Consider the following 57,509-nt stretch of genomic DNA (forward strand, 5'->3'; position numbering starts at 1 on the left):
CGGCCGTCTGCCGCCCCAGAATCACAGCGGCTGCTCGACCGGAAGGCCCGTCCGCAGCTCGACCGGAAGGTGACCGAGGTCGTTGTGGGTCACGAGCTCGGGCGGCTTGGCGGAGCGCACCCGGATGATCGTCAGCCCGCAGTTGGCCTGGTTGACGCCCATCCAGCGCCACGACGGCGCCCCGAACACCTCGCGCACGAACCAGCCGATCACGAAGTTGTGGGTGATGAGGAGGTCGTGACGGTCTTCGCGCGCCGGGGTCAGCCACTCGGCGACCGCATCGGACATCTGTGCCTCGCCGGCCTCGATCTCTTCTCCGGTGACCCCGCCGAAGAACGGCTTGTAGGCCTGCGGCATATCGGGGGTCGGCCCCGACGGGATGCAGTCGAAGAGGAGGGTCGAGGGCTCGGGGGTGAGGGCCGGCATCATCTCGGTCATGATGGTCGCCGTCTCGGCAGCCCTCTCGAGTGGCGAGTGCCAGGCCGCGTCGAAGGGGACGCCGCCGAGTCGTGCGGCGATGGCGCGGGCCTGTCGCTTACCGCGTTCCGAGAGCGGCCCGTCGGGCAGACCGTATTCGGCGTCCTGCTGCTCGCCGTGTCGGACGAGGTAGAGGTAGTGCGACACTGTCGCCTCCTTCATCGGGTTTCGGGCGGCGTCGTTGCCGCGCCGGAAACGGTCGAGGCGCCGAAGAGCTCGGGCTCGATGTCGCCGACGACCACGGTGGACAGTACGCCCGAGCGGAGCTCACCGGCGAGTGCGGCGACGTCGTTCGGGGTCACTTTCGCCAGGCGGGCGAGCGATTCATCGAGATCGATGAACTCACCCATCGAGATCTCTGCCCGGCCGAGGCGGTTCATTCGCGTGTCGCTGTCTTCGAGAGCGAGGGCGGCGGCACCGCCCAGCATGCCGAGGGAACGCGAGTGCTCCTCGTCGGTGATGCCGTCTGCGGCCAGCCGATCGAACTCCTCGAGCAGGAGAGTGGTTACCTCTCGCGCGTTTCTGGGCGCGCACCCGGCGTACAGCCCGAAGAGGCCCGCATCGGAGTAGCTGGCCGCAAACGAGTAGACCGAGTACGCGAGGCCGCGCTTTTCGCGGATCTCCTGGAAGAGACGTGACGACATGCCTCCACCGAGGACGGCGTTCAGAATGCTGAGGACCGGTCGACGGGTGTCGGTGAGGGACAGCCCGGGCACGCCGAGCAGCACGGTCGCCTGCTCGAGCGGCCTCGGTATGACCTGGGTCGGAACGCCCTGCGACAGGGGGCTGACGAGGGTGCTGCGGCGCTCGACGGGTGCCCCCGGTGCATCAGGCCAGCCGGCGAGACTCAGGGCGGCCTCGATACGACCGACGAGGGCCTCGTGGTCGACGGCTCCCGCCACGGTCACGACGAGGTCTTGCGGTCGGTAGTTGGCTCGGTAATGGTCGACGACATCGTCGCGGCGTGCTGCGCGGATGCTGTCGGGCGAGCCGCCGATAGGTCGACCGAGCGGGTGCTCGCCGAAGACCGATTCGAAGAGGCGTTCGCTCCCGACATCGGCGGCGTCGTCGTCGGCCATGGCGAGCTCGTCGAGGATCACGCCGCGCTCTACCTCGAATTCGTCGGGGTCGATCGTCGACGAGGTGACCATGTCGGCCAGGACGTCGACGGCCATGTCGAGGTCGACGTCACGCACCTTGGCGTAGTAGCAGGTGTACTCCTTGGCGGTGGCGGCGTTGTGCTCCCCTCCGACCGACTCGAAGCTCACCGAGATCTCGAAGGCACTGCGCGACGGGGTGCCCTTGAACAGGAGATGCTCGAGGAAGTGCGTCGAGCCGCGTTCGTGACCGGTTTCGTCTCGGGAGCCGACGGCGACCCAAAATCCGACCGTGGCGCTGCGGGAACCCGGCATGCTCTCGGTCAGTACCCGCGCTCCCGTCGACAGGACGCTGCGCCGGACGAGTTCACCTCCGGAAGCGCGGAAGGAGAGGTCGGCGACATCGAGGGGAAGAGGGACGGCACCGTTCATCGGGCACCCCCGCGCACGAGTCGATTCAGCACTGCTTCGTTCATCGCGTCGAGCCTACGGGATGGGTGACACCCGAACTGGGGTACGCAATTAGTGGACAGACAGACTCGTCTGTTTGTCCTCCTGCGTGATACTCTGGTTTCACCGACCGGGTCCGCTTGAGGCCGACTCGATCGGCGGCTAGCCGGACGTTCGATGTCGGCACCGTCGTTATCCCCCTTCGACGGCCCTGCCAAATGTCCTCAAGGAGCCACGCTGTGACGGTCGAATTCCCCCCATCGGCCGTCCAGCGTTCCCTCCTCGTCGAGCCCACCGCAACCCGGGCCCACCAGCCCGGTCCCGGTGCCAAGCAGCGCGTGTTGACCACGTCCGACCGCCTCTTCTACGACGAGGGCATCCGCACGGTCGGCGTCGATCGCCTCATCTCCGAGTCGAGCGTGACGAAAGCGACGTTCTACAAGCACTTCGGTGCCAAAGACAACCTCGTGGTCGACTACATCGGTCGACGGCACGCGTCCGCCGTCGCCGAGGTCGAGGCCATCACAGCCCGCGAGCCCGACGCCACCGGCGTGATTCGCGGCGTGATCGCGTCGATCACCGCCGACATCCAACGGCCCGAATTCCGCGGGTGCCCATTCGTCAACGCGGCTGCCGAGTTTGCGAATTCGTCACACCCGGTTCGCCAGGTCGTTCTCCAGCACCGCGAGTGGTTCACCGACACCCTTGTGGAGCTCTTCCGCAAGGCGGGCCACCCACTCTCGGGCGACGCCGCCGACGAGTTCCTGCTCGCCCGCGATGGCGCGATGGTCGGCGGCTACGCCGGCGACCCCATCGCCTCCACCGCCGCGCTGTCCCGGGTGGCCGAGCGACTCCTCGCCGACTGCGTCTGACCCCCGCTCAGCGCGCCCGCACGGCGGCTGGTAGGAAACAGCGGTCGTCGGGCACGGCGCCCCAGTGGGCACGGCGCCAAGCGCGCACCTTTCCTCCCGAGCGCTGTTCCTCGCGGGCACTGCGCCCGGTGAACTCAGCTCCTAGTGGGCGCTCACCCGGTCGAGCTCGGCCACGTCATGGCGCGTCAACTGCACCCGAGCAGCCTCGACGAGCTCGATCACCTGCGACGGAGACGTCGCGCTGACGACCGGCGCCACGACGTTGGGCTTCGTCAGTAGCCAGGCGAGGGCGACTGCCGAAGCCGGGGCGGCATGCAGAGAGGCGATCCGATCGACCTCGGCCAGGATCCTGAGGTTTTTCTTGGTGAGCAGCTTGGCGACCTCACTGCCCCTCCGGTGCCCTTTGACATCGGCGCGTCGGCGGTACTTGCCCGAGAGGAATCCGCTCGCCAGGGCGAATCGCGGCATGACGGCCAGGCGCTGCTGCGAGGCGACCTGCGCGAGGTCGCGCTCGTACTCCGAGCGCTCGACGAGGTTGTAGCGGTTCTGCAACGCGACCATCGGTGCGACGCCCAGCATTCCGGCGGCGATCCGGGCCTCGTAGAGACGATTTCCGGAGTGATCCGAGCCACCGAACCAGCGCACCTTGCCGGCACGGATCAGCCGGTCGACCCCCAGCAGCGTTCGCTCGAAGGCCACGTCGGTGTCGTCGACGTGCAGGTATAGCAGATCGATGTGGTCGGTGCCGAGGCGCCGGAGCGAGGCCTCGACGGCACGCTCGATCGAGAGCGGCGTGAGACCCGGGTTGTCGAGGCTCTTGCCGATCTTCGTCGCGAGGACCACGTCTTCGCGCATGCGGCGGGAATGCATCCACTCGCCGATGAGCTCTTCGCTGCGGCCATCGCCGTACGAGTCGGCCGTGTCGACGAAGTTTCCGCCGACCTTGAAGTAGGTGTCGAGCACGTCGAGGCTCGATTTGTCGTCGGCCGTCCAGCCGAACACGTTTCCGCTCAGCGCCATGGGGAACACGCGCAGGTCAGACGTGCTGAGGCGGCGCCGCGGCTGGATGATGCCGAGGTCGACGGGCACCGTGGAGATGGGCGACGTGAGGGCGGCCCGACGCCCGTGGCGCTGGCTCGGCGCCTCGGTTGCCGGAGCAACGACGTCGGATGGCACGGTGCTAGGAGTCTCGATGCTCGAGGGCGACTCCGTCACCTGCGTCTCCTGATCCCTGGGTTGAGACGACAATACGGTCTCCTCGTCCAGTCAACAGCGCGCCGCACCAACTCGTTACCAAATTCGCCACCCCAATTCGGGAAAAACGAAGGATCCCACGGGGCACGCTCCACAGCCACCTCATCGTGACCGTTCAGCAGACGCAGAGTCAGCGCAAGTGCTCCCCTCAGGGGTCGTCCGTAATGTTCTTCTCGTGCGGTTCCTGGGAGGGTTCCGGGGCATCGTTCTTCGTGGTGGGGAGCGGTGTCGTCACTATTGCATCGGTACGCATGATCGATGCCAGAAGGGCCGGGCCGCGGTGGGGATCGCGGCTCCGGCCCTTCGCCAATTCTGGGGTCGAGTACGCTGCCGCGCGGCGGGTGCCAGGCGCCTAGTGCTACGTCCCGAGTGCCGCCTAATGCCGTCTACGGCGGGGGCGGCCCGGCATTCGGCGGCACTCGGCCCACCGATCAGGCGCAACGAGAACGCCCGCCCCTGCGGAAGCAGGAGCGGGCGTTCGTCGATCAGTCAGCTCGAGGGTCAGACCTCGACAGAGGCGTCAGTCGACTCCTCGGTCGCGCCGGAACCGTCGGTGTCGGCCTCATCGGCCACGACCGGGGCGAGCGAGAGCTTGCCACGGTCGTCGATCTTGGTGATCTCGACGAGGATCTTCTGGCCGACTCCGAGCACGTCTTCGACGTTCTCGACGCGCTTGCCACCGGCGAGCTTACGAACCTCGCTGATGTGCAGCAGGCCGTCTTTGCCGGGGAGAAGCGACACGAACGCACCGAAGGTCGCGATCTTGACGACCGTGCCGAGGAACTGCTCGCCGATCTCGGGGTTGGTCGGGTTCGCGATCGCGTTGACCTGCGCACGCGCGGCCTCGGCGGACGGACCGTCGACAGCGCCGATGTACACGGTGCCGTCTTCTTCGATGGAGATGTCGGCGCCGGTCTCGTCCTGGATGGCGTTGATCGTCTTGCCCTTCGGGCCGATCAGCTCGCCGATCTTGTCTTGCGGGATCTGGACGCTGATGACGCGAGGAGCGGTCGGAGCCATCTCGTCGGGGGTGTCGATGGCGCTGTTCAGCACGTTCAGGATGGCCGTGCGGGCCTCCTTCGCCTGCTTGAGAGCGGCGTCGAGCACAGCCGAGGGGATGCCGTCGAGCTTCGTGTCGAGCTGGATCGCGGTGACGAACTCGGAGGTACCGGCGACCTTGAAGTCCATGTCGCCGAGGGCGTCTTCGGCGCCGAGGATGTCGGTGAGAGCCGCGTAGCGGGTCTGGCCGTCGACCTCGTCGGAGACGAGACCCATGGCGATACCGGCAACCGGAGCCTTGAGCGGCACACCGGCGTTGAGCAGCGACAGGGTCGAGGCGCAGACGGAGCCCATCGAGGTGGAGCCGTTCGAGGAGAGCGCCTCGGAGACCTGACGGATCGCGTAGGGGAACTCTTCGCGGCTCGGCAGGACGGGGACGAGGGCGCGCTCGGCGAGGAAGCCGTGGCCGATCTCGCGACGCTTCGGCGAACCGACACGGCCGGTCTCACCGGTCGAGTAGGGCGGGAAGTTGTAGTGGTGCAGGTAGCGCTTCTTCGTGATCGGGCTCAGCGAGTCGATCTGCTGCTCCATCTTGAGCATGTTCAGCGTGGTGACGCCCAGGATCTGGGTCTCGCCGCGCTGGAAGATGGCGGAACCGTGGACGCGAGGAATGACCTGCACCTCGGCGTCGAGCGGACGGATGTCGGCGAGGCCACGACCGTCCATGCGGATCTGCTCGGTGAGGATGCGCGTGCGGACGACCTTCTTGGTGACCGACTTGTATGCACCCGAGACCTGGCCGTTGGCCGTGGCGGGCAGTTCGCCGGCCTCGACCTTGGCGGCGACAGCCGCCTTGACACGGCCCTTGAGCTCGTCGTCGGCGTTCTGGCGCTCGACCTTGGCGGCGATCTTGTAGACGGCCTTCAGCTCTTCTTCGGCGACAGCGGCGACGGCCGAGTAGACCTCGTCGGTGTACGGCGGGAAGACGGGGTAGTCGGCGATCTCTTTCGCGCTCTGCGCGGCGAGCTTCGACTGAGCCTCGACGAGGACCTTGAGGAACGGCTTCGCCGCCTCGAGACCCTGTGCGACGACGGCCTCGTCGGGCTTGACGTCGCCGCCCTGGATGAGGCCCCAGGCGTGCTCGGTGGCCTCGGCTTCGACCATCATGATCGCGACGTCTTCGTTGCCCGCGGCGTCGGTGACGACACGGCCGGCGACGGTGAGGTCGAAGACGGCGTCTTCGAGCTGCGAGGCCTTCGGGAACGCGACCCACTGGCCCTTGATGAGCGCGAGGCGCACACCGGCGACGGGGCCGGAGAAGGGCAGACCGGAGATCTGGGTCGAGGCGCTGGCGGCGTTGATGGCCAGAGCGTCGTAGAACTCGTCGGGAGCGATGCTCAGGACGGTGATCACGATCTGGACCTCGTTGCGGAGACCGTCGACGAACGACGGACGCAGCGGCCGGTCGATCAGACGGCAGACCAGGATCGCCTCGGTGGAGGGGCGACCCTCACGACGGAAGAACGAGCCGGGGATCTTGCCCGCGGCGTACGAGCGCTCTTCGACGTCGACGGTCAGCGGGAAGAAGTCGAAGTTGTCTTTCGGGTTCTTCGAGGCGCTGGTGGCAGACAGAAGCATGGTGTCTTCGTCGAGGTACGCGGCGACGGCTCCCTGAGCCTGCTGCGCGAGACGGCCGGTTTCGAACCGGACCGTGCGGGTGCCGAACTTGCCGTTGTCGATGACGGCTTCGGCGAACTTGATTTCTGGACCCTCCATATGGGGGTTTTCTCCTCTTTGTTTTGAATCGTCTCCCCGTGTGGGAGGCGATGTCACTCAGTAGGAGCAGGAGGCTTCGAGGCACGAGAGGTGCGCACACGAACCCGGAGCGCCGAGAGTGGCGCCTGCGGTGGCGTATGCCTGGTCAACAGTAGAAACGCTCGGGCCCGACTCGAAAACGACGTCGAGTCCCGAAGATCACCACCGGTGACCAGCTGCTGCCAGCCTGGTCCTATGTGCTCGAGAGTAGCACCAGGCGATATTTTTCCTCCTGGCACGCGCCGAATGTGGCTCATGTGACTGGTGTTACTCGTGTGATCGGCGTTATGGTCGGGACCATGCCATTCGCCCGAGTGCGCCCGCGCACGCTGCGCCACCGTTCGCTGACCGTCGTGAGCGCGGTGGCCGTGGTCACCGTGACCTGTGGGATCCTCGTCTCCCCCCTGTCGGCGTCGGCGTACCCGTCGTGGAGCCAGGTCGAAGCGGCCAAGGGCAATGCCAGCGCCACGAAGAAGCAAGTCGCGAAGATCACGTCGGCCCTCGACGGCCTCGAGCAGGCCGCTGCCACGAAGAGCCAGGCGGCGCTGCAAGCCGACGCCGCGAACTCCGAGGCCCAGCAGAAGTATCAGGCCGCCAGCAGCCAGGCCGATGCCCTCGACGCCGAGGTGGCAAAGCAGAAGACCAAAGCGGCCGAAGCCCACCAGGAGGCCGGTCAGCTCGCGGCGCACCTGTTCCGTATCGGCGGCTCGTCGATGGAGGGTCAACTTCTCACCGGCGAGAATGCCGACAAGACGCTGTACAAGCTCGGCGCCCTCTCGCAGCTGACGACGCAGTGGCAGACCGTGCTCGACCAGGCCACCGTCGCGAGTCGTTCGGTCTCGTCGCTCAGTGACCAGGCGAAGGTCGCCGCCGACGAGCGCGACCGTCTCGCCGCCACCGCGAAGACGGCCCTCTCGACCGCGCAGTCGGCCCAGCAGTCGGCTGACGACGAGGTGGCGACCGCCACCCGCACGCAGTCGACCCTCTACTCACAGCTCGCCGCACTGAACAGCACGTCGGCCACCCTCGAGAAGAAGTACCGCCAGGGCGAGGCCGCCAAAGCTGCCTACGCCGCGCAGCAGAAGCGGGCAGCCGCCGACGCGCTGGCCGCCCAGCAGGCCGAGGCAGCGAGGAAGGCTGCGGCGCCGGTTGCAGCGGCGCCGGTCTCGTCGGGTTCGTCCGGATCGAGCGGGTCGGGCGGATCCTCGGGTTCCGGGTCGTCGGGTGGTTCCCTTTCGTCGGGCGGCTCAGGATCCGCGGGAGGCTCGCTCGGGTCGGGCGTCGTCGACGATCCCGCCGGAGCCCAGGCCTACGCCCGCGGCGCCCTGCCCTCGCACGGCTGGGACTCGTCGCAGATGTCGTGCCTCGTGCTGCTCTGGAACCAGGAGTCGGGCTGGCGCACCAGCGCCCTCAACCCGTCGAGTCAGGCGTACGGCATTCCGCAGGCGCTCCCGGCGACGAAGCTCGCGACGGCCGGACTCGACTGGCAGACGAACTACCGCACCCAGATCAACTGGGGCCTCGGCTACATCGCTGCGGCCTACGGCTCCCCCTGCGGCGCCTGGTCGCACGAGGTCGCCCACAACTGGTACTGATCTGCCGCGACAGTCGACGCCCAGCACACCGGAAAGACTCGAGGATCCGGGTCTGCCGACCATAACGAGAACAGCCCGCCTTCCGAAGAAGGCGGGCTGTTCGAGTGAAGAGTGTAAGCCGCGAGCGGCTTTGCTTCAGTTATCGAGAATGGTCGTTATCGACGCAGTCCGAGACGCTCGATGAGAGCGCGGTACCGCGTGATGTCGACATCGCTGAGGTAGCCCAGGAGGCGACGACGCTGGCCCACGAGCAGAAGCAGGCCACGACGCGAGTGGTGGTCGTGCTTGTGCTCTTTGAGGTGCTCGGTGAGGTCTTTGATGCGCTGAGTCATCACAGCCACCTGAACCTCGGGGGATCCCGTGTCGCCGGGGTGGGTCGCGTATTCTTCGATGATCGCAGTCTTCACTTCGGGTGCAAGTGCCATAGCTGGATCCCCTTTCAGTCGTTGCGCGGTGCTCGGCGCCGGATGCGCGAGCTCTCTTTCTCCGCGGCCGTTGGACGGCAACCTGCCTAGCGTACCAGCCCGGCGGGCTCCCGACGAGCCGGCGCCGAAACGGGCTTGCGGCCCGCCGACGCGAACGGCAGGAACATCAGCCGCAGCACGAGGGCGATCATCACGCCGATGAAGCCGCCGATGCCGTTGTGCTGGATGTCGGCGGCGTCGCTCACTCGGGAGGAGAGGAACGAGCCCTGGAACGCCTCGATGCCCGCGGAGAGGAGAACGCAGAGCCCCACGGCCACAAAGAAGAGCCGCTTTGGAAAGAACAGGGCCAGGAAGAAGCCGAGCGGCACGAACATGAGGGCGTTCGCGATCGATTCGACGACGGAGAAGGTGAGCCAATTGGTGGCGTCGTGGCGTTCGAAGAACCCGAGAGCGCGGTAGAGGTACTCCCCCGTCGTGTGCCCGTAGACGGACGGGCGCAGGGTCATCCACGCGACGGCCATCAGGTACAGGACGGTCACGACGAGGAGCCAGGGACGAAAGCGCATCCGAACAGTGTGCGGCACGGGCACCGGGTGAGCCTGTGTGCATCCGGTCTATCCGCTGATGGGATCGGTATTCGGGCCTGGAGGACGACGGCCGGTCATCCTTCCGGGTGAGAGGAGGGCCGCCAGCGGGCGACCGGGACTGTCAGCGGCTCTCTCTAGGCTTGCGGCGTGGACATCCTCGCCTCGCTCTGGTCACGGGCAACCCAGACTTCTCCGCCCCTCGAGTTCGCGATGCTCGCGGGGGCTCTCGTGGTCGGGGCACTCCTCGTCGTCCTCCCGGGCACCTGGCACACGGTCCGGCACGCCGTGACGGTTGTGCACGAGGGCGGTCACGGTCTCGCGGCCGTCGTCACGGGGCGCCGCCTGACCGGCATCCGACTGCACTCCGACACCTCCGGCCTCACCGTGTCGAAGGGTCCGCGCACCGGGCCGGGAATGGTGATCACCCTGCTCGCCGGCTACACGGCACCCGCCCTTGCCGCACTCGGCGCCTCCTGGATGCTGAGCCGAGGGTATTCGGCGGGGCTCCTCTGGGCACTCCTGCTCGTGCTGGCTCTGATGCTGATCCAGATCCGCAACTGGTTCGGGCTCTGGGTGATCCTCGTCGGCGCAGCCATCGTTTTTGCCGTGACGTGGTTCGCCACCCCCGAGTGGCAACTCGTCTTCGGGCACGTGCTGGCCGTCGTGCTCGCACTCGGTGCACTTCGCGCCAGCATCGAGCTCCAGGCCAGCCGCACCCGCAGCCGCACGCAGCAGTCCGACGCCGATCAGCTCGCCCGGCTCACCCACCTGCCCGGGCTGTTCTGGGTGTTCGTGTTCGTCCTGGTGGCTCTGGTTGCCGCTGTTGCCGACGTGTGGATGCTCGTGCCGCAGGGGCTGCTGACCGTCTGAGCCGCCGAACGGGCGGCCCTTCGGGGTCAGGCCGGGGCGGAGGCGAGCGCGTGCACGGGCACCCGTGAATCGAGGCGCCCACGACCATCGAGCCCGTCGAGCTCAAGCAGCACGGCGATGCCGACGACCTCGTAGCCGGCGCGTTCGAGCAACGTCATCGAGGCCTCGGCCGTTCCGCCCGTCGCCAGCACGTCGTCGACGACGAGCACCCTCGAGCCCGCGGGCAACTGGCCGGGGCGCAACTCGATCGACGCCTCGCCGTATTCGAGCGCATACGTCTCGCTGAGCACCTCGCCGGGGAGCTTGCCGGCCTTCCGCACCGTGAGCACGCCGGTGCCGGTCTGAGCGGCGATGCCTCCGGCGAGCGCGAAGCCCCTTGCCTCGATTCCGGCGACCGCGGTGAAGCCCCCTTCGAAGGGCTCGGCGAGGGCGGCGCACACGACGCCGAACGCCTCCGCATCGGCGAACACGGGGGTGATGTCGCGGAACAGGATTCCGGGCTTGGGAAAGTCGGGGATGACCGCCGTGAGGCGATCGATGAGCTCGGAGGCGCTGGAAGCAGACATACGCTCCAGCCTAGAGAACCGACTGCGGATCCTTCGCCTCGCCCCTGTGCCCCGGACTGGGGTGTCGCCCTCCCCCGAACGGGCGCTCGTTGTTTGGGTGCCCGGCTGGTGGACTTGGACGACGGCCGACGCCGAGTGCACGGGGTGCTCGCGGGGCCGGTTTCAGGGGTGTCTCATCACGATGTCAGGCCAGCGTCTTCGATGGATCGCGCGCGTCGTCGCGATGACGGGTGCCGCGGCCGTGGTCGGGGTCGGCCTGCTGCAGGGGATGGACGTGCACGCCGCGCCGGCGAAGGTGCTGACGGTGGCGCAGGTGCAGAAGGCGAAACCGAAGACGCTCTTTCCGGGCGGTCTCGCGACGCAGCCCGACACGAAGGCGGCCTCCGTCGTCGCCGACCTGAAGAAGGCGAAGCGCACCGCCGATGCGAGAGCCATCGCGCAGATCTCGTCGCAGCCCGTCGCGGTCTGGCTTGGCGACTGGTACACCACGGCCCAGCTCAAGAACGTCATCGCGAAGTCCCTTACCACTGCGGAGGCGCAACACCGCACGGCGACCTTCGTGACCTATGCGATTCCCGACCGCGACTGCGGCGACTACTCGGCGGGTGGGCTCACCGCGGCGCAGTACGGGCCGTGGAACAGGGTGATCGCGGCAGCCCTGAAAGGGCACCGCGCCGCCGTGATCGTCGAGCCGGACGCCCTGGCGATGATCAGCAACTGCCCCTCGGTCGAGAAGACCCGCGTGCCGCTGATCAAGGCGGCGGTGTCGACGCTCGCCGGTGCCGGCGTCACCACCTACCTCGACGCGGGCAACTCGCACTGGGTCGACCCGGCCGTCATGGCTTCCCGCCTCCGAGCCGCCGGCATCGCCAAGGCCCGGGGTTTCGCAACCAACGTCTCGAACTACTACCCCACCACCGACGAGCGCGCCTACGGCACAAAGGTGTCGAAGCTCACCGGCGGATCGCACTTCGTCATCGACGTGTCGCGAAACGGAACCGGCTGGAAAGGCACCTGGTGCAACGCCACGGGCGCGGGCCTCGGCGTCAACCCGCGCGTCGGATCCGGTGCCACGAAGGTGGATGCCCTGCTGTGGGTCAAGACGCCGGGCGCCAGTGACGGCACCTGCAACGGCGGGCCGACCGCCGGCACCTGGTGGGAGGACTACGCCCTCGCCCTGGTGAAGAACCGCACCGCGACGAAGTAGCGCCCGAGCCGTCTTCTCTAGGGGACGTCGACCACGGTCAGCCGCTGCGTTGGCCGAGTCATCGCCACGTAGAGTGAGGCATTGCCCCGCGACGACAGCGCAAGGATCCGAGACGGCGAGACCACGACGACCGAATCGAACTCGAGACCCTTCGACGTCGCCGGGCTCAGCACGCTGATGGGCCGGGTGAGCGAGGCTGTGCCGGGAGCGACCTGACCCGGGAACCGGGCGTCGAGCGTCTCAACGAGAGTCGTGACGAGCTCGGGCGGGGCGATCACGGCGAGGGTGCCGGAGTCGTCGATGTCGCGGTCGACGACGACGGCCTCGAGCGTGGCTGCCGCAGGATCCTGCGAAGCCGTCTCTCGGACCGGCCACTCGCTGGCGCGCACCGACCGGCTCGGGGTGATCGCCAGTCCGCTCGCCCGGGCGACGCCCTCGGCGTACTCGACGATCTGGCTCGGGGTGCGGTAGTTGACGGTGAGCTCTTCGAGATGCCAGGCGCCCTCGCGGCGGCGGCGTCCGAGGAGGCTCTGGAGGGCGCGCTCCCACGAGTCGGCGGATGCCGGCGAGGACGCCTGGGCGATGTCGCCCACCACGGTGAACGACCGCAGCGGGCAACGACGGGCGAGGAGGCGCCACTGCATGGGCGACAGCTCTTGTGCCTCGTCGACCACGACGTGACCGAAGGCCCAGGTGCGGTCGCCGCCCGCCCGCTCGGCGGTCGTCATGGAGGCGGCCCGCTCGGCGAAGTTGCCCGCGATGTCGGACGCGGTGACCATTCCCTCGACCTGCATGTTCTCGATGGCGCGCTCGGCGTTCTCGATGTCGCGCTTCTGCTGCTGCTTGCGGGCGCGCTTCTCGGCGTCGACCACCGCGTCGAATTCGCCGAGCAGCTCGGCGGCCTCGTCGAGCAGCGGAACGTCGCTGATCGTCAGCGCCTCGCCGCGGGGTCGGCGGAGGAGCGCCCGCTGCTCGGGAGTCCACTGGGGGGTCAGCGAGGCGAGCCAGTTGGGCCGGGCGTAGAGGTCGTCGAGGAGCTTCTGCGGCGTCAACGGCAACCAGGCCGTGTTGAGGAGCACGCGCACGTCGTACGACTGGCGGATGTCGTCGCGCAGCACGAGTTCGTCGGAGTCGTCGATCGTCGTGCCGCGGGCCTTGAGCTGGGCGACGAGCTGCTTCGACAGGGCGGCGAGCGCGTGCTTGTTGAACGTGACGCGACCCTCGTTGTGCGGTTTGCCGCGCTCCTGAGCACGACGCATCGCCTCGGCCACCAGCTGCGGCTGCACCGTCATCCGCTCACCGTCGATGTCGACCACAGCGGGTTCGGTCGGAACGATCTGCCGCGAGCGGACGGCACGCTTCAACAGGTCGGCCATGCGAGCCGACCCCTTGGCGGCGGCGACGTCGGGTGAGTCGTCGGCCGTCGCCTCGACCCCGGGATAGAGGCCGCCGAGGCTCGACAGCACGACGCCGGACTCGCCGAGTGACGGCAAGACCTGTTCGATGTAGCGGAGGAACGACCGACTGGGGCCGACGACGAGCACCCCGGAACCGCGGAGCCGCTCACGGTGCGAGTAGAGCAGGAACGCGGCCCGGTGCAGGGCGACAGCCGTCTTGCCGGTGCCCGGCCCACCCTGGACCACGAGGACTCCGTCGAGGCCGGAGCGGATGATGCGATCCTGTTCGCCCTGGATCGTCGCGACGATGTCGGTCATGCGCCCGGTGCGCTGCGCCGTCAGGGCGGCCATCAGCGCGCCCTCGCCCTGCAGCTGCGCGTCGCCGCGGTCGAGCAGGGTGGGGTCGAAGACCTCGTCTTCGATACGGGTGACCGTGCGCCCCTCGAGCGTCAGGTGCCGGCGAGCGCGGGCGCCCATCGGGGTCGCGGCGGTCGCCTGGTAGAAGGCGCTCGCACCCGGAACACGCCAGTCGAGGAGGATCGGGTGGTGCTCGGTGTCGCGGAGGCCGACCCGGCCGATGTAGCGATAGGCGCCGGTGCTGCCGCCGCCATCGCTGCCGTCAGTCCTGTCGGGGCCGTTGGGGCTGTTGGGGCTGTTGGGGCCGTTGGGGCTGTTGGGGCTGTTGGGGCTGTCAGTGCGGTCGCCCGCACGCAAGGGGCTCGTCGTCTCGTCGGGCTGCTCGAGCTCGAGGCGCCCGAACGCGAGCCGGTCGTCGACCTCGCTCAGCTGGGCGAGAGTGTCTTCGTAGAGCCGCGCATACGCGTCGCGCTCGCTTCGGCTCTGATGATTGCCACCGACCATGTCGCGGCGGGTGGCGACCAGTCGTTCTCGCGCTTCCGCTTTGAGCAGGTCGAGGCGTTCGTAGAGCGTCGACACGTAGTCGCGTTCGCGGTCGAGTTCAGATGGCAACGGGCGTGCACTCCTCGGGAAAAGTCGGCCTCAATTCTACCCACCCGTGACCGGGCCCTCCGGACACCCCGTTTAACCGCGAAGACCCGCACGACCGGTGTGAACGCTCCCCTTGGAGGGGTGTTCTCACCGGTCGTGCGGGTCTGAGTCGCAGAGGGGGCTAGAACTCCTCGTGCGTCTCGGGGTCGCCGTCCCAGAGGCGTCCGCGCTCAAGGCCGGAGATGCGCACCACCTCGTCGTCACTCAGCTCGAAGCCGAAGACGTCGAGGTTCTCGCGCTGACGCCCGGTGTCGGCCGACTTCGGCAGCGGCACTGCGCCGAGCTGCACGTGCCAGCGCACCACGACCTGGGTCGGGGTGACGCCGTGGGCGGCCGCGATGTCGACGATGACCTGCTCGGTCAGCAGTTCGGACTGCTTGCCGATGGGGCTCCAGCTCTCGGTCACGATGCCGAGCTCGGTGTGCACCGCGCGAAGGGCCGCCTGCGGGAAGTACGGGTGCAGCTCGACCTGGTTGACCGCGGGAACCACGCCGACCTCGTCGATGACCCGGCGCAGGTGGGCCTCGGTGAAGTTCGAGACTCCGATCGAGGTGATGAGCCCGTCGTCCTGCAGCTTCTTGAAGGCCCGGAACGACTCGACGTACTTGTCGATGCGCGGCAGCGGCCAGTGGATCAGATACAGGTCGACGTGGTCGAGCCCGAGGTTCGTGCGGGTCTCCTCAAAGCTCGCGAGCGTCTCGTCGTAACCGTGGTGACGACCCGGCAGCTTCGACGTGACGATGATCTCGTCGCGCGGCACGTCGGTCTCGCGCACGGCGCGACCCACGGCGTCTTCGTTCTCGTAGTTGAGAGCGGTGTCGAGGATCCGGTACCCGGTCTCGAGCGCCGACTTCACCGCGTCGGTGCCCTCGGCGCCGTTCAGCTTGTACGTGCCGAGGCCGACCTTCGGGAAGGCCGTCCCGTCGTTCAGCGGGGTGGTGGGGACGCTGATGGGCTCGGCCATCAGCTCACGCCCAGGAGGTCGATGATGAAGATCAGGGTCTTGCCGCTGAGCTGGTGGCCGCTGCCAGCGGGGCCGTAGGCGAGGTGCGGGGGCAGGACGAGCTTGCGACGGCCGCCCACCTTCATCCCCGGGATGCCCTCCTGCCAGCCGCGCACGAGAGCCGCGAGGGGGAAGTTGATGGATTCGCCGCGACCCCACGAGGAGTCGAACTCTTCGCCGGAGTCGTACTCGACGCCCACGTAGTGGACGTTGACGGTCGAGCCGGACTGGGCCTCGGCTCCGTCGCCGACGGTGATGTCGGTGATCTCGAGCTGCGCGGGAGCCGGGCCCTCGGGAGCGTCGATTTCGGGCTTGGTAGATGCATCGTGAGTCATGCCCCCAGTCAAGCATGAGAGCCCGGCTGGGCGTCGCATGCCGGTGATGAACCCCGTGGGAGCGCGATGGGCTGCTCGCTCGCGTCCTCCCTGCGAAGGAATCGAGTGGGCAGCCCATCGACAAACCGGTGATGCCGTTCACACCGAGAATCGAGTCATCAATGCGAACGCATGCAGGCTACGCCGGTTCTTGCACAGTCTGCAAACCAGCGCATTAACGGGCAGACTAGAGCCTTGTCCAATCACGCCCCCGAGGCCGCGGCCCCCGCACGCAAGCGCCTTTTCGTCGACCTGAGCCCGCTCCACGAGAGCCCGGCATTCGCACGGCTCTGGATCGGCTCCTCCATCTCCGGCATCGGGGCGCAGCTCACCCTCGTCGCCGTCGGGCTCGAGATCTACGACATCACCAAGTCGACCTTCGCCGTCGCGCTGGTGGGCGTCATCTCTCTCGTGCCGATGATCATCGCCGGCCTCTACGGCGGCATGCTCGCCGACGCCTTCGACCGCCGGATCGTCGCCATCATCGCCGCCGTCGTCGCCTGGGTCACGACAGGCTGCATTGCCCTGCACGCCTGGCTCGGCCTCGACAACGTCGCCCTGCTCTACGCGCTCACCACGGTCGACGCCGTCGCGGCCACGGTGATCGGCACGTCGCGGGCCGCGATCGTGCCTCGGCTCCTCCCCGCACGCCTGCTGCCCGCGGCGTCGGCGCTGAACGGCATCGGCACCGGCGTGCAACTGACACTCGGACCGGCGCTGGCCGGGATCCTCGTCGCCTCTGTCGGTTTTCCGCTCACCTACACGGTCGACGTGGTGCTCTTCACGACCGCGTTCCTCGGGATCCTCGCCCTGCCGGCCATCCGACCCGAGGGGGCGACCCAGCGACCCGGGCTCGAATCGCTCCTGTTCGGCATCCGGTTCTTGCGCCGCTCCCCCAACATCCGCATGACCTTCATCGTCGACATCATCGCCATGACGTTCGGGCAACCGCGAGTGCTCTACCCGGTGGTGGGCGCCATCCTCATCGGGGGCGGTGCCGTCACGGTCGGCGTGCTCACGGCGTCGTACGCGGTCGGGGCGCTCGTCTGCAGCGTCTTCTCGGGGCGGCTCGGGCAGGTGCGGCGACAAGGATCCGCGGTGAACTGGGCCATCACCGCGTACGGGGCGTGCATCCTCGCATTCGGGGTCGTCCTCCTCGTCGCACAGCTCGGCGGCGAGCACGGAACCGGCGGGCTCACCGACGACTTCTGGTCGGCGAACCTCGGTGCGATCGCGTTCGCGGCGCTCGCCCTCGCCGGTGCGGGCGCGGCCGACAACGTCTCGTCGATCTTCCGGTCGACCATCTTGCAGTCGGCGGCGCCCGATGCGATGCGAGGACGCCTGCAGGGCATCTTCATCGTCGTGGTGACCGGCGGGCCGCGCCTCGGCGACCTCTTCGTCGGGCTCCTGGCGCTGGCCGGAACGGTGTGGCCGCCGCTGCTCGGAGGCGCGCTCATCATCGCGCTGATCGGGCTGCTCGCGCGGGTGCAGCCGTCGTTCCGCCGGTACGACTCGCTGAACCCGACGCCGTAGCGCGGTGCGCCGAGGTGGGGTATGCCGAGGTCGGTCGGGCTGCTTGCAAATTTGAAGGAGATCCGTCACCCCGACCCCGCCCGATCGGCATGGATGCTTGCCGGCGCTGCAGTTTCTCCTTCAAATTCGGAGGCGGGCATGGTCCGGTGCGGCGAGGCGACGCGGATCGGCCGAGGTCGCGCGCCGCGGCGGTGTGACATCGGCCGATTCGCGCGAGGTCGGGCAATGCGACGCTGATCGGCCGAAGTGACGCGGCGAGCCTCGTCGGATTGGCCGAAACGCGTCGCCTCATCTGCGGCGGGGCCGGCGAGCGCAAGACACGGCAGACCCGCGAGACGGCAGACCCGCAGGATCCGGCAGCCCCTAGCCGGGGTCGACGCCCGAGCGCCCGGCACCCGGGTTCGGCTCGGCCCACGCCGGCATGCCCGACGGGCGGCTCGCCCACTGGCCCATTCCTGGCCCGCCCATCCCCGGACCGCCCGCGGCCGCGACACCGGGCGCCTGCAGGTACGGCCGGGCCGAGGCAATCGCCGCGAGCAACTCCTGCTCGTCGCTCTGAGCTGCCGCCCGGCCCGACGCCGAGTGCCGCATCGACACGATCTTCTGGCGCGTCGACGCCAGCCGTGTGGCATCGGAGATGAACCCGGCCATGACCGGCCCGAGCCCGTTGTATCTCGCCCAGCGTTGGGCGCGGCGTCGTGATGCTCCCGACGAGAGCATCGCCACCTCGGACTGGTCGAACCAGCCCGCACCCGCGTAGTCGGCGAGACGCAACCTCGTCACGCGTCGCTCGAGGTAGCGGAGGACGATCACGAGCACGACACACGCCACGAAGATCGGCACCTGAACCAGCACGTAATAGGCGAAGAACCGGTCGCCGACGACGACGAGAGCACCGTTCCACAGGGCGTGGAGCAGCATCGCCGGCACGAGCCCCACCGCGAAATAGCCGAGGGCGCCGAGAGGCCCGGTGCGCCGCGAGGCCACCCCGAGCGCGAAGCCGACGCACGCGGTGTAAATGATGTGCCCGAACGGCGCCATCAGCGCCCGCACGAGAAAGACACCGGCCACGCTCTCGCCGCCGAACGCCTGGTGGACGACCTGCACCGAGAAGTACTGGATGTTCTCGACGAACGCGAACCCCGCGGCGATGGTCGCCGCGTAGACGATGCCGTCGATCGGGCCGTCGAAGGTGCGGCGGAAGATCCAGAGCACGAGAAGTACTCCGACGCCCTTCGCCGTCTCTTCGACGACGGGCGCCTGGACCACGGCGCCGACGATGTCGGCTGTCTCGCTCTCGCCGGAGGCACCGAGCGCACTCTGCACGGTCTGGACGGCGAAGTCGAAGAGGAGGGCGGCCCCCACCGAGACGCCGGCACCCCAGAAGAAGGCGAAGATCAGGGCCACCCGGGGCTCGGGCTCCCATCGGTCGACCAGCCAGATACCGAACAGGACGATGACGAGCGGGACGACGGCCAGGAGAATGCCGATCGTGAGCACCTCGGTGGGCAGCACGGACACGAAGTAGACGACGACCGCCGCCGCGAAGCAGGCGATCACGACGAATCCGACCGCGAGCGCGGCGAAGCTCGTCGCGGGGCTCCTCCGTCGGAGGGCGGGCGGCGGATGCGGGCTGTTCCCCCAGGTCATGGGTCGAGAGTACCCGCGGCCTCCGACACCGACACCCGCCCCCGGTATCCTGAGGCAATGACGGGACGAGCGCTGCGACCGGCGCAACCCTCTCGAGAGGGCGCGCTTCGTCTCGGGAACCGGGTGTCTCGGATCCTCGTCGCGATCTGGTCGCCGATCTGGGCCCTGCTGCGCGCAATCGGCCGTCTCGCGCGTGCCGTGGCGCTCTTCGTGGCTCGACTCACCTGGCCGATCCTCCGGCCCATCGGCCACGCGACAGCCGCACCCTTCGTCGCCGGTTGGCAGAAGTGGCTCGTGGTCGGGGCGAAGGATCCCATTCCGTGGCGGTATGCGCTCCGGCGCACCTACCACGGGTTCCTCCGGCACCGGACGGTCGATGCCGGCGCTGCCCTCGCGTTCTTCTCGACCCTCGCCATCTTCCCGGGTGCGCTCAGCGTCGTATCGGCGGTGGCCCTCGGGCAGAGCGACGGCGACGCGGTCGACGACATCCTGAACATCGCCCGGCTCGGCATCGGCCAGTCGGCCGCGGACGCCCTCCGACCGCCGTTGATCTCGCTCCTGAGCCTCTCGGTGCCGGGGGTGTCGCTCGGGGTCGGGCTCTTCTTGACGCTCTGGTCGCTCTCCGGCTACGCGTCCGCCTTCGGTCGCGCGCTGAACATGATCTACGGCGTGCAAGAGGGGCGCCGGTTCGCGAAGTTCCGGCTCGAGATGCTGCTGCTGTCTGCCGTGATGATGGTGCTGTTCGCCGCGATCGCCGCGATCTTGCTCATCACCCCGTCGATCGCCGAAGCCATCGGGGCGCAGTTCCGGTTCGGGGGGCTGCTCGTGCTGCTCTGGAACTACCTCAAATGGCCGGTGCTGGTCGGCATCGTGGTGCTCACGATCGCGCTGCTCTACTACTTCTCGCCCAACGTGAAGCACCCCCGCGTGCGTTGGGTGTCGTACGGTGCCCTGTTCGCGATCGGCGGCTGGGCCCTGGCAACGGTCGGCTTCGCGATCTACGTCACGACGTTCTCGAACTACGACCGGGTGTACGGGTTCCTCGGCGGAGCCGTCGTCGTGCTGGTCTACGCGTTCATCTCGAACTTCGTGCTGGTGCTCGGCGGCGAACTCGACTCGCAGATCATCCGGGTTCGCTACCTGCAGTCGGGCGTCGAGGCGGAAGGGCTGATTCCGCTGCCTCTGCGGGACAGCAAACGCAACCTCGCCCTCGCACGGCACCAGTCGCTCGACCTCGTCGACGGCCGGACGATGCGACTCAAGGCCGTCCGCCTCTACGGCGAGCCGACCCTCGACGAGCACGGGCAGCCGCACATCCGGCCGCGATTCCAGACGATGTCGGGCAGTGCGAGGCCGGGGCTCAGTGACGAGGACGACCGCGCGGGGCAGTAACTTTTGTGCGCCCTGCACCCGGGCGAACGTCGCTGACCGTTTCACGCTCGGCTAACCGAATAAACGGTGGGCGATGCAGAAAACGGTGAGCGATGGCCCGCTGCGGGTGTGTCGAGCAGCGCGCGGCCGGATCCTTCGATTTCGCCGCCGCGCGCCCGGTATGGGCGCAGCACCGGACGACCGAGGCTCGCACGAGGTCCGGTGCCGTGCCCGTGCCGGGCGCCGAAAAGATCAGCCGGCGGTCTCGTCGGCGTGAGCCGCATCGAGCGACGCCAGGTGCTTCGTGATCTGCTCGGCGGTGACGACCGGGATCGACGACGTGATCGCCTCGAGACCCGACAGGCGCGCGGGCGACAGGACGTGCTCGACCTGCTCGGCCGTCATCAGTCCGGCGGCGACCACGAGGGTCGCGATCGGCGTCTCGGTGGCGAGGGCCGTGTGCGCGATCGACGCCGCAGCCGCGTAGCCGATGTACGGGGTGAGGGCCGTGACGACACCGATGTTGGTCTCGACCTGCTGGGCCAGCCGCGACGTGTTGGCCTGGATCCCGTCGATGCAGTTGACGCGCAGGGTGCGGCAAGCCCGAGAGAGCCACGAGACGCTCTGCAGGATCGAGTTGGCGATGACGGGCTCGAACGCGTTGAGCTGGAGCTGACCGGCCTCGGCAGCCATCGTGACCGTCACGTCGGCGCCGGCGACCGCGAAGGCCACCTGGTTGACGACCTCGGGGATCACGGGGTTGACCTTGCCGGGCATGATCGAGGATCCGGCCTGACGTGGTGGGAGCGTGATCTCTCCGAGGCCGGCCTGAGGCCCGGACGACAGCAGCCGCAGGTCGTTGCAGATCTTCGACAGCTTGATCGCGCTCCGCTTGAGCGCTCCCGACACGGTCATGTAGACGCCCGCGTCGCTGGTGGCCTCGATCAGGTCGGGGGCCGTGACCATCTCGATGCCCGTCAGCTCGGAGAGGTGGCGACGCACCGCCTCGGCGTACTTCGGGTCGGCCGTGATGCCGGTGCCGATGGCCGTTGCGCCGAGGTTGATCTCGGCGAGAAGCGGCAGGGTGTCGCGGAGGCGCTCCTGGTCTTCGCCGAGGGTGTGCGCGAAGCCGGTGAACTCCTGGCCGAGGGTCATCGGCACGGCGTCTTGCAGCTGCGTGCGGCCGACCTTCAGCACGTTGCGAAACTCGGTGCCCTTGGCCGCGAACGCGTCGGCCGTCCGGCCCAGCTCGTCGACGAAGGGGCCCAGGGCGAGGATCATCGCGAGCTTGATCGCGGTCGGGTAGGTGTCGTTGGTCGACTGGCTGCGGTTGACGTCGTCGATCGGGTGCAGGAATTCGTACTCGCCGCGCGCGTGCCCCAGGATCTCGAGGGCACGGTTCGCGATGACCTCGTTGCTGTTCATGTTGGTGCTGGTGCCCGCACCGCCCTGCATCACACCGACGCGGAACTCGTCGTGCAGCGCTCCGCCGCGGATCTCGTCGCAGGCCTGCTCGATGGCGCGGGCTTTAACGGGGTCGAGCACGCCGATCTCGACGTTTGCGCGGGCCGCCGCCTGCTTGACGACCGCGAGCGCCACAACCAGCTCCGGGTACACCGAGATCGGCCGGTTCGCGACCGGGAAGTTCTCGACCGCACGCAGCGTGTGGATGCCCCAGTAGGCATCGGTCGGCACGTCGCGCGAGCCGAGCGAGTCGGTCTCACGTCGCGTGGTGGGCTCGCTGGGGGCTACTCGGACATCGTCGTCGGTCATGCGCCAAGCCTAGCTTTCGCGTCGGTTTCCTCGAGGGTTGAACTGAGGCTAGGGGGCCCGGCCGCCAATTTGAGAGCGATCCGGCGGAGCACACCCCGTGCGGCAGTAACTGGTGTGACTGCGGGGCAGGATCGCTCTCGAATTGGCGGGATGCGGCGAGACGGGCGGGCCGGATCCTCATCCCATCCGGCTCAGGCCGCGGGCAGCCGCCGAGACGGTCCGAGCTGGCGCGTACGCCGCGTCAGGGCCCACGAACCGGCGGCGATCAGCAGCGGCATGGCGATCGCGGTCAGTGCGAGTTGTAGCCACGGCGGTGAGAACGGGATGTAGCCGCTGGTCACTCCCTCGGCACGAAGGCTCAGCGCGAAGGCGGGCACCAGTCCGAGCCCCGCACCGATCAGAGCACCGAGCCCTGCGATGATGATCGCCTGCCAGAAGCCGAAGCCCCGGCGGAGGGCCGGACCGGCTCCGATCGACGCCAGGATCTCGTCGTCGCGCCGAGAATCGGCCCGCGCCAGCGAGAGGGCGACGCCGGACGACACGAGCGCGATGATGGTCGTCAGCCCGACCAGTGCCCACGACCAGGTGGCCGCGTAGAGGTCGGGGCCGCTCTCGATGCTCCACCCGAAATCGCTGTCGACGAGGAGCAGCGATGCGGAGAAGGCGTCCGTCTGGGCGGCGGTCGGCGGGGTGGCGAGCTGCGCCATGACCGAGGTGGGCTCGAACGGCACGCCGAGCTTCTTCGCCGTCGATGGGCTCATGAAGGTGCCAAAGGCGAAGTCATGGTCGGGCTGCTGGACGGTGGCAGCCACGCTCACGGACCGGATGGGCTTCTGCGGTTGGCCGTCCGCGCCACTCGCCGCCGGCACGGTGTCGATGATGACCTTGCCGTCCGAGACATACTGCGGGTAGAGCGACACGACGCCACCCGATGCCAGCGTGGCCTTCGACCTAGCCGAGACCTTCTCACCGAGGATGAGCGCCAGGTCGGCCGATGAGCCGACCACGATCGAATTCTCGGTGCTGTCTGCGGAGAGGAAGTAGGGGCGGCCCGTGGGGATCGCGTGCCGCGGCACCGCGTAACTCGAAACGGCTGTCTCGCCCAGCGAACCGAAGGAGGGTGTGCTGGAGATAACTCGCGCCCGTGCACCCGGGAACGACCGGTCGATCGCGTCCGCTACGCCGTCCGGCGAGCTGAACGTCGAAGTTCCGTCTTCGGAGGTCTTCATCAGCCCCACCGACAGGCTGTTCTCGGGCCCCTGCCAGTAGTGACCACGGATCGAGAGCGCCTGCCCGCCCGACAGCAGGCACATCGCGAACACGGCGACGAAGACCGTGCTCATGATGGCGGCGAGTGCCGGGACCGTCCGGCTCGGGTTGCGGGAGGCGTCGCGCGAGCCGATCCTCGCGGCGGTCCCGACCCGTGCGAGGAAGGTCGTCACCCAGCGCAGGATCAGCGGCGTGATCATGAGCGCGCCGATCTGCATGACGACGGGACCGATCACCAGCAGGACGATGCCGGCCGTCATCATGTGGTCGTTTTGCTGCGCGACCTGGTTGGTACCGATGACGACGAGGCCGCCCATGAGCGCAACGACGGAGCCGCCAGCGAGCACGAAGAGCCCGATCAGGGGGCGCCGGAGCGTGACCTTCGGCGGGCGACGAGCGCCCCGGAGAGCCGCGACGACGTCGACATTCGAGGCGGCCCGAGCCGGAACGGCCGCGGCGAGCCAGCCCGAGACGGTCGACGCGAGCACGATGAGCACCAGCACGAGCGGATCGACGTGAAACCCCGGGTAGCTGGCCTGAACACCGTGGCTGATCAGAGGGATGCCGATTGCGGCCGCCGCGATTCCGAGGGCGACGCCGACGACACCGCCGAGGAACCCGAGCAGGATGCCCTCGATCGACATGACGGCGAAGACCGTCCGCCTCTCCGCGCCCACGCTCGACAGGATGGCGAATTCGCGCTGCCGAGCTCGAGCACCGACCGCGAAGGCGGCTCCGGCCAGAAGGCAGACCTCGAACAGTCCGAACGCGCCGAGCAGGGCGATGAAGACGATCGTGATGAAGTTGCCACCGCTGCCGCTGTCGAGCAGTCGCGGTGCCACCGACGCCGGTGGCGGATCGAGGATGATGCTCCGCGACAGGGCGGTGGCCCCCTGGGCGTTGAGCTTTCTGATCTGCGACCACGACAGATCGACATCGGGAAGGTAGAACGTGGTCTGGGTCAGAGCCTTTTGACCGCTTATGCCGTCGAAGAGGCCGGGAGTTCCGTAGAGCTGGACCCCGTCGGTGCCGAGCTGGGCATCGCGCAGGGTGCCGACGACCGTGTACGCGCCTTTGACCGGCCTAGTGACGGTAGCCGTGCCGCCGAGCGAGATCCCCAGCCGGTCGAGGGTCGCCGGGCTGACCATGATCTCGTTCTTCGCGGTCGGACGCCGACCGTCGACGAGGTCGTAGCGACCGGCGAGCGAAGGATCCCATGCCTCGCCCTGGATGGCGGGGAGCGATGCGAGCCCGGTCTTCGTCTCGACGATGGCGTCGGCGTACCGGGTCGAGACGGTGCGCGTGCCGGCCGGCAAGATCTGACTCGGCGTCAAGAGATCGGAATCGCTGGATTCGGCTGATCCGGCCGAGCCATCCGACGTGTCGTCGGTGCTCCCGGTGACCTGATTGTCGACGGGATCCTGGGTGAGCTGGGGATCGGGAGCGGAGACGATCGACATGCTGGTGCCCGCCTGGCCGAGCTTCAGCCGGACCGTCTCGGCGGGCGTGGCCTCGCGACTCGCCTCGACCGTGTCGATCGCCGTCAGGCCGAGGATCGGGATCGCGATGAGAAGCATCACCAGGATGCTGCGCCCGGGAGTCCGCAGGAGCATGCGGCGCGCCATCCGGGAGGCGGGGCCGAGGCCCCCGCGGCTCGATTCGGTGAGAGCCGCACCGGAAGCGGTGTCGCTCATCGCCCGACCCCGTCGAGCAGAGCCGTGATCGGGGTGGGCTGGGCGTCGTCGACGATTCGGCCGTCGCGGAGGAACACGATCCGGTCGGCCCACGCGGCATGCCGGGCATCGTGGGTGACGAGGATGCCCCCGGCACCGGCATCGACGCGCGACCGAAGCATGCGAAGGACCGCCTCGCCGGTCGTCGAGTCGAGGGCGCCGGTCGGCTCGTCGGCGAGCACGAGCGAGCGTCCTCCGACGACGGCACGGGCGATGGCGATCCGCTGCTGCTGGCCTCCCGAGAGGTCGGAGGGGTACCGATCGGCGCGATCGGCGAGCCCGACGACGGCGAGGGCGTCGAGAGCCGGTCGCTTGGCTCGCCGCAGCGGGAGCCCGTCGAGCTCCAACGGCAGCGAGACGTTCTCGAGCGCGGTCAGCGATGGGATGAGATTGAAATCCTGGAACACGAAACCGAGACTGCGGCGGCGGAGCGTGGCGATCTGCCGGGCGCTGAGCTGGCTCAGATAGTGCCCCTCGACCACGACCTCGCCGCTGGTGGGCGTGCGGAGGCCCCCGGCGACCGTGAGGAGGGTGGATTTGCCGGATCCTGACGCCCCCATGACGGCGACGAGCTCGCCGCGCGAGACCGTCAGATCGACTCCCGTGAGCGCCGTCACACTCGTCTCGCCGTGACCATACTGCACCGAAACGCCGTCGAGCCGGAGCAGTTCGTCGCCCATCACTCGCCCGCCTCCGTCGCGACTCGCGCCGGTCGCCCGCGTCGAACCGGGGTGTCGTCGATCGGCACGGGAACCGCGACACCCGACGCGACGGCCTCGACGAGCCGGGTCTCGGAGTGGTCGAGCCAGCGGATCTCGGCCTCGGCCTGGAAGATCATCGAGTCGGCGACGAGCTGCCACGCCAGGTCTTCGGCGCTCGCCGCCTCACCGCCGGCGCGCTTGGTGCGGGTGAGCTCTTGCAAGGTGCGGAGGGTCGCGGATCGCTGCGTCTGGATCATGCGGACGATGTCGACTCCCGGGAGCGTGACGGCGATCGCGAGCTTCATGGCGAGCTCGTCGCGCGCGGCAGCTGTCGGACGCGCCACCGGCGAGGTGAGCCACGCCCCCACCTCCGCTCGGCCGGACGTCGTGATGGCGTAGTAGATGTGCTCGCTGTCGCCAGAGTCGTCACGGGTGATGAGCCCGTCTCGCTCGAGACGGTCGAGGGTCGAGTAGATCTGACCGATGTTGAGGGGCCACGTCGAGCCGGTGCGGCGCTCGAACTCGGACCGCAGCTGGTAGCCGTAGCAGGGTCCCTGGTCGAGGATCGCGAGAAAACTCTGACGAATGGACATGGACGGACTCCCCTGGTCGACGGTGATCTGCGCCCACCGGCAGCGGCGTGATCGGCTGTTCCGGTAAAGCAGTTCCGAGTATTGCATACCCGGTACTGTCACGCGATGGTCTATGCGCATGCATGGGTGGACAGAGGGTTCTTCCAGGCGTTTCGGCGGACTACCCCAGAATCGGTCCGCATACTCGCCGCTTCGCCCGCGGCCGATCCGCTCCGACGCCGGGCGAACATTCCGTCACCGGACCGCCATCCGCCCGACCCGTGCATCGAGCCGCAGCTCGAGCCGAGAGGGCACGGCCCTGTCGCCCGTCCCCCCGCCGCGCCGCAGAGCCCGACGTCGCCCTGCCTTCGTCGAGATGGCGAGAGCCGGTCGAGCCATTGGACCGATTTGCCAGTCAGCACCACACCCCTGCCCGAAACCCGACACTCCCTCGGGGCCAAGCGCCGCCGAGTACGCCGCATCCGTCTCGCCGGCCTCACCGGAACCGTCGCGACCGCCGCCGTGCTCTGCACCGGCCTCGTCACGGGAGTGGCATCAGGATCCGCCTTCGGCCTGCCGACCGCCGCGGGCACGCCGAGCGCCCTCACGACGGCCCTCGACGTCGTCGCTCCCGGTCAAACGGCGACGGCGAAGTCCGACTTCACCGTCACCGACGCATCGGGTGACCGCGTCTCGGTGCACGCGGGGTCGGCCGTGAGCCGTTCCACCGCGAACACCGTCGCCACGATCGCCCTGGCCTCCGGCAAGCACGCCGCAGCCGAGGCGAGCGGCAAAGTCAACGCGTCCGAGCTGAAGACGTCGCTCGCGTCGCTCGCCGGTTACCAGAAGCTCGACGCCGACACGGTCCTCGCCCGGGCCGACGCCACGCAGGATGCCGCCGCCGACGTCACGACCGCGACGGAGAAGGTCGAGAAGCGGGCAGCCGCCAAGGCCGCCGCCGCCCGGAAGGCGGCGCAAGCGGCCGCAGCGAAGGCGAAACAGGAGAAGGCCGACGCCATCCGCCAAGCCGCCGCGAACACCCCCGCCGGGGCGAAAGCAACCGCCCAAGCACTCATGTCGAGCCAGTACGGCTGGGGCTCCGACCAGTTCTCCTGCCTCGTGTCGCTCTGGACCAAGGAGTCGGGATGGAACTACCAGGCGTACAACGCCTCCGGTGCCACCGGGATCCCGCAGGCGCTCCCCGGCAGCAAGATGGCTAGCGTGTCGTCGGACTGGGCGACCAACGCCACCACCCAGGTGATCTGGGGGCTCGGCTACATCTCGGCGTCGTACGGGACGCCGTGTGCAGCCTGGGCTCACTCGCAGGCCAATAACTGGTACTGATCGTTGAGACCCGCCCGATCGGCCTAAACACCTCGCCTAGGGCGAGCGTTTGGGCCGGCCGGGCGGGTTTAGGCCGAATGAGCGGGTTCGGCGGGCGGAGCGAAGACGCGCAGAGCAGCCGGCACGACCTCGATCGTCACCGGCAGGGCACCGATCCGCTCGCCGTCGCCATACGCCACGACGTCACGCGCCGCGATCGACACCCGCCGGGCCCGTGACAGCCGCACCCGGCGGTCGTCGCCGTGCGTGCCCTTCGCGACCCGCGGGAACAAGCGCAAGAACCCGATGCGCGACAGCCGCTCGACGATCAGCACGTCGAGGAGACCGTCGTCGATCACGGCGTCCGGCAAGAGAGTGATGCCGCCCCCGACCGAGCGGGCGTTGCCGACGGAGACGAGGGTGCCGGCGACGCGCGAGGCGACCCCGTCGACGACGACGTCGTACTCGACCTGCCGCAACCGCAGAAGCTCCAGCACGAGCGCGAGGTCGTACCGTGCCCGGCCGCGGGGGCGTCGGATCCTATTGGCCCGCTCGTTGACGAAGGCGTCGAAACCGGCCGACACTCCCCCGGCCACCCAGGTGGGCTCGGCGCCGTCGCGCGTCACCCGCAGCAGATCGACGGCGCGCGGCGCCTCGCGAAGCAACTCGACCAATCTCTCGATCGCGCGGGCGGGGTCGTCGAAGGGCAGCCCGAGCGCCCGCGCCATGTCGTTGCCCGTCCCCGAGGGCACCAGGCCGAGAGGCACACCCGTCTCGGCGACGAGCCCTACACCGAAGCTGACCATGCCGTCGCCGCCGACCACGACGAGTGCGTCGACCGTCGTGGTCTCGAGCTCGGATCGAACCGCCGTCTCGAGGGCCTCCTGCGATTCGCGCTGGAACGGGACGACGTCGTGCCCGGCCTTCTCCAGCGCCGCGGTCACGGCGGGGCCGACGGGACGATGCCTGCCGAACGAGGCCGACGGATTGTTCGCGACCAGGATGCGAAGGCGCGGCGACGTCGGCATAGACCGATCATGGCAGAACCCCGGCGGCTCGGTTCGGCGCTCCGGCGGTACGATCACGCCATGACCGCCGAGCAGGAAGGCTCCGCCGAGGATCCCGACCGCCGCCGGCTGGCCCTCACCGAACTCGCGTTCGCCCCCGGCGCGGACCCACGCGTCGCCGCCGAGGCCGCCGCGGCCCTGCGCGAATACGACGCCGAGCAGCGACGGCAGCGCGAGGCCGCCTCACCGTCACCCGCGACCGCGGCAGACCCGACTCCCCCGGCACCCGACGCACCGGAGGAGGCCGAGCCGGCCCGACCGAAGCGCCGTGCGTGGCTCGTGGCCGGGGTCGCGCTCGCCGCAGCGATCGCCCTCGCCGCGACGATCCACGGCGTGACCGACGCGAATCAGGCGAGTGTCGAGACGAAGCCGTCCCCGTCGGATCCTTCGCCGACCTCGCCCCTGCCGTCGGTGCTGTCGAGGGCGCTCGACCGCGCCGAGGTGCCGACCGACGCTCTGCCCGTGGCGATTCGAGGCGAGGTCGATCTGGGGTCGAGCCGCGTGATCTACGACGAGGATTCCTCGCTGTCGGCCACCGCAGACCGCTGGCGGCTCTGGGTCGGGTACGGCGTCGACTCGGCCCAGGTGTGCTTCGTGGCGACCTACGACAACGTCGGCGACGCCGTCTCGTGCGTGCCGAAGCAGCGGGCCCTGGTCGACCGCGTGGTGCTGGTCTCGACGCTGCCCGGCCGACGGTTCGAGATGCTCGCGAACGGTGGCGCGATCGCCGTGCAGGTCGACTGACCCCGAGCGGTCAGCTCGCGTGCAGCGCCGGGACGATCAGGTAGATGCCGAACAGCACACCGAGCGCGCACACGGTGAAGCAGGCGTAGGCACCGACGACCGCGGCACGGGGCCGTCCGTCGACGGCCAGCAGTCGCAGCCCGGACGCATAGATCGTCACCAGCGCACCCGCCGACACCAGCGAGACGAGGGCCACCAGCAGAAATGCTCCCCAGTTGATCATCGGACTTCCTCCTCGGCACCCAGTTCGAACAGCGACGACTCGTCGCTCATACGGCGTCGCTCGGCGAGGAGCTCGTCACCGCGTTTCTTGAGCAGGCTGCGGCGCTCGCTCCGCGTCAAGACGGAGTTCATGGCGACGTCGACCTCGAGGGCGTTGGACTGCTCGTGCGGTTTGCGGCGCGAGGCGACGAAGATGCCGACGATGACCCCTGCCCCGAGCACCGCGTCGATGACGAGCCCGACGACGCCGATGCGAGCGATGAGCTCGCACGCCGCGCCGACAAGCCCGGCGGCGGGAAGCGTGATGAACCAGGCGATGACGATCTTGCCCGCGGTGCCCCACTGGATCGTGGAGCCGCGACGGCCGAGGCCGGCACCGATGATCGAGCCCGACGACACCTGCGTCGTCGAGAGCGCGAAGCCGAGGTGGCTGGAGGCGAGCACGGTGGCCGCGGTCGATGCCTCGGCCGAGAAGCCCTGGGTCGCCTTGATGTCGGTGAGACCGCCGCCCATGGTCTGGATGATGCGCCAGCCTCCGGTGTAGGTGCCGAGCGCGATGGCCAGAGCGCAGACGAGGATCACCCAGAACGGTGGGTTCGCGCCCGAGCCGAGGAACCCGCCCGCGATCAGAGCGAGGGTGATCACGCCCATCGTCTTCTGGGCGTCGTTGGTGCCGTGAGCCAGCGCCACGAGCGACGAGGTGAAGATCTGCCCGACGCGGAACCCGCCGCGCTGGTTCTTGCCAACCGGGCGACGGGTGATCCGGTACGCGAGGCGGGTGGCGAGGAAGCCGACGAGCCCGGCGACGAGGGGCGCGAGCAGCGCCGGGAGGACGACCTTCGACAGCACGACTCCGAAGTCGACCGAGTTGGTGCCCGCACCGACGAGTGCCGCGCCGATCAGGCCGCCGAAGAGCGCGTGCGACGACGACGACGGCAGACCGCGCAGCCAGGTGATCATGTTCCAGATCACGGCGCCGATGAGGCCGGCGAAGATCATCGTCGGGGTGATCTCGACGCCGCCCGGGCCCTCGCGGATGATGCCGCCCGAGATGGTCTTTGCGACCTCGGTCGAGAGGAAGGCACCCACCAGGTTCAACAGGGCGGCCACCGTCACGGCGACCCTGGGCCGCATCGCCCCGGTCGCGATCGGTGTCGCCATGGCATTGGCGGTGTCGTGAAAGCCGTTCGTGAAGTCGAAGAAGACGGCCAGAAGAATGACCAGAACGACTATGAGGGTGAGATCCACCGGCCTGACTCTTCCAGTCGGCTGAACGGATTGCAAACGCGCGGTGGACGGCGTGTGAACAAGCGCCCGACGGGCGTCGCCGTCAGATATGCGGCACGAAGTCCTGCCACACGCGCCGCCGCTCTCCGCGCGGGTCGAACTCCACTCGATCGACGCGGTCGATGATCAGCGTCCGCCTGCGGAACGGGTCGTACGACGGCCAGTCGGCGACCCCTCCCGTGACGACGAACTCCAGCCACCGCCGACGCATCCGGGCCGCCGTCGCGAGGAAGGCCCGCCGACCCCCGAGGAGGCTCATCGCCGCCCCGAAGGCCGAGTTCATCCGACCGAAGAGCGCCCACAGCTCCAGACCGTGGAACGCGTCGACCCCCGCGAGACGCAGGATCCGGGGCGCCGCGTCGAAACGGTAGAAGTAGACGCGGGCGAACCGGGCGTGCCTCTCCGCCACCTTCACCGACGGGAACCAGAACGAGAAATCGCCCCCGAAGTCGAGGGCGGGACGCCGCGCCGGCAGGCCCGGGTACTGCTTGGTGATGGCCTTGCGCGCCTTCTTGGTCGTGTTGGCAAAGATCGCGCGGATCCTGAGCGGTGTCGTCGCCAGGATGTCGCGCCGCCCCGTGAAGACCGAGCCCTCTCGGTCGTTGGTGCCGATGATCAGCGGCACCGGGTGCGCACGCCCGGCCTTGAAAGCGTCGAGCGGGCGCTCGGGCAGGAAGTCGCCGTCGATCACGGGCGACAGGAAGATCGAGCCGGGCTGATCGTCGGGAGCCCGGAGGAACAGCTTCGACGTCGCCCGGACGATGTGGTGCGCGCCGGCCTTCTCGAGCAGGGCGACTGCGTCTTCATGCGAGGTCGACTCGAGGTCGTCGTCGCGCACCTCGCGGCTGAGCAGCTCGAGCAGCTCGCCCGCCCACTTCTCGGTCACCTCTCGGGGGTAGATGGCGTTGGTCGGCGACGACTGCGCGATGGCTCCGGCGAAGAGACCCTTCGCACTCGGCACCGTCATGAGCGTCGTCACCGCGTTGCCGCCCGACGATTCCCCCGAGATCGTCACGCGCTCGGGGTCTCCCCCGAACTCGCGGATGTTGTCGCGAACCCACTCGAGGGCCTTCACCTGGTCGCGGAGCCCGAGGTTGGAGTCGATCGGTCGCTCCTCGGTCGACCAGGCCGTGAGGTCGACGTAGCCGAATCCGCCGAGCCGGTAGTTGAACGAGACGTAGACGATTCCGCCCTCGCGCACGAGCTGCTCGCCCTGCCGCGGAAACTCGCGCGACGATCCCACGGCATACGCGCCACCGTGGATGAACACCAGGACGGGCAGGGAGGCGCCCGCCTCGGATCCTTCGGGGGCGATCACGTTGATCGACAGGCAGTCTTCGTCTTGCGGGGTCGTCGCGTCGATTCCCACGAACCGGTCGCGATCCTGCGGGCACGCCGGCCCGAAGTGGCGTGCGTTCCGCACGCCGCGCCAGGGCGCAGGATCCGACGGGGCCCGGTACCGCAGGGAGCCCACGGGTGCCGCCGCGTACGGGATACCCCGCCACGCCCTGATTCCGCGCTCGGCCACACCGAGCACCTCGCCTGAGGTCGTCCGCCTTCGCATCACCCCCGCATGCTACGAAACCCGGATGAACCCCGAGCACAGGCGGAGCCTGGGTGCCACCTGGCAGAATGGAACTTCTGCGCTCACTGCACGATGGACGGAACCCACGTGGAACTTCTCGAACTCCTTCTCATCCTCGCGGGGTCTCTGACGATCACGGCGTTCGCGCGCTGGCGCGGTCTGCCCGCTCCCCTGCTCGTGGTCGCCGTCGCACTGCTCGTCTCGTTCATCCCCGGGCTTCCCGACATCGAGATCGACTCCGAGGTGATCCTGACGATCATCCTTCCACCGCTGCTCTACTCGGCCTCGCTCGACGTGTCGTTCCAGAACTTCCGCCAGAGTCTCGTGCAGATCCGCCGTCTCGGCATCTTCCTGGTCATCGTGACCGCGCTCGTCGTCGGCTGGATCGCCTACGTGCTGATCCCCGACATGACTCTGCCCGCGGCGATCCTCGTGGGGGCCGTCGTCGCCCCGCCCGACGCCGTGTCAGCCGCCTCGATCGGCCGCAAGCTCGGCCTGCCCCGCAAGATGATGGCCGTCATCTCGGGTGAGAGCCTCATCAACGACGCCGCCTCGCTCACCCTCGTTAAGGTGTTCCTCGCCATCGTCGGCGGCGCAGCGCTCACCATCTGGCAAGACCTCGGCATCTTCGGGCTGGCGATTGGCGTCGGCGTCGCGGTCGGCCTCGTGCTCGGCATCGTCGCCCACTACCTCCGCATGCACGTCAAAGACCCGGTGGTCGAGATCGTGATCGGCCTGATCCTGCCGTTCCTCGCCTACATCTCGGCAGAGCAGCTGCAGGGCTCCGGCGTGCTCGCGGTCGTCGCCGCCGGGCTCTACGTGGGCTACAACTCGCCGAAGTCGGGCTACGCCTCACGTCTCCAGGAGCGACCCATCTGGGCCGCGGCCGACGTCACGCTCGAGGGCTTCGTCTTCGCGCTGATCGGACTGCAGCTCAGCACGGTCGTGAACGACGTCGCCGAGAGCGGCCGCAGTCTGGGCCAAAGCGTGGGAGTCGCCTTCATCGTGCTCGGGGTGGTGATCGTGGTGAGACCGATCTTCATCTTCGTCACCTACTACTGGTCGCGGGGCATCAAGTTGATCGTGCACGCGCGCTTCCGGCGGTTCCGACGAGCCCGCGTCCGGCGCATGATCTGGGGGAGGCGAGATCCGAAGCTGTCGTGGCAGCAGCTGCTCGTGCTCTCGTGGACGGGCATGCGCGGCGTGGTGACTCTCGCGGCGGCCGTGTCGATCCCCGTCATCACCGAGAGCCGTGTCGAGGTGCCCGCCCGTGACGTGATGTTCCTCATCGCGTTCGTCGTGACCGTGGGCACACTGCTTTTGCAGGGGCTCACCCTGCCCTGGGTGATCCGCCGACTCGGTGTTCAAGATCTCACGCAGGCCGAACGCGACGTCCAGGCCGAGCTCAAGCTGGTCTCCAACAGCACTCAGGAGGCCGTCGACTACCTCGACACCCGACGCGACGCCTGGGCGAAAGAGTGGGGCGACGAGTCGATCGACCGGGGCATCACCATCCTGAAGGAGCGCCTGCAGCGGCAGGACGCCGCCTTCCGGCAGGGCCTCCGCGAAGACAGCGACGCCGAATCCGACGAGCAGGATCCCGCGGCCGAGTCGGTCGAGCCCGCTTCGCCCGAGCGCGGGGCCGACATGCGATCCACACCGCACGTCGTGATCCCCGACATCACGCCCGATCCGACGCTGGCCCGGCCCGCCCGCAACAACGCCCGCGCCCTCGCCAGCATCCGGCGGGAGCTGCTGCAGAAACGGCGCGAGGTCGTACTGCGCGAGCGAGACAACGGCAACCTCGACGAAGAGGTCATGCGCCGAGTGCTGCTCGGACTCGACGCCGAAGAGCTCGCCATGGACACGTCGGCGGTGTCGCGCACGAGGTCGTAGGCGTCACGCGCGAGATTGAAAGCGTCAGGCCGGGTCGCCTGTGGATGGCCGCGGCGGGTGTCGGCGGTCGGGGTTATCGTGGTCGGAGGCACTCAGAGAGGCGGATCAGTGGCTAATCGTGCAACGAGCCTGGCGCTTCGCGGCCCGTCGGCTTTTCGGCGGTGGTACGGATCCTTGCATCCGTCGCTCCAGTTGATCGGGCTGCAACTATGGCTTCCGCTCTTCTTCATCGTGATGTTCTGCCTCTGCTACGTGGCCGCCTTTCACGCGCCACACCCGCACGAGGTGCCGGTCGCCCTCGTCGATGCTCCGGCCGGGCTTCGGGCCGCCATCGAGAAGGCGCTTCCCGGCGTGCTCGACCTGCAGACGTACGCGTCACTCGACAGCGCCCGGCAGGCCGTCCTCCACGGTCATGTCGCCATCGCGTTCGATGGGTCGACCGACACCGTCTATCGCGCCACCGCCCACCAGTACCAGGTCGCCGCGCTCATTCCGGCGACACTCGAGCCGATCTTCACAGCCCAGGGCATCACCGTCACCTCGACCGACCTCGCGCCGCTTCCGGGGTGGGACGAATACGGCACGGTCTCGCTCTACCTCATGCTCTCGTGGTGCATTGGCGGCTACATGGTCGCGATGTTCATCGGCCTCATGGGCGCTCCGCTCCGCCACCGCACTCGCGTCGTCGTCATTCTGAGCGGCGGTGTGCTGATCTCGGCTATCACCAACACGCTCGCGGGGCCCGTCATCGGCGCAGTCCACGGGCACTTCGGCATGCTCTTCCTCATCGGCTGGGGCTGGATCGTCGCGATCGGCCTCGCGGTCAACGGCTTCAGCTACTTCGCGGGCCGGTTCATCGCGCTGCCCGCCATGGTCGTGTTCATCTTCTTGTCGATGCCCTCGTCGGGTGCGGCCTACCCGTCCTGGTTCATGCCGCAGCCGTTCGCCTGGCTCAATCACGTGGTCGTCGGCTCCGGCATCACCGAGATGCTCAAGCGCGAGCTCTACGACGTCGGGCCCGGCTTCGGCCGCGGGCTCACGATGATGGCGGCGTACGCTGTCGGCGGCGTCGTCCTGATGATCACCGGAAAGCAGTTCTGGGAGCGCCGTCGCATCCGCGCCATCCTGACGGGGAGCACCACGATGTTCCAAGACGCTCAGGCGGCGAACCGCGAGTTCTTGATCAGTGAACGCGACGAGGTGCTGGCCCGCCACGGCCTGTCGCGCAGCGATACCGGCACCATCGCGACCATTCCGGTCGACGAGCGCGCCGACTTCCAGGGCCCCGACGACTTCGATTCCGCTCACGGGTTCGACGACCCATCGACGTCCGACCCCTTCCTCGGGTCTGTCACAGGGCTCGAGGCCGAGGCGCCCCGCACGCGGCCCGTACAGGTGGCCGCCGGCGCTCGGCGCGAACCGCCCGTTCCCCCTACCGGCGACGGGGGTTCGTCGGGCGGCGGCGTATCCTGAAGCGGTGACTCGCCTTCAGCTCCACCGCCTCTTCTTGGGGCTCGTCGTCCTGTTCATCGTGGGCGCTGTCGTGCTCTACGTGTTGTCGATCGTGCTCGCCTCCCGCGGCGGAGACACAGCGCGCCATTTCGACAGCTACGCGATCTTCGCCTTCATGGGCGCCGTGCTCTTCGGCATCATCGACTTCTTCGTGCGCCCGGTGATGCACGCCACGGCCGACGGCTCGCGCGACGTCGACACTCCGCTCAACGGGTAGCTGTCACTGTCTGGACGGGGCTCGGCGGTCGGGGCTCGGCGGTAGGGGCTCGGCGGTCGGGGCTGGCCGCCAATTTGAGAGCGATCCCGGCTGAACGACCCCGCACGGCAGCAGCCCGTGTGACTCGGACTGCAAATCGCTCGCAAAATGACCACGACGCCAGCGGCGGCTATCACTATCGAGGAGATACCCGCCCTTGGGGCCGAGCCCTGCCGATTGCGGAGAAGTGCGCTCGCGAGTCGAGCAAATGGGCCAGGATCCGCGGATCCTCGTCGCTAATTTGCGAGCGATCGCGACTACCAGACCCCACACGGCAGTAACTGGTGTGACTCGTTCGCCAAATCGCTCTCAAATAAGCATGGGCCGGGCTGCGGAAACCCCCGGATGCCTACATAGAGGCCGGAAAGGTCAGACGTCGCGCTCGGGGTAGGGGCCGCTGTCGATGATGAGGTTCGCACCGCGGACGTTGCGCGCGGCGACCTTGACGGCCTGACGGGCGAACATCGCAAGAACGCCTGCGACCCCAGCCCAGAAGATGAGGCGCCCTTCGGCGCCCAGGAGGGCTCCGGCGATGACGGCAGTCCAGACGGCGGGCCACACGAGGGCTGCTACCCAGCCGACGGGGCGAGAGACGCCGTTGTTGTTCTGAGGGGTACGGCGGTTGTCGCCCGGACGGCGGACACGGCGTGTCACCCGGCTATCGAAAACGGTCATGATGCTCCCTCAGCTGTGCTGATTTGTCACCCGACGGGTGGCAATACACCGAATCTACTGACTGATCAGATCGGGCGCGTCCCCCTTTCAAGGTGGCACCCATTCGGGGGAACAACCCTCAACTTACGCGGGTCCGAACCGAATCGGGCGGTGCGTAGAGACAGTTGCCAGGTCGGGGCCGAAGACGAACTCGCGCGAGACGTGTCCCCCATCGAGCACTTCGGGGAGCCACCGGCGAGCGTCGTCCCACATCTGATCGAGAGGCAGATCGGACACGTCGAACCACTCGGGGTCGAGCTCGTCACTGGGGGACGGATCACCGGTCCAGCGCGTCGCGACGAAGACCGTAGAACGCTGACTCCAGGTCGGTCGGTGCGGAAAGAGATAGCGCAGGTCTCCGCGTCGATCGAGGTCGCTCTTCTCGACGATGACGCCCGACTCCTCCTCGATCTCACGGACGATCGCGTCGAGCTCGGTCTCCCCCGCCTCGAACTTGCCACCGAGGCCGACGAAGAGGCCCTCGCCGAGGCCGCGCTTCTTGCGACCGAGGAGCACCTGACGACGCCCACCGACCTCGCGGCAGAGGTAGGCGACGCAGACGCGGAGGAGGTCGTCGGGCACCTGGGTGGCGGCAGTCATCCACCCATCGTGCCAGGCGTAGCATCGACGGATGGTCAAGAGAGACGTCCGCATCGATGGCTGAGGGCACCACCCCCGAGCGTCCCCGATTCGCCGGGGCCGGGCGCAGCCTCGAGGTACTCCGTGCCGAGGCCCACGACGAGCTGGCGACTCTGATCGAACTCCGCTGCCGACAGGGAGAAGACCCGTGGGAGGTCATCCCCGATCTGCCGAGCGTCGACGAGCACGTCGTGATCTCGCTCCGAGCCGATGCATTCGGGCATGCCGGATCAGGATCCCCGACCGGGCTGGGGCTCGACGCCGAATTGGAGTTTCTGCGCGAGATCGCCCTGTGGCATCCCCCGCTCAGCCGTGCCGTCTGGTCGCTCTCCTACAGACTCGAGACAGCACCCCGTCACTAGGCTTGTCGCATGGCCATTGCTGATCTGCCCGAAGCCCCCCGCGCACCGAAGAAGCCCGTCACACGCAGTCATCACGGCCGCGACTTCGTCGACGACTACGAGTGGCTCCGCGAGAAAGAAAGTCCCGAGGTCATCGCGCACCTCGAGGCCGAGAACGCGTTCACCGAGCTGACGACGCGACACCTGGAGGGGCTCCGCCAGACGATCTTCGACGAGATCAAGGGGCGCGTGCAAGAGACCGACCTCGGTGTCGCGACCCGCGAGGGGTCGTACTGGTACTACTCACGCACCGCCGAGGGCAAGCAGTACGGCATCCAGTGCCGGCTGCCGATCGACGGGCCCGACGACTGGACCCCGCCCACCATCGAAGCCGGGGTTCCGGCCGCAGGTGAGCAGGTCATCTTCGACGGCAACATCGAGGCCGAGGGCCACGACTTCTTCTCGCTCGGCAGCTTCGACGTCTCCCCCGACGGCCGACTCCTCGCGTTCGGCGTCGATCTCGAGGGCGACGAGCGCTACACCCTCAGGATCCGCGACCTCGTCACCGGAACCGACCTCCGAGACGAGATCCGCGAGACCGCACCCGGCGCCACTTTCGACGCGTCGGGCCGCTATCTCTTCTACCCCACGGTCGACGAGTCGTGGCGGCCCGATACGATCTGGCGCCACGAGGTCGGCAGCACCGGCGACGACGTCAGCATCTTCCACGAGGCCGACGACCGCTACTGGATCGGCATCGGCCTGACCCGCAGCCGTCAGTACCTGGTGGTCGAGGCGGGCTCGAAGATCACGAGCGAGACGTGGATCCTCGACGCGTCCGACCCGACCGGCGAGTTCCGCGTCGTGTGGCCGCGCCGCGAGGGAATCGAGTACGAGGTCGACCACGCCATTGTCGACGGCAGCGACCGACTGCTCGTCTTGCACAACGAGGGCGCGGTCGGCTTCGAGCTGGTCGACGTTCCGGCCGACGACCCCGCCTCGACGACCGACCGCCGCGTGGTGCTCCCCCACCGGGCCGATCGTCGACTCGAGTCGGTCGACGCCTTCGCCGGTCACCTCCTGATCGACTTCCGCGCCGACGGTCTCTCCCAGATCGGCATCGTGCCGCTCCCGGGCGATAACAGCGGATTCGGTGCCCTGGAGGTGCTCGAATTCGACGAAGCCCTCTTCACGGCCGGTTGGGCGGGCAACCCGGAGTTCACCCAGGCGACCGGGCGCTACGTCCTGTCGTCGTTCGTCACCCCGACGACGATCGCTGACCTCGAGGTCGCGACGGGCGAGCGTCGGATCCTGAAGCAGCAGGTGGTGCTCGGTGACTACGACGCCGCCGACTACGAGCAGAGCCGCGAGTGGGCGACAGCCGCCGACGGCACCCGCGTGCCGATCTCGCTGGTGTGGAAGCGCGATGCGGTGACGCTCGGCACTCCGTCGCCGGTGCATCTCTACGGCTACGGCTCGTACGAGCACAGCATCGACCCTGCCTTCAGCGTCGCGCGCCTGTCGCTGCTCGACCGCGGCGTCGTCTTCGCAGTCGCGCACGTGCGCGGTGGCGGCGAGATGGGTCGCGAATGGTACGAGAACGGCAAGACGCTGACCAAGCGCAACACCTTCACCGACTTCGTCGCGGTCGCCGACCACCTCATCGCCGAGGGGCGGACCACGCCGGCCCAGCTCGTCGCCGAGGGCGGAAGCGCCGGCGGCCTGCTCATGGGCGCGGTGGCGAACCTGGCGCCGGATCGCTTCGCCGCGATCCTCGCCGCTGTTCCCTTCGTCGACGCCCTGACATCGATCCTCGACCCCGACCTGCCGTTGACCGTGATCGAGTGGGACGAATGGGGCGACCCGCTCCACGACCCCGAGGTCTACGACTACATGGCGACGTACACGCCCTACGAGAACGTCGCCGACGATGCCTCCGGCTACCCCAAGATCCTGGCGGTGACGAGCCTCAACGACACCCGCGTGCTCTATGTGGAGCCCGCGAAGTGGGTCGCGCGTCTGCGCGACGCAGGAGCGCCCGCGTCGATGAAGATCGAGATGCAGGCCGGGCACGGCGGTGTCTCGGGCCGGTACGAGTCGTGGCGCGAGCGAGCGTTCGAGATCGCGTGGCTGCTCGAGGTGCTGGGGCTGGCGGGCGACGTGGCTGCCACTGACGCGGCGGTGTCTGCCGCGTCCAGTTCGTCTGGGAGCTGATGCCCGACTGGGTCGCCCTCCTCCGGGGCATCAACGTCGGCACCGCGAAGCGCGTGCCGATGGCGACCCTGCGCCAGGTGTTCGTCGATGCGGGGCATGCGGAGGTCGCGACACTCCTGAACAGCGGGAATGTCGTGTTTGGGGCTGCGGGAGACCCGGATCCTGAGGTTCTCCGACGGGGTGTGCGAGACGCCACCGGTGTCGACTGCGAGCTGATGGTCGTGTCGGCCGAGGCGTTCCGAGCGGTCGCCGAGGCGAACCCGCTGCGCGCCGAGGGCCGGCCCGGCAATCGGATCGCGGTGTCGTTTCCGGCCGGGGTGATCGACGTCTCGGTCGGGCGTCCCGCTGCGAGCAAGTTGATGCCCGAGGAGCTCGTCGTCACCGCCTCGGCGGTCTACCAGTGGCTGCCGGACGGCGTGCTCGCGACGAAGGTGCCAGCCGCCTGGTGGCGTTCGCTCGGGGTGGCCGTGACGGCTCGCAACGATGCCACCGTGGAGAAGATCGTGGCGCTGCTTGACCGTCGCGCCTCTCGATGAGGTGCTCCTGAAATCAGGTGTGGGCCTCCTCAACGCAGGCTTTTCGGCGGCCAGCGCGAGTAACTCAGGCTCGGCGTCGTCCTCTAGCCCTGAGACAAGGATTTCGGCAGGAGTGCTCCTGAATTCAGGAGTCTCGTCGCGCCGGCCGACTCTTGTCGGTCCTGAGTTCAGGGCCGCCAACGCTCGACTCAGGAACTCGTTCGCACATCGCGCGCAAATCAGGCCTCAAGCTTCAAGAGCCGCCTGACCTCAGGAGCGCGGCGGTGGGTTTCCCGAACTCGGGAGCGGCACCGGCCCGCCTTCCTCTACAACTTCTCGGCGAGCTTGGGCAGGCGGCGCAGGGCGCGATCGCGGCGGGCGAGGGCCAGAGCCGTCAGCACGCCGTACCCGAACGTGTCTTCGCCCGCCCACCGGGCGACATCAGCCGCCGCTCGGTAGCGCTCAGAAGCCGCGTGCGCGTCGAGCGCGTCGCCCAGGGCATCCTGCAGGGCATGCGCGGCTTTGGGGCTGACACTCCCCTTCAGCGTCGCCCCGCGCTGAGCATCGATCGCGTAGCGCAACCGCCGGGCGGCCTTCCGTGCCCGGTGCAAGAGCTCCGCGTCGAACTCACCGCTCTCTCCGTAGGCGTCGGCGGCCGCGACCGCTCGGCGGCGTGCCCGCTTCGACTCCTTAGCGATCTTCAGGGCGGCGAACTTCGACGCCGATTTGTCGGCCGAGTCGCCCGTGATCGACACGATACCACCCGGCCCGATGAGAGCGTCGAGCCGGTCGAGCGTCTCGAAGTACGAGACATCGTTCAGGATCCGACCCAGGTCGCGCCCGGCCTCCGCCCCGAGTTCGCCGAGGGATGCCCGCAATCGAGCGAGTGTGTCGTGCGTCACCAGGCCCTCCGGCGCATCTGCGAGGTCGAGGGCCAGTTGCTGCTCGGCCACCTCGATGTCGCGCGCGACCCCGGCTGCCGCACTGACGGGGGCGAGGGCGGCGTCGAGGGCGGACGCGGTCTCGGGGTCGATGATTCCTGAATAGACCCGGAGGAGGCCCCGGAGCCGACGCACGGTCACCCGGAAGCGATGCACCGCATCGTCGGCGCCATCGCGCGCCGGAGGGTCGAGTAGCTCCAGGTCGTCGACGAGAGCCGCCATCTGGACGAGAAGGAACTCACCGGCCGACGACGGGGCCAGAACAGCGCCGTCGTCACCCGGCAGGGCGATCGCCTTCGTGCCGGGCAGGGAGTCGCCGAGGCCACGCGCCAGCTTCGACTTCGACGCCGACAAGCTCGCCCCGGCGCTCTCGAGCACGCCGCCGACCGCGTCGAGCACAGCTTCGCCGTCGGACCGGCCGACGCCTGGCGCGAGCTCGACCTCCCATTCGCGCCAGGAGCGGATTGCGGCCGTGTCGGGGTTCGTGGCCGTCACCTCGTCGTCGGCGACCTCGCCGAGCGGGTCGCCGTCGATGTCGAGCAGGGTCGTCACGGTGCGACGCGTCTCGAGCACCAGCACCGGGTGAAGAGGCCGTCCGCGCAGGATCACCTCGACCGCAGACCGGAGCGCCGCGGGCAGCGGCTCGTCGGCGGCCTCACCGAGGGGCGCGTGCAGTTCGTGCCGTGCCGGGGTGGCTGTCGACTCGGCGTCTCGTGAGGCGGGCAGCTTCACGTGCCATCCGGCGTCGTGACCCCCCTCGCGGCGGCGCAGTGTGATGCGATTCGCCAGCAGGAGGTACTCCGCCGTGTCGAAGTAGACCGCCCGCAGCGTGAAGGCCTCCTCGGTGGTCGTGGTCACCACCGGGCCGACGCCCGTAAGCTCCGGCACCCGGGTCGCGCGGTCGACGTCGTACTTGCGCTCGATCTCCAACTGCCGCTTCATGCCCCCCTGTCTATCGGATGCGGGTGACAAACGTCGAGGCACCCGGCGTAGTCTGCTGAAATGGACGCTGTCGCCCCCTCACTTGCCGGATGGATGGCGCGCCAGCGCTGGTACGCCACGAAAGGCCGCCTGCCCAAGATCCGAGTCATCGGCAGCATGGAGTCGACGGTCGACGACGCTCTCGTGATGACGCTCCTCGTGATCGACGAAGCTCCCGACGTTCCGGTGCTGTATCAGGTGCCCGTCGTCGCAAGGCCGACCCCGCTCTCGGGAGGCGACCACGCCTTCATCGGGTCGAGCGACGGTCTCTATCTCTACGACGGTCCGCACGACCCCGCCTACACTCACGAGTTGCTTCGCACCCTGGTCGAGCGGCGCCGGGTTGACGGCTCCGACCTTCACGCCGAGGGTCATCTCGTCACGGATCCTGGTCGCGTCGTCCGCACCAAGGTGCTCGAGGGCGAGCAGTCGAACACGTCGATCATCTACGACGTCCAAGACGGTCCGGTCGACCGGGTCATTACGAAGGTCTTCCGCGTGCTGCACCACGGTGACAACCCCGATGTGACCTCGCAGGCGGCATTGACACACGGTGGCTCGTCGCGGGTGCCGGAGTCGCTCGGCTATCTCACGGCGAGCTGGCCCGACCCGGGTCGCGACGGCGGCGAAGCGAACGGGCACCTCGCCTTCGCTCAGGAGTTCCTTTCAGGATCCGAGGACGCCTGGCGCGTCGCTCTCGACGCGGCCCGCAGCGGCGTCGACTTCACCGACTCGGCGCGCGCCCTCGGCGAGGCCGTCGCCGAGGTCCACGCCACTCTCGCCTCCGAGCTCAGCACGGTTGTCGCCGGCCCCGACGAGATCGACGCGGCACTCGTCAGCATGCGCCGCCGCATCACGACCGCGGCGCGCGAGGTACCGGCGATCGCCGAATACGAGGGTGCGATCAACGCTGTGTACGACGCGGTGGGCGCGCTCGACTGGCCGTCGCTCCAGCGCATCCACGGCGACCTCCACCTCGGGCAGGCCCTGCAGTCGCCGACGCGCGGCTGGGTGCTGCTCGACTTCGAGGGCGAGCCGCTCCGGCCGATGCCCGAGCGGTCGAGGCCCGATGTGACCCTGCGCGATGTGGCCGGGATGCTGCGGTCGTTCGACTACGTCGCTGGATCCTTGGCTCAGGAGCAGCCCGCGGTCGACGCGTCGGAGTGGTCGCACGCGGCACGCCGGGCCTTCATTGACGGCTACATCGCCGCTTCGGGCATCGACGTGCGCGCGCAGCGCACCCTCCTCGACGCGTTCGAGATCGACAAGGCCGTGTACGAGGCGATCTACGAATCGCGCAACCGCCCGGGCTGGATCGGGATCCCGCTCGGTGCGGTCGGGCGGCTCGTCTCTCGGAGTGCCCCCGCCATTCAGTAGCGGCCTCGCTCCTGTGGCGGCGTTTGCAAATTTGAAGGAGATCCGGCGGCTGCCGGGGCCCGGATCCGCATGAACACGTCATGCGGCGCCGGTTTTTCCTTCAAATTTGCAAGCGCTCGCCCGCTCGCTCGCCCGCCAGACGGCCCGAGCTACGGCCGGGGCACGTTCCGCAGGTTCGACCGGGCCATCGCCACGGCTTCGCCCGCCCCACCGTTCATCACGATCTTCGACATCGCCAGGGCGAAGCCCTTCACCTGCGCTCCGGTGATCGTCGGCGGCAGAGACAGCGCCCGCGGGTCGGTGACGATGTCGACGAGTGCGGGGCCGTCGTGCTCGAAAGCGGCCTCGAGTGCATCGTGGAGGTCGCGCGGATCCTCGACCCGGACAGCGTGGATGCCGAGTGCCCGGGCGACGGCCGCGTAGTCGGTCGATGGCACGTCGACGCCGAAGTCGGGGAAGCCCGCGACGAGCATTTCGACCTTAACGAGCCCGAGTGTCGAGTTGTTGAAGACGACGATCTTGACGGGGACCTTGTAGGCCGCGACGGTGACAAGCTCCCCCAGCAGCATCGACAGTCCGCCGTCACCCGACATCGAGACGATCTGCCGGCCCGGGTAGGCGAAAGACGCGCCGACCGCCTGCGGGAGGGCGTTGGCCATCGAGCCGTGCAGGTACGAGCCGATGATCCGACGGCGGCCATTGGGCGTGATGTAGCGGGCGCTCCACACGTTCGACATGCCGGTGTCGGCGGTGAAGATCGCGTCGTCGGAGGCGATCTCGTCGAGGACGCTCGCGGCGTATTCGGGGTGGATCGGCACGATCTTCGTCGCGTCTTTCGTGTACGAGCCGACGACGCCGTTCATCAGGCGTTCGTGCTTCTTCAGCAGCCCGTCCAAGAACTTCCGGTTCTTCTTCGGCTTGAGGAGCGGCAGCAGCGCGCGGATCGTCGGCCCGACCTCGGCGTGTACGGGCAGGTGCACGTCGACTCGGCGACCGATGTTCGCCGCATCGGCATCGACCTGGGCGACCTTGACCTTGTCACCGTCGGGCAAAAACTGGTCGTACGGGAAGTCGGTGCCGAGCATCACCATCACGTCGGCATCGTGGATTCCGGCGTGAGCGGCTCCGTAGCCGAGCAGGCCGGTCATGCCGACGTCGAACGGGTTGTCGTACTGGATGACGTCTTTGCCGCGCATCGAGTGCCCGACCGGCGCCTTGAGCACGTCGGCGAGTCGGATCACGGCATCGTGCTCGCCGATTGCTCCGGCGCCCACGAACAGCGCAACGGTCTTCGCCTCGTTGAGTGCGTCGGCGAGGTTTTGCAGGTCGTCGCGATTGGGCTCGAGCGTCGGCGGTTTCGTCGCGACGTACGCGGGCACGTGGCCCGCCGCCTCGAACTCGGCGATATCGCCCGGCAGGGTGATCACGCTGACGCCGTTGCCGGCAAGGGTGTGCCGGATCGCACTCGCGACGACACGAGGCGCCTGCTCGGCCGTCGAGATCATCTCGGAGTAGCCCGAGCACTCGGTGAACAGGCGGTCCGGGTGCGTCTCCTGGAAGTACGACATGCCGATCTGGTTCGCCGGAATGTGGCTCGCGATCGCGAGCACCGGTCCGCCCGAGCGGTGGGCGTCGTAGAGCCCGTTGATGAGATGCAGATTGCCCGGACCGCAGGATCCGGCACACACCGCGAGCTGCCCCGTGAGTTGGGCCTCCGCCGACGCCATGAACGCGGCGGCCTCCTCGTGCCGCACGTGGATCCAGTCGATCCCACCCTTTGCCGACCCACCCGTCCGGCGCACCGCGTCGACCACCGGGTTCAAGCTGTCGCCGACGATCCCGTAGATGCGACGCACACCCGCCTCGACGAGTTGCGCGATGAGCTGGTCGGCGATGGTCTGCGGCATGGATGTGCCCTTTCGTCGGAAGTCGATGGTGTCTCGTCCACTCAACTCCTCGGATCCTTTGCTGTCGATCCTCGCGTTGTCAGATGCCCGGCGTATTCTTCTCGACATGACCACCATCGACGCGACCTATGTGCCCGAGGCGGGCACCATCACGATGTTCTCGACCGGCTGGTGCGGCTACTGCGCACGGCTCAAGCAGCAGCTGACCAAAGACGGCATCGCGTATACCGACATCAACATCGAAGAGACGCCCGGCACAGCCGAGATCGTCGAGCAGGTCAACAACGGCAACCAGACCGTTCCGACCGTGATCTTCCCCGACGGGTCGTCGGCGACCAACCCGTCGCTGGCCGAGGTCAAGTCGCGCCTGTAGGCGTTCTCGCCCCGGCGGTGCTCTAGCTGTAATCGTCGGGGTGGTCGGTGCCCAGGGCGCGGTACGGCTTGCGCGACTTCTTGAGTTCGGGCTCCGCTTCGCCCTCGGGCCTCGTCGCAATAGGTGCTGTCGTCCGGCCGAGCAGTGCCAGCATCGTGGGCAGGTTGACGGCAAAGAAAAGAAATCCGACGAAACCACCAAATGCGCCGATGACTCTGCCCCCAGAGTCGATCAATAATCCCGTGGCTGCAGCAAGGTATGCGGCGAAAAGCATCGGGCCCGGCCACAGAGTCAGAATGACTCGACAGACGCCTTCCCGAGAGCCACCTGCGCGCTCCGCCGCGACTATGCGGTCGCTGACCGACACGTTCGGCTCGCGGCCGGCCCGGTAGGCCGCGAGGATCTCTTTATCGGCCTCCGGCGTGAAACTCGGTGAGCCCCCGAAGTTCTGACTCTCGGTGATCGCTGGCCGCCAGCGGAACAGCTCGATCCACGCCGCGATGGCAGCGGCGGCCAAGCCGACGGCGAAAGACACCAGGATCCGCGCCCCCTCGGTCTCGAACCCGGGCACGAGCGCATGGAACAGCGCCGCACCACCCATCCCGAGCACCACCACCGTCGTGACGAGGGTTCGGCGTCGCGGTGGCGTGACAACCTCGCGCGCGTATGGGACGAAAAGTCGCCACCCCTCGCGGAGATCGTGCCCGAGGGCCATCGTCAGCCTGCGGAAGGGGCGAAGAACTCGATGGCGTTACCGTCGGGATCCTTGACGTTCAAGACCGTTCCGTAGGGGGCTTCGACGAGGTCGCCGACGATTCCGGCATCGGCGAGGCGGTTCTTCAGCGCCATGACTCGGCCCCGGCTCGGCACGGCGAAGCTCACGTGGTCGAGCCCCGGGTGTCGGGGGTCGAAGCGGTCGGCGTCGCCCTTGACGGTGTACTCGGTCACTCCGAACACCTGGCCTTCGCCGACCGGGAAGATCTTGCGGACGAAATCGTCGGTCACCAGCTCACCCGCCGGCTCGGTTTCGAACACCGAGGTGAAGAACGGGAGGCTCTTCTCGAGGTCGGTCACCGTCAGGGCGACGTGGGCGTATCCGTTGAATTCGGGCATGTTCGGGTTGCTCGCTTCCGTGCGACGATCGTTGTCTGGCCCCGAGCTAACACCCCGGGTGCTGGGCGAGTTCTGCACAGCTGTCCCCCTCGCCCCCTGCTCGGCGGCGGCCGTCGGCAGTCTGGTGCGATGTCTCTTGCTCCTGGCCCCGAGCTTCTCGTTCACTCGTCTTCATCAGAATCCGACGAGCGGCTTGCGCGAGCCAGAGGCGACCTCGTGCGACTCGTTCCGGGCCGCTACGTCCGGGCCCAGCACTGGCGCGCGTTCGACGATCGCGAACGCTACCTCATGCTCTCGTTCGCGGCACTGTCAGCCCTGCGCTGCGACGCCGTACTCTCGCACGCAAGCGCGGCAGCGTTCTGGGGCCTGCCTCGCTTGGGTCCGTGGCCGTCGCGCGCCCAGGTGACGGTTCCCGCCGCCACGACCTCCACCGCGAATCGCTGGGCCTACAAGCATGCAAGCACGCTCTCCGACGACGAGACCCTCGAATTCGCGGGGTTCCGAGTCACGTCACCCGCACGCACAGGAGTCGATCTCGCTCTGGTCTCGTCGTTTCGCCAGTCGGTCGTGGCACTCGACCACGGCCTGCACGTCGGACTCTTCGATCAGAATGAGCTTCTCGATCTCAGCACCCATCGGTCTGCAGTTCGAGGCGTGGTTCGGGCGAAGCGAGCCATCGCATTTGCCGACGCGCGAGCCGATCGACCCGGCGAGTCGCTCAGCCGCGTCGTGATCCACGAAGGAGGCCTCGAAGAGCCCGACCTGCAGAAGCACTTCCCTAACCCGACCGGTCCCGACGCCTACGGCGATTTCTGGTGGCGAGGGTGCCGCCGAGTCGGCGAGTTCGACGGCGAGGTGAAGTACCGCGATGCGCGCATGAGATCGGGAAGGTCACCGGAGCAGGTCGTGATCGACGAGAAGAACCGAGAGAACTGGCTTGCTCGTCAGCCGGGAGTGAACGGTGTGGTGCGCTGGGACTGGCGGACCGTAGTGACGCCGGGTGCCCTTGCGCGTCTGTTGCTGGAGGCGGGGGTGCCGCAGGTTCGTAGTCGCGTTTCGCGGGTTTAGTCGCGGAATAACGCGACTAAACCTGCGAAACGCGACTAGACCCGAGGGGCGCAGGGCCGCGCTAGCGACGACGCTGCGGCGCAGCCTTCCGCGCCGACGGAGACGCCGAGAGCGCCTCGGTCAGCAGCGCGACGAGGGCGCCGAGCTGGATGTCGGACGACGCCACGATCTCGGAGTCGTCGCCGTCGAGGGCGCGGGCTGCGAGGCCGGCCTTCGAGTCGATGAGCTCGGCGATCTTGGTGTCGATCGTCTGGGCGGCGATGACGCGCCAGGCGGTGACGGGCTCCTCCTGGCCGATGCGGTGCACGCGGTCGATGGCCTGAGTCTGCTCGGCGTCGGTCCAGGAGAGCTCGGCGAGCACCACGTTGGAGGCGACCTGGAGGTTCAGGCCGACGCCCGCCGCGGTGAGCGAGCAGACGACGATCGAGACGGAGGGATCGTTGACGAACGCGTCGATGTTTTTCTGGCGGACGCTCGGCGTCTGGTCGCCGCGGATCGACGCGAACTTGATGTCGCGCTTGGCGAACGTCTCGGAGGCGGTGTCCATCACGTCGATGTGCTTCGCGAAGAACACCACCTTGCCGACGTTGCGGGCCAGCTGCGCCGTGTAGTCGGCGGCGAGGCCGGCCTTGGCCTGGCCGATGCGGCGGACCATGCTGAACACGTTCTCGCCGGTCTTGGCGCCGTCGCCGTCTTCGAGCTCCCACTTGGCGACCTGGCGCACCAGGTCGTGGTCGATGCCCTCGACGCGCACTCCGGAGGTGCGGGTGGCGAGAGCCGTCTGGTAGCGGGTGACGAGCTTCTTGGCGAGCTCGCGCTCGGCCTCGCGGATGGAGCGGCCCACCTCGTCGTCGAGCTCGACGGGGAGGTCGGCGATGCGGCGGGCGGGGATGTCGGCCGCGACGTCGACCTTGCGGCGGCGGACGATGCCGAGGTCGATCACCGAGGAGCGCGCCGAAGCGAAGAATCCGGGCTCGGCCGGGGTGAGGCCGGTCTCTTCGAGGGCCTCCATCAGCTCGGGGCCGGGCTTCTTGTCGTCGATCCAGCCGAGGAACTGCCAGATCGCGCGGAAGTCTTCGATGTCGTTGATGAGGGGCGTGCCGGTCAGCGCCATGAGGAGAGGATGAGCGGTGCGGGCGCGGATCCTTGAGGCGAGCTGGAGCACGTTGCGCGAACGCTGCGAGTCTTTGTTTTTGATGAAGTGCGCCTCGTCGACGACCATGCCGCGGAACCCGAGGTCGCCGAGCCAGCCGACGTGGCGGTCGAGCACCTCGTAGTTGACGATGACGATGTCGGCGAAGCCGTCGATGGTGTCGCCGTCGCCGTGGATGACAGTGGCGGTGCGATGTGGCGTCCACAGCCCGACCTCGCGGGCCCAGTTCGTCTTGACGACGTTGGGCACCACCACGAGCAGAGGGTAGGCGTCGGCGGCCTGCGCGGCGAGCAGCGACTGCGCGGTCTTGCCGAGGCCGGGCTCGTCGGCGAGGAGGAACGTGCGGTGGCCCTCGGCCGCGGCCTGCACGACCTGCGCCTGGTGACGCATCATCTCGGTACCGCCGGGGGCGCGGAGGGTGGAGGGCTCGGGGAGCTCCATGCACGCGGAGGCCCCGCCGGCGCCGTACTCGAACGACTTGAAGAGCGGACCGAAGAGCTCCCAGTTGGCCAGGCGGCGCGGGTGCACCTCTTTGACCTCGGCGAGCGCGAAGTCGGGCGCGAGGAACGGGTTGGCGAGCTGCCGGGAGACGATCGACTGCGGCACGACCTGGCGCTCGGTGGCGACGCGCGCGACCGGTGCCTCGGTGGTGATGATCAGGTCGTCGGGGCTGAGCTCGACGCCGGCGGCGATGAGCATGTCGCGCTTGAGCGACTTGGCCGTGTCGGAGACCACGGCCTCCTCGGCGAGAAGGGCGATGAGCGACGTGTCGCGGGCCGCGGCCTTGGCGAGGATCGTCGCGACGCCGTCGAGCCGCTTGAGCTGCTCAACTCGGTCGGCGTCGGTGACCGTCTTGTCGGCTTTGACGCGGGCGCGCTCTTCGCGCATGAGCAGCGCGACCACCTGGAACTTCGTGCGGACCGAGGGCTTGACGGGGCCGCGCTGGGCGGCGGCCTCGACCTCGCGCACGGCCTTCGCCAGCACCGGGATGATGCCGTCGTTGTCGAGATCGCGGACGCGACGGTGGTTCGAACGGGAGGCGGTTCGTGTACCGCCGGACTGGCGCTGGCCTGGTCGAGCCAAGGCTCCTCCTAATGGCAACCCGCGGTTCAGTGGCCGGGGTGTGGTGTCGGCAGACGGCAGAAACGCCGATGCGGACGATGTCGAGGGACTGCTTCGGGACCGGCATTCGGTGACGACCCCGGGTGTGCGGAGGACAGGAGAAGGAGACCCCCGTCGGACTCGCATCCGGATCGGATGCGGTGACCACGCGACGCTTGCGTCGCGACCCGCTTGCACTGCATCAGACGAACGACGGCGCTGATAGCGGCCCCTCGCGACTCGGTGCAGGGCACAGTTTACGCCCGCGACGCCGCCGGTTGCCACCACGGCCCTCCTCGGGCGTGTCAGGCGTCGCGGCGCCGCAGGCCCCGAGTCGTCGGCCCCTCGATGACGGTGCCGTCCGGGCGGAACCTCGACCCGTGCAGCGGGCAGTCCCAGGTGAGCTCCTGGTCGTTCCAGGCGACCACCCCGCCGAGGTGCGGGCACACTGCCGAGAGCGAGCAGGTCTCTCCGTCGACGGTGGAGCGAGCGACGGGCGCGAGCGCCTCGGATCCTACGCGACCGCGCCCCTCGGGCGGTGTTTCGCCCGGCTGCAAAGGATTGGTGAGAGCCCTCGTCCAGCTACGGGCGAACCACCAGGCGACCGCGAGATTCTCGCCGAGGCCGGCACCGATCGCGACTGGGGTGGTGACGCGGTGATGGATGGTCTTCATCCAGTCGGAGTTGTCTCCGACGACATCGGAGACAAGCATGCGTGCCGCCGAGATCGCGTTCGTCATGCCCCACGAGTCGTAGCCGGTCGCGAGATAGATGCGGCCACGGCCTCGCGGCAGGTAACCGACGAAGGGCACGCCGTGCGGGGTGGCGTAGTCCTGCCCGCTCCACACGCGTCGCATGCGCGCGGTGGGCCAGTGCATGCCCGCCCAGTCGTGGAGGTCGCGGGCGAGGACGGCCTCCGAAGCTGCTCGCCCCACCCCGTGCTCGTTGCCGGCCACGAGCAGCTGACCGCGGTGGCTCCGCACCGACCGCCCGGGGTCGTCGACCGAGGTGTACATGGCCTCGGGCAGATCGTTCTCGGGCACGTCGGAGAGGACGAGCCCGAGCGACCGGCGCGGCGAGAGCTTGGCGAAGTAGAGGCCACGATCGAGGATCGGCGCCCCCGTCGTGAGGTGCACTCGCTCGGAGCGGACCTCGCCGAGCTCCGTGTGCGTCGTCGCCGGGTCGCCCGCGTGGACTCCCGTCACGCGGACGTTCTCGACCACCACTCCCCCGAACGCCCGCACATCGGCGGTGAGGGCGGCGAGAAGCTCGAGCGGGTCGACCTGCGCCTGGTCGCGAAGCTGGACCGCCCCGATGGTCGCGAACGGCACGTCGAGATCCACTGTCTTGACGAGGTCGAGGCCGGCCGCGCGACCGACGAGGTACTCCCCGTCGACCCGGGCGAGCCCGCGTCGCGTCGTTGCGAAAGTGAAGGCGTCGCGGCGCTCCAGATCGACTCCGGCTTCGTCGGCGTAGTCGATGAGCCAGTCGAAGGCCTCGCGATTGCCTTGCACGGACGCGTCGACTACGCCCTGATAGGTGCGCCGGTGGATCTTCTGCAGCTGCGCCCCCTGCAGCACGCTCACCATGGCGGCCGAGCTGCCCGCGACGAGCCCTCCGATGTGCCCCGCCTCCAGCACGGCGACGGTATGCCCACGACGGGCGAACAGCAGGGCCGTCACCAGCCCCGTCAACCCGCCGCCCACGATCACGTCGTCGTATGTGGCCAGCGGCTCGAACTCGTCGGTGGGAATGGAGCGGACCGTGTCGAGCCGGGGCGGGGTCATTCGTCCTCCGAGAGGGTCAGGGGTGCAGGTGCACGGTGCCCACGCTAGGCCCGTCGAGAGCGGCCGGTTCGGCGTGTTCGGCCGGACGAGGCCAGAGCGCCCCCTCGGCCGCGTCGATCAGCTGCAGCGCTTTCTCACGGCCGACCGGTGTTCCGAGTGTCGCCTGGCCGCCGGCGTGGGCCAGAAGCTGCGACGCGATGGTCGGCGGGAGCCGATCGGCCCATTCCGGGTGAAGGGCGACCCACTCGTCGGCGACGGCGTCGGCGATCTTCTCGCACGCGCGGGCCTCGGCCTGATCGCCGTTGCCCCGGTGCCACTGGGCGGTGACGACGAGATGCGCGACGAGGGCGCCGGCATCGCGCGCCGGATGCCCGAGCCCCGCCGTGTCGATGTCGAGGAGGCCGGTGACGACGCCGACATCGACCGCGTCGACGAAGAGCTGCTCGAGGTGCAGGTCGCCGTGAACGACACGCAGCTCCCCTTTCGGCCAGCGACTGACGCGCGCCTCGATCTCGTCATAGATGCCGTGGATCATCGACGCCCGGTCGGGGAGCGACTCGGTCAGGCTGCGCCGGTGCCAGGAGCCGTTCTCGAGGGCATCCGCCTGCGCGTGCTGGGTCAGACCCACCCGCGAGACGGCTTCGGCGAGCGCCACGACCCCCGACACGAAGCCGGTGCTCGCGGCGAGGCCCAGCACGCGCGTGCCGGCGGGAACGCCCGCGACCCTCTGCAGCACGAGCAGTCCGTCGGCCTGGGCGGCGATCACGATCGGCACCGGCAGCCCCGCCTGAGCGAAAGCCCGATGCTGCGCGGCGATCGGCTCGGCCCGTGTCGGCCGCACCACCTTGATGAACAGGGTCGCCTCGGGGCTCTCGACTTTGATCACGGCGCGTTTACCCGGGCGGTAGGCGGCGACGGTCAGTGTCGGTGAGCTGATGGGGACCCCGATCCGGGCCAGGAGGTCGACGACCCGGTCGGGGTAGGTGACGCTCGCGAGAGCGGGGAGCGCAGGATCCGACGGGTAGGCCCACACACGCACCGGCGAGCCGGTCGCGGGGTCGCTCACGACGCTGCCTCCCTCGCGCGCGCCGGCTTCGACGGAGGCGGGGTCGGTGTCGATGAAGGTCAGGACGGTCGACGACGTGCCGTCGGCGTCGAGGGTGTCGACCTCGTACCCGAAGAGGTAGCCGCCGCCCGAGGGCTCGACCGAGTGCGGACGGAACGACAGCACTCGCGCCCCGCTGCCGCGGAAGGCCGCGGGCAGAATTTCGGCGGAATTGGGCCACACACCGTCAGTCAACTAGTTTCCCGACAGTTCGTCACGGATACGGGCGGATGCGGCGCGCCGCGGCCATACCGTCCGGCCGTACCCTTGACCCCGTGGCCCCCACCCCGAGCAGACTCGTCGCGCGGCTCCGCCAGCCGTCGAGACTGCCGCTGCTGCAGGTGGTCAAGACGTCTCTCGCCGTGGTGGTCTCCTGGATCCTCTGCTTTGTGATCCTCGACCAGGCGCTGCCGATCTTCGGCGCGATCGCCGCGCTGCTGGTCGTGCAGCCGAGCATCAACCAGTCGTTCGGCCGTGGCCTCGAACGGAGCGCGGGCGTCGTGATGGGCGTCGCGCTCGCCTACGGGGTCGGTGCCCTCTTCGGTCACGACCAGACCTGGATCGTGCTGGTCGCGGTGATCCTGGCACTGCTGCTGGCCTGGGTGGTGCGGCTCACGCCGACGTCGTCGACCCAGGTGCCCATCTCGGCGATGCTCGTGCTGTCGGTCGGCGTCGTCACTCCGGGCTATGCGTTTGATCGAATCATCGAGACGGTGATCGGCGCGGTGATCGCGCTCTTAGTCAACGCACTCATCGTGCCGCCGGTGCTGCTCGGCCCCGCGCACCTCGCGCTCGGGCGGCTCGCTCGCGACCTGGGAGCGGCTCTCGACTCGCTGGCCTCGGCTCTCGAGACGCCGACCTCCCGCATCGACCTCGATGCGGCACTGACCCGCGCCCGTGCGCTGCGCGACCTGCAAGCGCGGGCGGCGGCGGGGGTCACGACGGGCGAGGAGAGCCTCACTCTGAACCCGCGGGCGAAGCGGCAGCGGCGGATCCTCGAGGCCGATCGCGCGCTGCTCGGCACCCTCTCGAACCTGGTGCACCGCGTGGTCGCCATGACCCGGTCGCTGCGCGACAACTACGACCCCGACCTGGTCGACGACGACGTGGTGGCCGGGATCGCCGATGAGCTGAGGCGGGCGGCCCATGACGTGCGACTGCTGGTGCACGACCGAGAAGAGAACGCGGCCTCAGGATCCGGCGGCACCGCGCCCGAGAGCGAGCTGCCGGCGCTGACCGCCCCGCTCCGGGTTCTGGCGCCCGACCCCGAGCACTGGATCCTGATCGGGTCTCTGCTCGAAGACCTGCGGCGGGTGCGCGAGGAGCTCGTCGGCGAGAAGTAGCGGCGTGTGGGCGGGCCGTCGGCCTACGAGCTGGGCCATTCCGTGTCGATAGGCCCCGGATTACGCCGAATTCGTCGGTTGAGGGCTCGCCGGGCCCGCCGTGGCCAGCGCCGCGAGCACCGCCGCCCGCCCCGCCGCGTGCCCGAGCAGCTGGAAGTGCCCGTCGATCGGCACGCGGACGTTGCGTGCCCCCGGCAAGTAGCTGCCCTCGGGCACGTGCCCGTCGAAGTCGGCGTAGACGGAGGTGATGCGGGCGTTGACGTCGACGAGGCCGCTGAGCCGGGCGAGCGCGGGGTCTGACGGGAGAAAGGGACGGAAGCCCGAGGTGGGTACGAAGCGCGCCATCCGGGATCCTGAGAACGGACTGTTCACGGCGACCATGCGATCGATGCGACCGCCCCGATCGGTGTCGAGCATCATCGTCTTGCCGATGATGCCGCCCTTGCTGTGGGCCAGGATCAGCACGCCCCGGAGGTCGTGCGCGTCGAGGATCGCCTGAGCCGTGAGCGCCGTGTCGGCGATCGGACGCCGATTGTGCGCGAGCCCGGGCACGACGACGACCGGGTGTCCGGCGTCGTTGAGAGCGTCGGCGAACCAGCGCAGCAGCCGCCACGACTCGTAGACGCCGGGCAGCAACAGAATCGGGGCGAGGTGGCCTTCGCGATAGCGCTTCGGCACAGACGCGTCGGTCAGCAGTGAACGCAGGTGGCTTCGGGTGACGAATTCGTAGTCGCGCGGCAGAAAGCGGAGATAGTGCAGGATCCCGCCGCGGCGCGCTCGATTCCGATCGTCTCGTTCCACGCGGTTCAGCGTAGGCGACCCTGCCTCGCGTCGGCTCGTGCCGCCGGGGTCAGGGCCGATCGGCCCAGTCGACCGTGTTCACCCCGTCCAGGCCCTCGGCGATCATCTGGTCCCAGCGCGTGCACAGCGACGACCAGGTCGGCGGCCTGTCGGCTGCCGCGCGAAGCACCATGCAGGCCCAGCGCGAGTGCCCGGCTCGTGTTGCGGCGAAGGCGGCCTCGACCACGGCTCCCGTGACCTCGTCGACCACGCGGACGCGGTGCGACATCGTCATGAGATCGATCAGGTCGAAGGCGTGGAAAGCCGAGACGAGGCTCTGCTCGAGTGTTCGCACGGTCGGCGGCAGCACGGCTCCCCATGCCGATGACGCAGCCACCGGTGGTCTGGCGCGCGAGGCCGTCGACGTCTGTGCGGCAGCGGTGGCAACCGCACCGCGCTCCCCGGGTGTTCTTCCCATCATGGTGCCCCCTCAGGCAATCAGGTGGTCGAAGAATACACCCCCAGGGGTACAGCCGCTGAGGCCGCAATGAAGGACGGGGACTACCGTTCACAACACCGTTCAACTCACGAGGAGGAACCATGTTCCAAGGATCCGAAAAACTTCACGACAACCTTCAGAAGGTTCTGGTCGACCTGATCGAACTGCACGTCCAGGGCAAGCAGGCTCACTGGAACCTGTTGGGTTCCAACTTCCGCGACCTGCACCTGCAGCTCGATGAAATCGTCGACGCCGCCCGCGGCTTCTCCGACGAGGTGGCCGAGCGCATGCGCGCCGTCTATCTGGTGCCCGACGGTCGCACGAGCACCGTCACCAAGAGCACGAGCCTGGCCGAGTTCCCGGCCGGCCCGGTCGAGACCACGGATGTCGTCGACCTCATCGTCGACCGCATGTATGCCGTCACCGACACCATGCGCACCGTGCACGACGACGTCGACGACGAAGACCCCACGACGGCCGACGTGCTGCACTCCGTTCTCGAGCGCCTCGAGCAGCTCGCCTGGATGACCGGCGCCGAGAACCGCCACCCCGAAAAAGACCAGCACTCGAAGGCGTCGCGCGAGCGCGACGACAAGGCCAACGAGGCCGGACTCGACCGCGTCGGAGCCGTCGCCAACTGACCCTGCGCCACGAGATCAGATTCACCGGAGCGACCTGAGGAGCACAGCCCATGGCTGACCAGACATACGACTACGTCATCATCGGCGGAGGCATGACCGCCGACGCCGCCGCCAAGGGCATCAGAGAGGTCGACGCCGACGGCTCGATCCTGATCCTGAGCGACGACGTCGATGCGCCGTACACGCGGCCTGCGCTCTCCAAGAAGCTCTGGATCGATCCGGATTACACCCCCGACGACAACGACCTCGGCACGGTCGACGAGACCTCTGCCGAGGTCCGCTTGTCGACGAGGGTGGACCGGCTCGATCGGATCGACCGACGCGTCGTCACGACCGGTGGCGACAGCATCGGCTACGGCCGACTGCTGCTTGCCACCGGCGGGCAGCCGACGACCCTCGACCTGCCGAACGACGACGAGCGGGTCAT

Annotated in this window: 50 protein-coding genes (1 of these 50 running past the window's edge); 20 read left to right on the plus strand and 30 right to left on the minus strand. The window is 68.7% G+C overall.

Features of this window, described 5'->3' with window-relative positions; translation table 11 throughout:
• Positions 1-21 precede the first annotated feature (21 nt).
• Positions 22-624 carry a histidine phosphatase family protein gene (locus ASF54_RS10560; protein WP_055963877.1) on the minus strand — a complete coding sequence of 201 codons (603 nt, stop codon included), beginning with the start codon at positions 622-624 and terminating at the stop codon, positions 22-24.
• 11 nt (positions 625-635) lie between these two features.
• Complete coding sequence (locus tag ASF54_RS10565) at positions 636-2,006, minus strand: M16 family metallopeptidase (protein ID WP_055962551.1); 1,371 nt, start codon at positions 2,004-2,006, stop codon at positions 636-638.
• A 257-nt stretch (positions 2,007-2,263) separates the two neighbouring features.
• On the opposite strand from ASF54_RS10565, the gene ASF54_RS10570 reads away from it, so the two are divergent.
• Positions 2,264-2,896 carry a TetR/AcrR family transcriptional regulator gene (locus tag ASF54_RS10570; protein ID WP_233573103.1) on the plus strand — a complete coding sequence of 211 codons (633 nt, stop codon included), beginning with the start codon at positions 2,264-2,266 and terminating at the stop codon, positions 2,894-2,896.
• 141 nt (positions 2,897-3,037) lie between these two features.
• On the opposite strand, the gene ASF54_RS10575 is transcribed toward ASF54_RS10570, so the two are convergent.
• Together ASF54_RS10575 and ASF54_RS10580 are read right to left on the minus strand one after the other, a co-directional pair.
• A complete protein-coding gene (locus ASF54_RS10575; RefSeq protein WP_235481033.1) occupies positions 3,038-4,072 on the minus strand; it encodes an aldo/keto reductase in 1,035 nt (344 codons plus the stop codon).
• 579 nt (positions 4,073-4,651) lie between these two features.
• Positions 4,652-6,925, minus strand: a complete 2,274-nt coding sequence (locus tag ASF54_RS10580; protein WP_055962554.1) for a polyribonucleotide nucleotidyltransferase — start codon at positions 6,923-6,925, stop codon at positions 4,652-4,654.
• Positions 6,926-7,263: 338 nt separating this feature from the next.
• Here ASF54_RS10580 and ASF54_RS10585 point away from each other — a divergent pair, with 338 nt between their 5' ends.
• Positions 7,264-8,559, plus strand: a complete 1,296-nt coding sequence (locus ASF54_RS10585) for a coiled-coil domain-containing protein (RefSeq protein ID WP_157510149.1) — start codon at positions 7,264-7,266, stop codon at positions 8,557-8,559.
• A 155-nt stretch (positions 8,560-8,714) separates the two neighbouring features.
• On the opposite strand, the gene rpsO is transcribed toward ASF54_RS10585, so the two are convergent.
• The gene (gene rpsO, locus ASF54_RS10590) at positions 8,715-8,984 is read right to left on the minus strand and encodes a 30S ribosomal protein S15 (protein WP_055962559.1); all 270 of its coding nucleotides are present in this window, start codon (positions 8,982-8,984) and stop codon (positions 8,715-8,717) included.
• An 86-nt stretch (positions 8,985-9,070) separates the two neighbouring features.
• Complete coding sequence (locus tag ASF54_RS10595) at positions 9,071-9,550, minus strand: VanZ family protein (RefSeq protein WP_157510150.1); 480 nt, start codon at positions 9,548-9,550, stop codon at positions 9,071-9,073.
• Positions 9,551-9,718: 168 nt separating this feature from the next.
• Here ASF54_RS10595 and ASF54_RS10600 point away from each other — a divergent pair, with 168 nt between their 5' ends.
• Positions 9,719-10,441: a M50 family metallopeptidase gene (locus tag ASF54_RS10600; RefSeq protein WP_055962565.1), complete on the plus strand. Its 723-nt coding sequence runs from the start codon at positions 9,719-9,721 to the stop codon at positions 10,439-10,441.
• Positions 10,442-10,467: 26 nt separating this feature from the next.
• Here the strand turns inward: ASF54_RS10600 and ASF54_RS10605 are convergent, their stop codons facing one another.
• Positions 10,468-11,007: an adenine phosphoribosyltransferase gene (locus ASF54_RS10605; RefSeq protein ID WP_055962568.1), complete on the minus strand. Its 540-nt coding sequence runs from the start codon at positions 11,005-11,007 to the stop codon at positions 10,468-10,470.
• Between the two features lie 181 nt (positions 11,008-11,188).
• Here ASF54_RS10605 and ASF54_RS10610 point away from each other — a divergent pair, with 181 nt between their 5' ends.
• Positions 11,189-12,214 carry a glycoside hydrolase family 6 protein gene (locus tag ASF54_RS10610; RefSeq protein ID WP_162237124.1) on the plus strand — a complete coding sequence of 342 codons (1,026 nt, stop codon included), beginning with the start codon at positions 11,189-11,191 and terminating at the stop codon, positions 12,212-12,214.
• Positions 12,215-12,231: 17 nt separating this feature from the next.
• On the opposite strand, the gene ASF54_RS10615 is transcribed toward ASF54_RS10610, so the two are convergent.
• The 3 genes from ASF54_RS10615 to ASF54_RS10625 form a co-directional block, all read right to left on the minus strand.
• On the minus strand, positions 12,232-14,472 hold the full coding sequence (locus ASF54_RS10615; RefSeq protein ID WP_084816275.1) for a UvrD-helicase domain-containing protein: 2,241 nt from the start codon (positions 14,470-14,472) through the stop codon (positions 12,232-12,234).
• A 268-nt stretch (positions 14,473-14,740) separates the two neighbouring features.
• On the minus strand, positions 14,741-15,583 hold the full coding sequence (locus ASF54_RS10620; RefSeq protein ID WP_055962577.1) for an aldo/keto reductase: 843 nt from the start codon (positions 15,581-15,583) through the stop codon (positions 14,741-14,743).
• The gene (locus tag ASF54_RS10625; protein ID WP_055962579.1) at positions 15,583-15,957 is read right to left on the minus strand and encodes an FKBP-type peptidyl-prolyl cis-trans isomerase; all 375 of its coding nucleotides are present in this window, start codon (positions 15,955-15,957) and stop codon (positions 15,583-15,585) included. Before ASF54_RS10625 ends, ASF54_RS10620 begins: the two co-directional genes overlap by 1 nt.
• Before the next feature lie 234 nt (positions 15,958-16,191).
• On the opposite strand from ASF54_RS10625, the gene ASF54_RS10630 reads away from it, so the two are divergent.
• A complete protein-coding gene (locus tag ASF54_RS10630) occupies positions 16,192-17,529 on the plus strand; it encodes an MFS transporter (protein WP_233573100.1) in 1,338 nt (445 codons plus the stop codon).
• A gap of 363 nt (positions 17,530-17,892) precedes the next feature.
• On the opposite strand, the gene ASF54_RS10635 is transcribed toward ASF54_RS10630, so the two are convergent.
• On the minus strand, positions 17,893-19,179 hold the full coding sequence (locus tag ASF54_RS10635) for a PrsW family intramembrane metalloprotease (protein ID WP_055962583.1): 1,287 nt from the start codon (positions 19,177-19,179) through the stop codon (positions 17,893-17,895).
• Between the two features lie 57 nt (positions 19,180-19,236).
• Here ASF54_RS10635 and ASF54_RS10640 point away from each other — a divergent pair, with 57 nt between their 5' ends.
• Complete coding sequence (locus ASF54_RS10640; RefSeq protein WP_084816189.1) at positions 19,237-20,571, plus strand: YihY/virulence factor BrkB family protein; 1,335 nt, start codon at positions 19,237-19,239, stop codon at positions 20,569-20,571.
• Positions 20,572-20,802: 231 nt separating this feature from the next.
• Here the strand turns inward: ASF54_RS10640 and ASF54_RS10645 are convergent, their stop codons facing one another.
• The 4 genes from ASF54_RS10645 to ASF54_RS10660 all read right to left on the minus strand — a co-directional run bounded on the left by ASF54_RS10645 (position 20,803) and on the right by ASF54_RS10660 (position 26,619).
• Positions 20,803-22,323, minus strand: coding sequence for an aspartate ammonia-lyase (locus ASF54_RS10645; RefSeq protein WP_055962586.1), 1,521 nt, complete (start codon positions 22,321-22,323; stop codon positions 20,803-20,805).
• 191 nt (positions 22,324-22,514) lie between these two features.
• Positions 22,515-25,286 carry an ABC transporter permease gene (locus tag ASF54_RS10650; protein ID WP_055962589.1) on the minus strand — a complete coding sequence of 924 codons (2,772 nt, stop codon included), beginning with the start codon at positions 25,284-25,286 and terminating at the stop codon, positions 22,515-22,517.
• A complete protein-coding gene (locus ASF54_RS10655) occupies positions 25,283-26,005 on the minus strand; it encodes an ABC transporter ATP-binding protein (protein WP_055962596.1) in 723 nt (240 codons plus the stop codon). Before ASF54_RS10655 ends, ASF54_RS10650 begins: the two co-directional genes overlap by 4 nt.
• Positions 26,005-26,619 carry a PadR family transcriptional regulator gene (locus ASF54_RS10660; RefSeq protein WP_055962598.1) on the minus strand — a complete coding sequence of 205 codons (615 nt, stop codon included), beginning with the start codon at positions 26,617-26,619 and terminating at the stop codon, positions 26,005-26,007. The genes ASF54_RS10655 and ASF54_RS10660 overlap by 1 nt, the downstream gene beginning before the upstream one ends.
• A gap of 387 nt (positions 26,620-27,006) precedes the next feature.
• On the opposite strand from ASF54_RS10660, the gene ASF54_RS10665 reads away from it, so the two are divergent.
• Positions 27,007-27,942: a hypothetical protein gene (locus ASF54_RS10665; RefSeq protein ID WP_055962601.1), complete on the plus strand. Its 936-nt coding sequence runs from the start codon at positions 27,007-27,009 to the stop codon at positions 27,940-27,942.
• Between the two features lie 68 nt (positions 27,943-28,010).
• Here ASF54_RS10665 and ASF54_RS10670 read toward each other — a convergent pair whose 3' ends face one another.
• Complete coding sequence (locus ASF54_RS10670; protein WP_055962604.1) at positions 28,011-28,949, minus strand: diacylglycerol/lipid kinase family protein; 939 nt, start codon at positions 28,947-28,949, stop codon at positions 28,011-28,013.
• A 60-nt stretch (positions 28,950-29,009) separates the two neighbouring features.
• Between ASF54_RS10670 and ASF54_RS10675 the strand changes: the two genes are divergently transcribed.
• On the plus strand, positions 29,010-29,732 hold the full coding sequence (locus tag ASF54_RS10675; protein WP_055962607.1) for a hypothetical protein: 723 nt from the start codon (positions 29,010-29,012) through the stop codon (positions 29,730-29,732).
• 10 nt (positions 29,733-29,742) lie between these two features.
• On the opposite strand, the gene ASF54_RS10680 is transcribed toward ASF54_RS10675, so the two are convergent.
• The 3 genes from ASF54_RS10680 to ASF54_RS10690 all read right to left on the minus strand — a co-directional run bounded on the left by ASF54_RS10680 (position 29,743) and on the right by ASF54_RS10690 (position 32,805).
• Positions 29,743-29,955, minus strand: a complete 213-nt coding sequence (locus tag ASF54_RS10680) for a hypothetical protein (RefSeq protein WP_055962610.1) — start codon at positions 29,953-29,955, stop codon at positions 29,743-29,745.
• Entirely contained in the window at positions 29,952-31,202 is a 1,251-nt protein-coding gene (locus tag ASF54_RS10685) for an inorganic phosphate transporter (RefSeq protein ID WP_084816190.1), read from the minus strand. Before ASF54_RS10685 ends, ASF54_RS10680 begins: the two co-directional genes overlap by 4 nt.
• An 82-nt stretch (positions 31,203-31,284) precedes the next feature.
• Complete coding sequence (locus ASF54_RS10690; RefSeq protein ID WP_055962613.1) at positions 31,285-32,805, minus strand: carboxylesterase/lipase family protein; 1,521 nt, start codon at positions 32,803-32,805, stop codon at positions 31,285-31,287.
• A 108-nt stretch (positions 32,806-32,913) separates the two neighbouring features.
• Between ASF54_RS10690 and ASF54_RS10695 the strand changes: the two genes are divergently transcribed.
• From ASF54_RS10695 to ASF54_RS10705, 3 genes are all read left to right on the plus strand, one after another.
• Positions 32,914-34,722: a cation:proton antiporter gene (locus tag ASF54_RS10695; RefSeq protein ID WP_084816277.1), complete on the plus strand. Its 1,809-nt coding sequence runs from the start codon at positions 32,914-32,916 to the stop codon at positions 34,720-34,722.
• Between the two features lie 108 nt (positions 34,723-34,830).
• A complete protein-coding gene (locus ASF54_RS10700) occupies positions 34,831-36,195 on the plus strand; it encodes an ABC transporter permease (protein ID WP_157510151.1) in 1,365 nt (454 codons plus the stop codon).
• Positions 36,196-36,199: 4 nt separating this feature from the next.
• Complete coding sequence (locus tag ASF54_RS10705; RefSeq protein ID WP_055962622.1) at positions 36,200-36,451, plus strand: hypothetical protein; 252 nt, start codon at positions 36,200-36,202, stop codon at positions 36,449-36,451.
• Positions 36,452-36,859: 408 nt separating this feature from the next.
• Here the strand turns inward: ASF54_RS10705 and ASF54_RS10710 are convergent, their stop codons facing one another.
• Entirely contained in the window at positions 36,860-37,165 is a 306-nt protein-coding gene (locus ASF54_RS10710; RefSeq protein WP_157510152.1) for a hypothetical protein, read from the minus strand.
• A 123-nt stretch (positions 37,166-37,288) separates the two neighbouring features.
• On the minus strand, positions 37,289-37,804 hold the full coding sequence (locus ASF54_RS10715) for an 8-oxo-dGTP diphosphatase (RefSeq protein ID WP_055962627.1): 516 nt from the start codon (positions 37,802-37,804) through the stop codon (positions 37,289-37,291).
• 56 nt (positions 37,805-37,860) lie between these two features.
• On the opposite strand from ASF54_RS10715, the gene ASF54_RS10720 reads away from it, so the two are divergent.
• The 3 genes from ASF54_RS10720 to ASF54_RS10730 are packed head-to-tail and all read left to right on the plus strand — an operon-like array spanning position 37,861 to position 40,934.
• Positions 37,861-38,205, plus strand: coding sequence for a hypothetical protein (locus ASF54_RS10720; RefSeq protein WP_055962630.1), 345 nt, complete (start codon positions 37,861-37,863; stop codon positions 38,203-38,205).
• A 9-nt stretch (positions 38,206-38,214) separates the two neighbouring features.
• Entirely contained in the window at positions 38,215-40,398 is a 2,184-nt protein-coding gene (locus ASF54_RS10725; protein WP_055962633.1) for a S9 family peptidase, read from the plus strand.
• A complete protein-coding gene (locus ASF54_RS10730) occupies positions 40,398-40,934 on the plus strand; it encodes a DUF1697 domain-containing protein (RefSeq protein ID WP_055962636.1) in 537 nt (178 codons plus the stop codon). Before ASF54_RS10725 ends, ASF54_RS10730 begins: the two co-directional genes overlap by 1 nt.
• A 305-nt stretch (positions 40,935-41,239) precedes the next feature.
• On the opposite strand, the gene ASF54_RS10735 is transcribed toward ASF54_RS10730, so the two are convergent.
• Entirely contained in the window at positions 41,240-42,796 is a 1,557-nt protein-coding gene (locus tag ASF54_RS10735) for a CYTH and CHAD domain-containing protein (protein ID WP_055962640.1), read from the minus strand.
• 60 nt (positions 42,797-42,856) lie between these two features.
• On the opposite strand from ASF54_RS10735, the gene ASF54_RS10740 reads away from it, so the two are divergent.
• Positions 42,857-44,212: a maltokinase N-terminal cap-like domain-containing protein gene (locus ASF54_RS10740; protein ID WP_084816192.1), complete on the plus strand. Its 1,356-nt coding sequence runs from the start codon at positions 42,857-42,859 to the stop codon at positions 44,210-44,212.
• A gap of 149 nt (positions 44,213-44,361) precedes the next feature.
• On the opposite strand, the gene ASF54_RS10745 is transcribed toward ASF54_RS10740, so the two are convergent.
• A complete protein-coding gene (locus ASF54_RS10745) occupies positions 44,362-46,119 on the minus strand; it encodes a pyruvate dehydrogenase (protein WP_055962646.1) in 1,758 nt (585 codons plus the stop codon).
• Between the two features lie 106 nt (positions 46,120-46,225).
• Between ASF54_RS10745 and ASF54_RS10750 the strand changes: the two genes are divergently transcribed.
• Positions 46,226-46,492, plus strand: a complete 267-nt coding sequence (locus ASF54_RS10750) for a mycoredoxin (RefSeq protein WP_055963893.1) — start codon at positions 46,226-46,228, stop codon at positions 46,490-46,492.
• A 22-nt stretch (positions 46,493-46,514) separates the two neighbouring features.
• Here ASF54_RS10750 and ASF54_RS10755 read toward each other — a convergent pair whose 3' ends face one another.
• Together ASF54_RS10755 and ASF54_RS10760 are read right to left on the minus strand one after the other, a co-directional pair.
• On the minus strand, positions 46,515-47,207 hold the full coding sequence (locus tag ASF54_RS10755; protein ID WP_055962651.1) for a hypothetical protein: 693 nt from the start codon (positions 47,205-47,207) through the stop codon (positions 46,515-46,517).
• A gap of 2 nt (positions 47,208-47,209) precedes the next feature.
• The gene (locus ASF54_RS10760) at positions 47,210-47,605 is read right to left on the minus strand and encodes a VOC family protein (protein WP_055962654.1); all 396 of its coding nucleotides are present in this window, start codon (positions 47,603-47,605) and stop codon (positions 47,210-47,212) included.
• A 129-nt stretch (positions 47,606-47,734) separates the two neighbouring features.
• On the opposite strand from ASF54_RS10760, the gene ASF54_RS10765 reads away from it, so the two are divergent.
• A complete protein-coding gene (locus tag ASF54_RS10765; protein ID WP_157510153.1) occupies positions 47,735-48,673 on the plus strand; it encodes a hypothetical protein in 939 nt (312 codons plus the stop codon).
• A 61-nt stretch (positions 48,674-48,734) separates the two neighbouring features.
• On the opposite strand, the gene ASF54_RS10770 is transcribed toward ASF54_RS10765, so the two are convergent.
• From ASF54_RS10770 to ASF54_RS10780, 3 genes are all read right to left on the minus strand, one after another.
• Entirely contained in the window at positions 48,735-50,909 is a 2,175-nt protein-coding gene (locus ASF54_RS10770) for a DEAD/DEAH box helicase (RefSeq protein ID WP_055962660.1), read from the minus strand.
• Between the two features lie 323 nt (positions 50,910-51,232).
• A complete protein-coding gene (locus ASF54_RS10775) occupies positions 51,233-52,714 on the minus strand; it encodes an FAD-dependent oxidoreductase (RefSeq protein WP_055962663.1) in 1,482 nt (493 codons plus the stop codon).
• Positions 52,715-52,730: 16 nt separating this feature from the next.
• Entirely contained in the window at positions 52,731-54,002 is a 1,272-nt protein-coding gene (locus ASF54_RS10780; RefSeq protein WP_055962666.1) for a phosphotransferase family protein, read from the minus strand.
• A gap of 92 nt (positions 54,003-54,094) precedes the next feature.
• Between ASF54_RS10780 and ASF54_RS10785 the strand changes: the two genes are divergently transcribed.
• The gene (locus ASF54_RS10785) at positions 54,095-55,162 is read left to right on the plus strand and encodes an FUSC family protein (RefSeq protein WP_055962669.1); all 1,068 of its coding nucleotides are present in this window, start codon (positions 54,095-54,097) and stop codon (positions 55,160-55,162) included.
• A gap of 60 nt (positions 55,163-55,222) precedes the next feature.
• Here the strand turns inward: ASF54_RS10785 and ASF54_RS10790 are convergent, their stop codons facing one another.
• Positions 55,223-55,963, minus strand: a complete 741-nt coding sequence (locus ASF54_RS10790; RefSeq protein WP_157510154.1) for an esterase/lipase family protein — start codon at positions 55,961-55,963, stop codon at positions 55,223-55,225.
• A gap of 49 nt (positions 55,964-56,012) precedes the next feature.
• Positions 56,013-56,420 (minus strand): hypothetical protein, encoded by a 408-nt coding sequence (locus tag ASF54_RS10795; protein WP_157510155.1) that lies wholly within the window; start codon positions 56,418-56,420, stop codon positions 56,013-56,015.
• A gap of 122 nt (positions 56,421-56,542) precedes the next feature.
• Here ASF54_RS10795 and ASF54_RS10800 point away from each other — a divergent pair, with 122 nt between their 5' ends.
• A complete protein-coding gene (locus tag ASF54_RS10800; RefSeq protein ID WP_084816195.1) occupies positions 56,543-57,082 on the plus strand; it encodes a Dps family protein in 540 nt (179 codons plus the stop codon).
• A 50-nt stretch (positions 57,083-57,132) separates the two neighbouring features.
• Positions 57,133-57,509, plus strand: partial view of an NAD(P)/FAD-dependent oxidoreductase gene (locus ASF54_RS10805; RefSeq protein WP_055962675.1) — the beginning only. Its footprint extends 811 nt past the window's final position; the window shows 377 of its 1,188 coding nt (coding positions 1-377); the start codon lies at positions 57,133-57,135; the stop codon falls past the right edge of the window.

Source organism: Frondihabitans sp. Leaf304 (genome assembly GCF_001423105.1).
Lineage (GTDB): Bacteria > Actinomycetota > Actinomycetes > Actinomycetales > Microbacteriaceae > Frondihabitans.

Bases quoted from the DNA above. Each gene is read 5' to 3' on its own strand.
- ASF54_RS10795 (WP_157510155.1), bottom strand. From the start codon at position 56,420: ATGGGAAGAACACCCGGGGAGCGCGGTGCGGTTGCCACCGCTGCCGCA.
- ASF54_RS10650 (WP_055962589.1), bottom strand. From the start codon at position 25,286: ATGAGCGACACCGCTTCCGGTGCGGCTCTCACCGAATCGAGCCGCGGG.
- ASF54_RS10750 (WP_055963893.1), top strand. From the start codon at position 46,226: ATGACCACCATCGACGCGACCTATGTGCCCGAGGCGGGCACCATCACG.
- ASF54_RS10740 (WP_084816192.1), top strand. From the start codon at position 42,857: ATGGACGCTGTCGCCCCCTCACTTGCCGGATGGATGGCGCGCCAGCGC.
- rpsO (WP_055962559.1), bottom strand. From the start codon at position 8,984: ATGGCACTTGCACCCGAAGTGAAGACTGCGATCATCGAAGAATACGCG.
- ASF54_RS10725 (WP_055962633.1), top strand. From the start codon at position 38,215: ATGGCCATTGCTGATCTGCCCGAAGCCCCCCGCGCACCGAAGAAGCCC.
- ASF54_RS10565 (WP_055962551.1), bottom strand. From the start codon at position 2,006: ATGAACGGTGCCGTCCCTCTTCCCCTCGATGTCGCCGACCTCTCCTTC.
- ASF54_RS10735 (WP_055962640.1), bottom strand. From the start codon at position 42,796: ATGAAGCGGCAGTTGGAGATCGAGCGCAAGTACGACGTCGACCGCGCG.
- ASF54_RS10745 (WP_055962646.1), bottom strand. From the start codon at position 46,119: ATGCCGCAGACCATCGCCGACCAGCTCATCGCGCAACTCGTCGAGGCG.
- ASF54_RS10800 (WP_084816195.1), top strand. From the start codon at position 56,543: ATGTTCCAAGGATCCGAAAAACTTCACGACAACCTTCAGAAGGTTCTG.
- ASF54_RS10635 (WP_055962583.1), bottom strand. From the start codon at position 19,179: ATGACCTGGGGGAACAGCCCGCATCCGCCGCCCGCCCTCCGACGGAGG.
- ASF54_RS10775 (WP_055962663.1), bottom strand. From the start codon at position 52,714: ATGACCCCGCCCCGGCTCGACACGGTCCGCTCCATTCCCACCGACGAG.
- ASF54_RS10625 (WP_055962579.1), bottom strand. From the start codon at position 15,957: ATGACTCACGATGCATCTACCAAGCCCGAAATCGACGCTCCCGAGGGC.
- ASF54_RS10585 (WP_157510149.1), top strand. From the start codon at position 7,264: ATGCCATTCGCCCGAGTGCGCCCGCGCACGCTGCGCCACCGTTCGCTG.
- ASF54_RS10730 (WP_055962636.1), top strand. From the start codon at position 40,398: ATGCCCGACTGGGTCGCCCTCCTCCGGGGCATCAACGTCGGCACCGCG.
- ASF54_RS10760 (WP_055962654.1), bottom strand. From the start codon at position 47,605: ATGCCCGAATTCAACGGATACGCCCACGTCGCCCTGACGGTGACCGAC.
- ASF54_RS10675 (WP_055962607.1), top strand. From the start codon at position 29,010: ATGACCGCCGAGCAGGAAGGCTCCGCCGAGGATCCCGACCGCCGCCGG.
- ASF54_RS10715 (WP_055962627.1), bottom strand. From the start codon at position 37,804: ATGACTGCCGCCACCCAGGTGCCCGACGACCTCCTCCGCGTCTGCGTC.
- ASF54_RS10765 (WP_157510153.1), top strand. From the start codon at position 47,735: ATGTCTCTTGCTCCTGGCCCCGAGCTTCTCGTTCACTCGTCTTCATCA.
- ASF54_RS10660 (WP_055962598.1), bottom strand. From the start codon at position 26,619: ATGTCCATTCGTCAGAGTTTTCTCGCGATCCTCGACCAGGGACCCTGC.
- ASF54_RS10690 (WP_055962613.1), bottom strand. From the start codon at position 32,805: ATGCGAAGGCGGACGACCTCAGGCGAGGTGCTCGGTGTGGCCGAGCGC.
- ASF54_RS10580 (WP_055962554.1), bottom strand. From the start codon at position 6,925: ATGGAGGGTCCAGAAATCAAGTTCGCCGAAGCCGTCATCGACAACGGC.
- ASF54_RS10645 (WP_055962586.1), bottom strand. From the start codon at position 22,323: ATGACCGACGACGATGTCCGAGTAGCCCCCAGCGAGCCCACCACGCGA.
- ASF54_RS10655 (WP_055962596.1), bottom strand. From the start codon at position 26,005: ATGGGCGACGAACTGCTCCGGCTCGACGGCGTTTCGGTGCAGTATGGT.
- ASF54_RS10710 (WP_157510152.1), bottom strand. From the start codon at position 37,165: ATGACCGTTTTCGATAGCCGGGTGACACGCCGTGTCCGCCGTCCGGGC.
- ASF54_RS10615 (WP_084816275.1), bottom strand. From the start codon at position 14,472: ATGGTCGGTGGCAATCATCAGAGCCGAAGCGAGCGCGACGCGTATGCG.
- ASF54_RS10680 (WP_055962610.1), bottom strand. From the start codon at position 29,955: ATGATCAACTGGGGAGCATTTCTGCTGGTGGCCCTCGTCTCGCTGGTG.
- ASF54_RS10755 (WP_055962651.1), bottom strand. From the start codon at position 47,207: ATGGCCCTCGGGCACGATCTCCGCGAGGGGTGGCGACTTTTCGTCCCA.
- ASF54_RS10595 (WP_157510150.1), bottom strand. From the start codon at position 9,550: ATGCGCTTTCGTCCCTGGCTCCTCGTCGTGACCGTCCTGTACCTGATG.
- ASF54_RS10640 (WP_084816189.1), top strand. From the start codon at position 19,237: ATGACGGGACGAGCGCTGCGACCGGCGCAACCCTCTCGAGAGGGCGCG.
- ASF54_RS10670 (WP_055962604.1), bottom strand. From the start codon at position 28,949: ATGCCGACGTCGCCGCGCCTTCGCATCCTGGTCGCGAACAATCCGTCG.
- ASF54_RS10605 (WP_055962568.1), bottom strand. From the start codon at position 11,007: ATGTCTGCTTCCAGCGCCTCCGAGCTCATCGATCGCCTCACGGCGGTC.
- ASF54_RS10620 (WP_055962577.1), bottom strand. From the start codon at position 15,583: ATGGCCGAGCCCATCAGCGTCCCCACCACCCCGCTGAACGACGGGACG.
- ASF54_RS10720 (WP_055962630.1), top strand. From the start codon at position 37,861: ATGGCTGAGGGCACCACCCCCGAGCGTCCCCGATTCGCCGGGGCCGGG.
- ASF54_RS10610 (WP_162237124.1), top strand. From the start codon at position 11,189: ATGTCAGGCCAGCGTCTTCGATGGATCGCGCGCGTCGTCGCGATGACG.